The sequence below is a fragment of the Nocardia paucivorans NBRC 100373 genome (assembly GCF_000308675.1).
GTDB lineage: Bacteria > Actinomycetota > Actinomycetes > Mycobacteriales > Mycobacteriaceae > Nocardia > Nocardia paucivorans.
The window spans coordinates 1-45,373 of sequence record NZ_BAGE01000028.1 but is presented as its reverse complement, the minus strand read 5'-3'; the positions used below and the strand labels follow the sequence as shown (position 1 = coordinate 45,373).

The following is a 45,373-nucleotide window of genomic DNA, read 5'->3' as shown; positions in this document are numbered from 1 at the left end:
ATTCGACACCGAGCAGCCAGGAACCGACCGCGGCGCGTATTCCGGCCAGCAGCGTGCGGGCCAGGACGAGGTCACCGTCCACCCGTTCTCCCACCACGAACGACGGTGCCGCCGAGGCGTGCATGGCCGCACCGACCGCGTCCTTGACGAGCTCCTTTCCCTTGTCGGCCGTTTCGGGCCTTTCCTCCGGCTGTGGAATGGAGAAGGCCTCGCGCGATGGTGGCTGCGATTTGCCGCCCGGCGCCGCCGCGACGCCGGGCGAGGAGCCGGCCGGCGGCCCAGCGGTGGCAGCAGGTTGGACCCGTGGGACCTCCGATGGCGGCACCACCGCGGGGCGGGCCGGCGCGGAGGGATTGGGCGCCGATGGGGATACCGTCGGATTCGTCGGTGCGGACGGGGTGGCAGGGGCCGGAGCACCGGTGGTCGGGGCAGCGGCGACCGGTGGCGGCACGACCGCCGGAACGGCCGGGTCGGATGTGGGATCGGTGGGCGTGGAGAGCCCGCCGGCCAGGGCCGAATCGAGGCGGTCGGCAGCCGATGGTTTCGTGGTGTCCGTCGCGCCGGAGCGTTCACCGGTCTTGTCGCCGAACTCCGCCGTGTTCCGGTGCGCCGCTTCGGTCGAACCGGACTCCGACGACCGGTCTTCGGCAGCGCTGTCCGACTCCGCGGTATTCGATCCGGAACGCGCCGGTGCGGCGGCGTCGTCGCCCGCGGGCGATTGGTCCACCTGTCGACCGTCCGCCGCCGGTCCCGCGGTACTCGGCCCGGCGTTACCCGGTCCGGCGTTGCCCGGTCCGGCATTGCTCGGTCCGGCATTGCTCGGCCCGGCAGCGCTCGGCTCCGGGGCACTCGGCTCGGCGGGGGCCGGACCGGCGGGACCGGGGGCAACCGGATCGAACGGAGTGGATTGATCCGATTCGATCGGCGCGCCGATACCACGGTTCGGAAGCTCGGGAAACAAAGGCAGGTCGCCTAGGTCGACAACGGGTATGTCGGGCAGACCTATCGGTATGTCCCACAGGGGGAACTGCGGGATGCTCATACCCGGGGGCATCCCCGCGGGCATGAACGGACCCCAACCCGGAAGGAACGGCAACGGCCGATGCTGCGGGCCGGGACCGAAATGACGTCGGCCGCCCGGACCCGACGGCGTATGGACCGGAACATTCGGCAACGGTCCCGTGACCTTCCACGGGCCCGGCTGCCCCAGGGCGTGGGCGATATCGTCGAGTTGGGGCAGTCCTTGCGGCCCGAGCGAGCCCAATGCGGCCGAGATGATCTCGGCCACCTCCTCCCGCGCCTCGCTCAAGATCCGCTCCCGGGTGGCCGCATCGGCGGCGGCTTCGGCCTCGTCGTCGGTCTCCCCGTCGCCGTTGTTGTCGCCTTCGGTCTCGGAGTGGATCCTGGCCGTGGCATCGGCGACGACATCGAGTATCCGATTACGGGTGCGACGCACCAGATCGGCGAAGGTGTCGAAAGTATCGGCCGCGGCATTGAGGGCATCGGCGAAACGCTGCGGATAGTGTTGCAGCATCGCCATGGCGTCGCGCACCGGCCCCAGGGCGGCGGATTCGACCACCAGATCGTCGAAAGTCCGCAATGCCTGCGGGGCGTCCAGCACGTTCAGCGCCTCCGCGCCCTCGCGCGCGGCATCCGCGAGAGCGCTCCACGCCCCCGGCGCTGTTTCCGGCCAGTTGTCGCCGACTATCTTGTCCCAATACGGGCTCTGTTGCTCGGGTGGCGGCATTGATCGGCCGGCTCAGACCTCGGCGGTGCGTACGACGGCCTCACCGTCGATATCGGCGTTCCGGAGAACGTTTATGCCGACCGTGGCGGCCTGTTTCGTCACCCCTGCCTGCGAGGCGGCTTCCGACAGGCCGTTCTCGAAGGTGGTACGGATCCAGCTCAACTTCGCGCTGAGCGCGCGGCCCAGCGGCGAGTCGTCCCGAGCGTTCAACACGAAACTTTCGACCACCGTATCGCTTTGTCCGGTCACCGAGCTGATCGCGGTGCTGAACCTGCCCGCCGCCGCCAGCGCTTCGTGGTGGTCTTTGATGTGAACCATATCGGCTCCTGCTTTCGGTTGAGGTTACTCGGTCAAATCGCTCGACTGCCGAACTCCGCGTCCTCCATGGCCCGGTAGGACGCCTCGGTCGGCAGACCGAACGCGTCGATGGTGTAGGGGCGGTTCCCCTTCTCCTCCATCTCCTTGCGCAACCCGAGTCGAGACTTCATATGCGCCAGCTTGGCCACCTTCACGATCTCCGAACCCAGCCAGGCGTCACCGTTGTCACGGGCCTCGTCGGTGATGTGCAGGCCCACGATCTCGCCATCACGGTCACACGCCACCCCGACCGTGTGGTCGGGGTTGAAGACCTCGTAGATCTTCGGTGCGGGCTCGGTGGCGGGGGTCGCCTCGGCGTCGACATCCACGTCGAAGTCCGGATCGAAATCGTCGTAGTCATTGGTCATCGGATGATCTCCCTATGTGGTGTGCCGCTCCTCGGCAAGCTATCCGCCATCCGCGGCGAAGGTCTCGGCGAGTGTCGACCACGCCCCGTCCCCAATGGTCATGATGTGGTCCAACTGCCAGAACCGCGGCCCCAGATACATCTCCCCGATACCGCCGGGGGCGATATCGAGATGGTCGGGTCCGTCCGTGGTGGCGTTCATGGAAATAGTGGTGACCGGGGGCTTTCCATCGTCCACGCTGATGATCGACCCACCACCGCCCGGGATGAAGCTCTTCTTGCATCGCGGGCTCGAGCCGATGGCGATATCGGCGCTGTTGGTCGTGAGGGTGACCTCCGGATTGAGCAGCAACTGCATGGCCCAGGAGCGCGCGGCCAGTTCTGGACGATCGCCGTTGACGGCGATCACCAGCGAACCCGCCAGGTCGACGACCAGCAAGGCCTCGGTGGCCGTGATACCGACCACCACCAACCGACCGGGCCCGTCCGCGGGCGGCGGCAGGTCATCGGCCGCGAGGGTGGTGGAATCACTCCCGATACCCCCGTTGGTCGCGGGATACATGGTGATCGCGCCCGTCGCCACCTGCACCGTATACGCCACCGGGGGACTCAGCGATGTGCTCCCGAGCGCGGTCAACCGGCTGAGCCCTTCCTCGTGCAGCCAGCGAACCGCATCCGCGGCGGTCACCTCACTGTCGGCGACCGCGGCATCGCTCATGACGGGGCCCCCGTGACACCGGCCCGGAGGACCGGCCCGACCTCTTCGATGTCATCGTCCTCGTCGAAGTCGTCGACCACCCCGGCCACGGCAGGGCGGGCCGGTTCCTCCTCGGCGGCACCGGGTTCCTCGACCACGGCGGTATCCATGATCACCTGGTACTGACGGGCCGCGTCCGAGGTGCTCTCCCGGATCGCCGCCATGATCTCGGCCGACAGTTCCTCGCTGGTGAAACGGTCCGCGGTCCCCGGCGCCAGATACAGGTTGGTGAGCCGACCCATGGCGTCCACCTCGGGGATCACCAGACCGCTCGGCGAAGGCCGGCGGGCGCGGACCGCGTCGATGCGTTCGCGCATATCGGCGATGCGGTGGCGAAGTTCGCGGGCGGCGTCGAGCGCGGCCTGCACGTCGGGGTGGATATTGCTCATGCGGAACCTCCGGAACGAGTCGGAGCCTGATTATTGGTGGGGGCCGGGGTCGGCGATGTCACCGTCGGGGCGATCGTCGGCCGTTCGCCGATCACGGGCTCGGTGTGCGGGGTGTCGTCGACGTACATGAGGCGATCGGGATGCCAGGCCACCACCCGATTGCGTTCACCGCCTCCTCCCGCACCCTGGCCGGCGCCGGCCATACCCGGAGCCATCGGCATATAGGGCATCCCCGCCATGCCGGGGCCACGACTGCCGGCGCTGTTTCCGGGCGAAGCGGCCACCGGCTCCACCGCCGCCGCGCGCGGCGCGGCGCCGAGCCCGGTGTTTGCACCCACGCTCGTGGCCAACGGCATCGCCGACACCGAGTAGCCGTCGACCTGCGAAGGATTCGGCACACTGGTATTGCCGATATCGCCGATCGACGGTATCCCACCCGCCGGCGACGATCCGATCGAGGGTATGCCGTAGTTCTCCAGTCCGTAATCGTCGTAGTAGTCGTCGAAGTCGTCGTCCGACAACGTCTCGTTGAGCGGCAGGCCGTTCATGCCCATCCCCATCATGCTCATGAGGGTGGGCAGCATCTGCGCCAGCATGCTGGAATCGCCGGAACCCGACGAGCCCGCGGCCGCGGCGTTGCTCGCGGTCGCCGTACCGGCCTCCTCGGCCGCGGTGGCACCGGTTTCCGCCGTGTAACCGCTGATCGTCTCGGCCGACCGCGCGTTCTGTTCCTGGAACTTCGCCAGCGCGGCCTGTACCCCCACCTCATCCTTGGAGCGCATGGCCCGCGCGAGCTGTTTGCGGGCGGCGATGATCTCCTCAGGGGTGGGATGCTTCGATTTCGCCTTGGTGAAGGCATGACCGTAGGCGTCGGCGCTATCGGCGAGTTCGTTCAGCGCCTCGCTCAACTGATCGAGCCATCCGCGATACTTCGTGAACTTCTGAGCCGCATCGCTGCCCACCGGCGTCCAATGCTGCAAACGTGCACCGGCGCGGTCCATTTCACTGGTCACATCCGTGAAAGCACCGCCGGTGAACGAGCGGACGGAGTCGGCGAACCGATGCGCGGGTCCCGGCCCGGGTCCGCTGTGCAGCTGCTGCGCGAAGACCAGCGGATCGCCGGTGGTGCTGGTCATACTGCTCAACTGCGTGGGCACCCGCCGATAACCCATGCGCTCCACGACGGGAACCGGGTTGGCCATTTCCTGGCCGCCACCCGCCTTCGCGACCCGCTGGGCCGCATTCCCGTCGACGCGCGAGTAGTCGACCGCCGCGGCGCCCACGTGATGGGCCATCTGCTGCACCTTGTTCAGCACCCCCACCACACCGTTGAACAAGCCCTCCGCATGCGCGTTGAGCCGCGGCACCGTCTGAGCGGAGATCGGATCGGCACCCGCGGGCAGCACCCACTGACGCGGCAGGGCGGCGCCCGTCGTCCGAGCCATATTCGCCGCATTGGCGGCCACCGAGGCGAGCTCACTCAGATCGACATTCAGCTCCGGCACTGTCTCCTCCTCTCACCCATCACACCACTCATGCCGATGCGACCATGGGCGAAGCGTCCGCCGCCGGTGTCGCGGGCTGGTCGGAGACCCCGGTGGCCATCTGCTCACCCGGCTGCGGGACCGCCTCGATGCCCTTCGGCCGCCGGAAACCGGCGAATGCTCCGAAGTTTCCTCCACTATCGCTCATTTCCGGAGCGAAGGGCCTCAGCTCACCGTTGACCACGACTTCGAGCGTTCCGGTCTCCGGGGGACCGAACACCACCAGGATCGCGGTACGAGTGCCGTCATCACTGGCGGATTCGGGTTTCTTCCCCTTCTCGGTCGGGGCACTGACGACGAAATCGGGCCCGGCCTCCGCCTTGCTCTGCTCGGATGTCTCGGCGGGCACGGGATCCCAGACCACGACATCGCCGGTCATCAGTTCGAGTGTATCGATCGGTTCGATCTCCTTCGCGTCCGTCCACATGGCCGGGGTACCGGCGTATGCCTCCTGGGCATCGGTGCCCTTCTTGTTCGCGAACGCTTTGGTAAGACCCTCGTACACCTCGTTGCACACCCACTGCTGACGCCCGTCCCCGAAATCGAAGAGCCTGCCCTTCTTGTCGTCCGGGTTCTGCGGCGGAATCGCACCGGTGGGCGCGGAGGTGCCGGAGGACGAGGTGGAGGGCGAGGGGGTCGTATGCGCGGCCTGTTGGGCGGCTGCGTTCTGGTTGGACCACGGGGTGGTGTTGGTCGGAGCCGGAGTGGTCGGCGGAGCGGGAGGCGTGAGCGCTTGCTCGTAGCGGGACGGGTCGAGGTCCTCCTGTCGGGCCGCCATATTGCCCTCGGCCATCCTCCGCATCACATCCTGCATCATCATCGAGTTCACCAGAGGACCCATATCCGAGAGGGGATTCATCCCCGGCATCCCGGACATATTCGCTCCAGGAATATTTGATCCAGGCATATTTGCCCCGAGATCATTCGATCCGGGAATATTCGATCCAGGCGTATTTACTCCGGGAAGGTCGGGTGTATTCGTCTGATTCAGATCGGGCTTGGACGCATCCTCGAGGTCCTTGATCCTGTCCCGCCACTCGGAGTCTTTGGTGGGATCGATATCTTTGGGGTCGTATCCATTGACCTTGGACGGATCATCGATGACGTTGTTGCCGTTGTTGTTGGGGTTCAGCCTGGCCCATGTATTCGGGTCGTACTGGTTCAGATGGTTCTGCCCGACCTGGTTCGCCAGATCCTGTGCAGCTTTCTGGTCCTTGCTCAGCTGTTCTTCTTGTTTTGCCAGCTGCTGCGCGAGCTTTTCGTTGCTCGCGTTGTCCATCTCGATCTTCTCGGTCATCTCGTCGAGCGCACCGGCCATCGCCATCAGAAACGCACCATTCGATCCGTCGCTGGCGTTCTGCACCCAATGGTTCATTTTTTCGATGAAATCGGCGATGTATGTCCGGCCGGCTTCCGTGATCTTCTCCACCTCGGTGACCACCATCGCCACGTTTCTCTGGCCGGCGTCGAGCCGCTGCGTCTTTTGCTTGATGTCGTTGACCGTGACGTTGTACGCGCCGGCCAAATCGCTGGCGCCGATCTTGAGGTCTTTGTCCGATGCCCGCAGGGTGGGTACCGGCTCCAGGTTCAGCGTGCGATCGGCCTTGGGATCTTTCATGATCTTTTCGGGATCACCGTACAGATCGTAATTCTCGACCACGGTGGAGGCGACGGAATTGGTGTTGCCACCGTGCCATTCGGCGAGCGTCGGATGAATGGACTTCGGCTGGAGCAGGAACCCATCGCCGTCGTCGGTGATACCGGGCGTCTCGACGAACGGCTCTTTCCCCAACTTCGACCCCGCGGCGCCGGCCCCCACCCAGAGCAAATCCAGTGCGATCGTGTCCTGCGTACCCGGTTTCTTCTTTTCACCCCCACCCTCGTCACCACCGAAGAAGTTCCCGATACCTTCGGTGATGTCGTCGAAGAGGACCGCACCGGTCGATGTAAGGGCCGCCAGAAGTGCCGGGCCTCGACCCTGCCACAAATGCAGGTTTTCACCCTGCTGGAACAGTTCTTTCAGCTTCGTTTTTCTGTCATGCGCCGCCTTGACCTTGTCGACATTCGGCCCGGCGCCCCTGTAGGGCAGCTTCTCCGCTTTGAGATTCTTCCGAGCCTCTCGACGCGCCAAAGCCTTCTGGCGAAATTCCACTTTGGCCGAATCGAGCTCTCCTTTCTTGTCATCTATTTCCTTCTGCTGCGCTCTCCTATCTGTCCATCCTCTCTTTTTCGGAGCGGAAGTAAGTTTGTCTAAATCACTTTTCGTTTTCCGCATTTTCTCGAATGTGGATTTCAAATCATCGTGAGCCCCTTTGAATGCATTGGCGGCATCCAACTGCTTCTGCGATTTCTTCGCCCAATCCGCGGTGGGTTTCGTCAGCCCCTGGGCCGCGCGATGTGTGACGCCCCCGACCAAGCCGCCCACCACCGCGCCTTTCATCCAGTTTTCAGGGGAGTTGCCATTCACCATCCCCTCGGCGATCGCGCCCCCCAACGCACTGGCGAACGCACCTCTTAACGCCCCACCTCGACCGGCAACAAGTGTAGTCACAGCCACGTCGGTGACTGCGGCGGTGAGTATATCGGTTGCACCCATGGGCAGCCCCTACGCTGAGGTCACGGCGTTCATCGCGCCGGACTGATCAACAGATACGGACGCCGATGACGAATTCTCGGCCTCCGCTTCCTTTTCGATACCTTTCGGATGCCGGAAACCGGCGAAGGCGCCGAATCGGCCCTTCTCATCGTCCATATCCTCGGCGAACGGCTTCAGCTCACCATCGATCACGGCCTCGAGTGTTCCGCTATCCCAGGAACCGAACCTCACCAGAATCGCGGTGCGAACACCTTCCCCGTTCTTTCCGGGCGACTCGGCGGGCCCGGAAGCCCAGACCGCGACATCGCCGGTCATCAGCTCGAACGCGTCGGCCGGTCGGCCGATATCTCTCGAATCCGTCCACATGGCAGGGGTATTGGCGTAGGCCTCCCGGGCATCGGTGTCCCTCTTGTTGTCGAAGGCCTTGTCCAATGCCATGGCCACCATGACGGACACCTCCTGGGTGCGTCCGTCCGGAAAAGTGTACGTAAAGGGAGAACGCGGATCCATCGCGCTCTTCCCGGTGACCGGTGTGAGTTCCGACTGTGTGTTTCCCGTGGCGGAGACCGCCCGCACGGGAGCCGCGGATGTCGTCTGGTTCGCTTGGGGCGTCTGCGTCTGATTCGTGGTCGGAGCCGAGGATTGGGTCGGCGCCGTGTTCGCGGCCGGAATACGCTGCCCCTGACGCGGGTCGCCCTCTCGGGCGCTCCGGTTCGTACCCTGGTTCTCCGGACGCTGCTGCTGTTGTCCGTTCATCAGAGCCTGCATAACCGCCGGTAGCGTCATCTGTTGAAGAGCGGAATCGGTTGCGCCGCTTGTCGTCACCTGTTGGGCCGGAGTGTTCATCGACGTCGCGATCCGGTTTCCGGACGATCCGCCGAGAGCGGTATCGCCGGTGGTGGAAACCGAACTGTTCGCCCCCGTCGAATCCTTCGCGACCGTCGAATCCTCGGCGACCGTCGAGTCCTTGGCCTCTTGCGCCTTTTCGACTCCTTGCGGCGTCGTCTGCTGCGTCCGGTCGGTTTTGTTCCCATTCCACGACTGCGGCGTCGCGACCTGCTGGGTGTTCCCGGTTGTCGTGTTCGTCGGCTGATACGGGTATCCGGTCGGATAGACACCACCGTTGTTGGTGTTGTTACCGGTATCCGTGGATACGGGGTCCGACTTCTTGTCGCCGGTCGTCTTCTCGTTGCCGTCCGACTTGTTCTGGCCATTGGGCACTTTCTTGGCCAACTCCTCGAACTGCTCGGCGTAGTACTGGACAACGGAAGCCCCGGTGTCGGCCGCGGATTCCGCAAGAGCGAACACGTAGTTGTCCTCGGAGAGCTGCTCGGCATTGAGTTTCGTCTCGTCGAAGAAGAAAGTGCCTTCCTTTTCGAAGGTGGCCGTGAGCTCGGCTATCGCATCTATATTAAGGGGATGAACTTTGGCGAACTCGGTCAGAGATTTGATCGATCCCCCGACAATCTGCTGCCCCTCCGCCGATAATTCCGCACTCCTGTTGTCTATCTGAGCGATACGACTCTCGTCCTCTTTCATATCCTCCAGGGCCGTGCGTAGGTATTGCACCCGCTGCACATAGTTCTCGATATTCGCGGCCTCTTCCCCGGAGATATCGCTTACCTTCACATTCTTGGGCTTTTCCGCCTCCGATTTGCCCCCTTTTCCGAACAGCTCCCAGTGCCTGGCGTACATATCGGGCAGCCTCTTGTATTCCTGCTGCACCGCTGACGAGAGAGTCAACCCGTCGGGCAGTTTCGTCGGATCGGGCATGAAAACGACCGGCATACCGGTCGGGGCCGCATCCCCTTCGATGGGAATTACCGGGATCTGCCCCAACGTGGACTTATTGTTCCCTCCCGACTCGGACATGGCCTTGTGGTATCCCACACCGGTGCTCAAGCCGGTCAGCACCATACCGGTGTAGAGCTTCCATGGCGGTACATGAGCCGCCCCGAACTTCACAGGAATGTCGTGTGTAAATCGCCCGCTCTTGTTGAACGCCAACTTGGCGGCGGGAGCACCTGTCGTATTTCTGGCGAGCTCGATGGATTTTTTGGCGAAGATGGCACCTTTGACGCCGCTACCGACACCACCGAAAGCACCACCGATCGCACCATTCATGGCGGCAGAGGCGACTTCGCCCATGTCTTTTCCATCGGCCAGCGCCACGAGGCCGCCGACGATCCCCCCGACAAGCGCCCCGCCAGGCGGGCCGCCCAGCATGAACCCGACCACACCTGCGCCGGCCACACCTGCGACGGAGACGACCGTGTCCTTGAGAAGATCCCCGAGAAGACCCATGGGTCACCTACCGGGCGAAGTGTTGATACCGGCCACCACTATCCACCCGCCATTCGTACCGTCGGCGAACACCGCCGGTCGGCCACCCCGGCGATCGCGTACCGGCAGCCGACCATGCGTGTGACTTCCTTCCTGACGTGATCATTGTCAAGGATTCCCAGCACGGGGAAGCACCCAATCGGGCGCACGAGTCAAGATAGGGGTCTCGAGTTCGACCCGTCGTGTACGAATTGCCTTGGCCGCCCCCATCCCGAAAGGCGGATAACCGAAGCAGGAGGAAGTATCGGATGAGCCTCCGCTGCCCGAGGTTATCGATGCCGTGCTCCCTATCGCCCCCCTCACTCACCGCGGCTCGTGGTAGCGGTGGGGACACTCACCGAAACATGGCCGGCCCTTCTCGACGTCGAGGGCACCCGAGCTCGCGTAACCGCCACACGAATAGCGAAGGGCACCGCTCACACATCCCCAGGCCGCCCGGTGCGTGGCAACGGGTGTCGCGAACGGCCGGGAGGGTCGAGCTTGTATGGGTTACCGATAAATCGCCCGGCAACGCCCCAGGGGCGATACGAGTGCAGGAAGGTGGGTCTTATGTCGGCTACCGATACAGCTGAAGCCGATTCGTGGGATCCGCTGCGGTGGTATCCGGATACCATCGTCCAACGCTGGCGGTCCTGGCTCGGCGCCCGACCCTGGCGACGCAGGGCGCTGTGGACGGCTGTGGCGCTGTTCGCGCTCATCGTCTTTCCCGGTGTCGTCGGCGCCGCGGCAATGGCGCAGACGAGTAGTGGCGTCTCACAGATCGACGGACTCAGCTGGATGAACGTTCGCGATTCCGATGGCGTCCCATTGACCTCCTACATATTCGCCTCGGACAAAGGCGGCGTGTTCAACCCTGAGAACACGGTGTTGTGGTCGGTCATCAGCATCGAGTTCGTCGGATACATCGCCATTGTCACCACGGGCATCTGGTCTGTGACCTTCGTCTTCAGCTTCCAATGGCTCGATATGTTCGGCAAGGCGTTCACCGGTGTCGCCGATGCGCTGACCCGGCAGATCGCCACGCCCATCGTGTTGATCACCACGGCAACCATCGGGGCGGTCTTCGTGGGCGTGTTCATCGCACGCGGCTTCCATGCCAAGGCCGCGGTTCAGATCGTGACAATGCTGTCGGTCGCCGTACTCGGCCCGTTCTTCCTGGCCGAGCCGTTGGAGGATGTGCTGTCCTCCGACGGTTTGCTCACCAAGGGCCGCGATGTGGGGCTGTCGGTCGCCGCGGGCCTGAACGGGAACGGTCATCCGAACCCGCAGCAGCTGGTGACGGTCATCCAGCACCAGCTCGCCGATAATTTCGGCCGCAAGGCGGTGCAGGTGTGGAACTTCGGTCATGTGGTCGACTACAACGCGGCGTGCGAGAGCGCCTGGACCTCGAGTGTCCTGTCCGGCAAGGACGACGAGGTCAAGAAGGCGATGGAAAGCTGCGGCGACAGTGCCGCGTACGCCAAGACGCAGGATCCGACGGCCGGCCAGATCGGCACCGGGTTGATGCTCTTGGTCTGCGCCACCCTGTTGTTGGCATTCGCGGTCTACCTCGGCCTGCGGATCACGAAAGCCGCGCTGGATGCGATCTATCACGCCTTCATGGCGATTTTCGGTTTCGCCGCGGGGGGTTTCGTATACGGCCCCACCCAGACCTTCCTGGTCCGCAATCTGGTCGACAGTTTCGTGGCGGCGGCCCGGATGACGGCGAACACCATCTTCCTCGGCGTATACGTGCTGGTCATGGGAAATCTGTTCAGCCAGGCCCGCGATCAGGTGATGGCGGTGATCGTCATCGCCTGTGCGGTGGAGATCATCGCGATCTCGCAGATACGCCGGCTCAACAGCAGCCTGGACAAAGGTAACAACTGGGTGGCCAACCGCTTCGCGCTCGCCATTCAGGGCCAGCCGACCGGCCGGAGTGGCGCCGCGCTGGGGGCCGGCGGAGGCGGCGGAGGCGGCGGCGGAGGCGGCGGCGGTGCTGGCTTGATCACCCATCTGGCCGCGCTCAATACGCTCAACTCCTCGCCGCTTGTCGGCTGGCTCGCCATGCGCACGCTCAACCCGCTGAGCCCAATGGCGCGAGGCCGGAAGAAGAACGAACTGACGAATGCCGAGACTGCCGACTCGCGTTTGGAGACATACCTCTGGAGCTCATTGAGTCGAGAGAACTGGCGGCAGAAAGCCCTGGAGCGTGCGGAGAAGTGGGGAGGAATGACCGAGGCCCTGGGTATCGCCAATGCTCTCGACGGTCTCGGCGACAGCCGTGCTCCGGACCATATGATGAACTCCATCCTGCTCGCCACCGGCGGCAGCGAGACGATGGTGACCCAGGCATTGCGCGCCACCGCTGTGCAGAAGGGCACCACGTCGCCGAACCCCTACGGCTTTCTACCACTGCAAAAAGCGCTCGCCGCGGCCCGCGCCGTGGAAAACCACTCCGATCCTGGGACCCAGGAACCCGCCCGGCGCGCCTTCGCCGCTCAGGCGGTGGTCGCCTCGGACAACTTCCTCAGGCATACCAATGCCCCCATGCCCGGTGCGACCCTCGACCACAATTTCATCAACCGCGTCCGGCAGAACTGGGATTCCGATCTCGCACTGCGCCAAGCCATCACACCCGACGAGTGGAACAATGTCGACCGCAATACGCGGTGGGCGATCGGCCACGAGCTGGCAACCGCACACAACAAGGCCGCACACAATTACTACAAAAACCCCACTCCCACCAGCCGCCGCGAACTGATGAAGTGGACCACTCGAATCGCCAACCTCGACCACCTGGATCCGACGATGGGCCTGGATCCCTGGGATCCGTAGAATCCGGCCGGCGTGCGTGCCGACGCACCGGTTCCGGTGGCATCGGCACGCACGCCCGAACTACCGGGTCAGACCGCTCGGGCCGCCTGGAAGCTGGAGGGCAGGCTCGTGGTGGTCACCGTGCGTCCCGGCCGCGGGGCGTGGACACACTGGCCGTTTCCGATGTAGATCATCACGTGGCCGGGGGCGCCGGCGCCCTTGAAACTGCTCGACGGGAAGATGAGATCTCCCGGTTGGATATTCTGCGGATGTATCTTGGGCAACGCCTGGTACTGCGCAGCGGCCACACGAGGGACATTGCGGCCCGCGGACCGGGCCGCGTATTGCACGAGCCCCGAGCAGTCGAAACCGCCCGGTCCCTCGGCGCCCCAGATATACGGTTTGCCGATCTGCGCCAGTGCGGTGCGCAACAGCTGTTGCGCGGCCGTGGAGCCACCCGCCACCGTCTGCCCGCCGGGTGCCTGTTGTCCGGCGAGGTTGTACAGGTACTGGTTGGCCAACCGATTGATCGCGGCGGCGGTGTCGGTGGACTTGGCCTGCCCACCGGAGACGATCCGATGTGCCTTGCGTAGCGCGGTGGACAGGATCTGCCGGACCTTCTGATGGCCTTGCTTGGTGTAGGCATACGGCCCCAACTCGGCCAATTCGACATTGACCTCCCGGATCAGGGATACCACGGCCTTCTTGTCGATCTTGTTCGAACCGGCCAATCCGGTGGTGTAGGCGGCGAGCTGATTGTCGAGATTGTTGAACGCGCTCGCGGCATTGGCCTGGAACAGTCGTTGCGCTTTCACCGCCGTGGCGGTGCGGCCGGACCCTTTCGTCTCCCCGAGTTCTTCTCGCAGCTTTTTGGCCTGCGGGTTCTTGGGCTCGCCGTCCCCGTACACATCGGCCATCCGGTTCAATGCCTCGAGCGCCTGCTGCTCGTCCGGTGCCAGCCCCACTCCGGTCGCCGGCTGCGTCCCGGGTGTCGCCGCGGTGGATTGCGGCTCGGCCTGCTGCCCCCCGCCCCCACCGAGCAGACCGGCCAATGCCGTGCCCAGCAACGGCAACATACTCGTCCCCGCGCTCGACGCCGCCGGAACCAGGTCCGCCACCATATCCGGATCCACCAGCGGCTCCGGAGCTTTCGTCGGTAGTGGGCCGGAGGTGCGCACATCCGGCATACCGGTCTGTGACGGTTCACCGGATATGGCAGGCGCGCCGGCAATCGATGGGGCAGCCATCGGGTGTGCGGTCGATAGGGGCGTTACCGTACCCGGCGAAGTGGACACCGAACCTGGTGCCGGAGCGGTCCCCGACGGAGCCGAGGCAACCGGCGTGACGGAGGTGGCGGGTGTCGAGTGACCGACCGGCGCGACCGGAATCTGTCCAGGATTGGGGAGACCGTCCCCTCGCCGCCGTTCCCCCGGGCGCCGGACCGCACTCGTCGCATCCGTCTCATCGGCGGGGGTGTCGATCTCCGCTTCGATGGCCGATGGCCCGATCTCGGCACTTGTCATCTTCCACCACCCAATACGCGTTTGATCAGAACATCCCGACGCTCCGGAATCGACATGCGGACGAGCCCGTCTCCACCCGGCTCGCCGGTCACCATCTCCCGCGCCCCGATCGCAACACCGACACGCCCCGCCCCGTCCCGACCGTACTCCCAGAAGACGAGGTCCCCCGGCGATACGGCGGACGTTGCGACCCGCAGACCGCAGTACCCCTGCCGTTCGACTGTCACCGGCAAGAGCACCGCCTCCATCGAATCGGTCGGGTTACCGCATTCGCTCGGTGTCGTACTCGAATCGGTCGGGGCACGCAGAACGATGCACTGGTTGCTCAGGGGGGCCGTCGAGGCCGCATAGATCAGATCGCGTGCCATCATCACCGCATCGCCGGTGCCGTTTTCGAGGTATTGCATCCCGAGTTGTCGCGCGCACTCGACAGCCACCCCGGTATTCGGCTGCCGGAGAATGCCCGCCCCCTGGTACGGCGCGTATCTCATCGCGGAGATACAGGCCAGGTCGCGATCGGTGACGTTGGGATCGTCGGGGTCCAGTATCACCGCCGCGTACGGATTCGTACTCGGTAATACCGTCGAGGACGGAGCAGACATCGGCTCCGGATCGTCTGGGGTGGTGGTCGGCGTAACCGTGACCGATGGGTCGGGGCCGAGCGCTGCCTCACATTGGTTCCGGTAGTCGGTCGCACCGTGGGAGAACTCGTTTCCCAGCGCGGCGAACGGCCCGAACAGACAACACCCACACGCCAACAGCAATGCCACCAATACGATGGTGGCCCGTGTCTTGCCGGACTCGCCCGTGGACATGGCTCGATACGCCCGCCGCTACGACGGTTCGGGAGAGACGGACAACGCACCGGTATCGGTCCGGGCGACGAGGAGTTTCCTGTTCACCGGACCGCCTCCGGCTCCCGATGTTCCGACCGACCGCCGCCGGTCGGCGTGCTGGTGATGGCCGCGGCCCGGTCCAGCCGGGCCGGGCCCAGCACCTTACCGCGGCCGATCCGGTTCAACGCGTCCCGCATGAACATCTCCCCACGTCGCTCCTCCGGAACCTGACGCCCCGGTCCGATAGGAGGTGAGGTCTCCTCCCTCAGAATCGACAGCAGGAACGGGGCCTCCTCCAAATCCACACCGAGCCATTCGAGGCTGTTGCGGGCGAGAGTTTCGTCGCGCTGTCGGAAGACGAATCGGTTCGGGATCAGATTGTGGGCCGCCCCCTGGAAGTCGGTGGCCGGATCGTGCGAGGCCAAACCGATGGCGGCCAGGTGCTTTCGACCGTCCCGGCTGAAATCCGACGTGACGGCGGCGCCGACCTGGGTCTGGGTGAAGTGGTGCGCCTCGTCACCGACCAGGAGTCCGAAGCGCCCATTGTCGGACAGGAATGCCTCGCGGGCCGCGACGCCCACGAGTTCGTACAGCGCGGTGCCGAGTCGTTTCGTCAGCGGCAACCGGTTGTACAGATGCGGGGTGGTGAGCTCCTCGGCGCTCGGCAGGGCGAGTTTGTGGCTGCGGACCACGGTGGCGGCGGCATCGAGCCGCAGCGGCGGCAGATTCGGGTCGAACAGCACCGGCATACGTTCGGCGATGGAACCCAGACGCGATGCCAGATCGGCATATTCCTCGAGGGAGCCGGGCTCGTCACGCAGTCGACAGACGACCCGGTACAGGTCGAGCATGCTGCGAATATTGTGTTGGGCCACGCCCTTCGGCGACAGCAATCCGCTGATCGCGGCGCCGGCGCCGGAAGTCGGCGACAGATCCAGCAGCGGTAGGATCGAGTCGAGCGCGCGTTCACCGGCCACTCGGGGATCGAACAACCGCAACGGGTCCAGCGATACCGATGGATTGGCCAGGTCGATGATCACCGCGTCGTCGATCGCGGACGCGAAATGCTCCCATTCCCCTACTTGACTGCGGTCGATGGCGAGGAATTGGCCACCCATATCGTGGACCAGCACGGCGATCAGCTTCAGGAAGTACGACTTACCCGAACCGAGTTCGCCGGTGACCGCGAACGAGGCCGACAGGTCGTGGAACGCGGCCTCCATGATGCCGAAGTGGATCGGCTCGAAATTGCCGGACAGCAGGTTGATCCCGATGACCGGGCCGCTGTCGTCGCCGATCTGGCTGGTGGTGAACGGTACGAATCCGGCCCACATATCCGATGGCACGATATGCGCGAAATCGTCGAATGCCCGGCGATGCGGACTGCCCGGAACCAACATCGACCACAGGTCGACCTGGGCGCCCACAGGCGCGGTCATCTCCACCTGGAATCGCTTGTAGCGGCGACGCAGCGTGTTCACCGCGTCCATGGTCGCTTCCTGGGTGGGACCGCCGACCGCGATAACAGTGGTGAACGAAACTTCCGATTCACCGCCGTTTATCTCGAAATGCTGGTTGTACTCGCCCAGCATCTGGGCCTTGGACATAAGTGTGTTCTGCGCGAACGACACCTCTTGGTCGCGCTGGTCCATCTGCTCGCCCAGCCGGCGCAGGTTCACCTCATTGTTCTTCAGCACCACCTCGGCCGGTTTGGTGGAGATGCGCATCCCCCAGTCGACGGTGACCTCGCCGAGGCCTTCGATAACCGTCAGGAACTCGCTGCCACCGGGAAAGACCATCCCGGCGTAGGGGAACGAGCGCGGAGTGAGCATGGCCTGGTACGACGGGCGGTAACCGGAATCCGGCTGCACGATCTTGATGACCGGCACGAACGACGGCCGCAGCCGACGATTGCTGTCGGTGCGAGCGCCTTCGTCGAGCGCGGCCGATCGAAAGACCGCCGCCGTCGCGTCGTCGAGCGCACCCGCTCGGGTGGGCGCGACAGGATCGTTCACGGCACCGCGTGCCAGATAGTGCTCCCACAGCCACTGGAACAGGGCCGCGGGCACCGGCGTCGGGTCGAAATCGTCTCCGATGCGGGACAGGATCTCGTTCGCCTCGTCCTCATATTTGTCCAGTTCCGCCCGCGACAGCGCCGCCGCGTCGATAGCGGGGGTGCTGCCCCGCCACATGCGCGACAGCGCCGATATGCCGGGATTGGCGGTCCCCACCGGAAACGACAGCAAGAAGAGCCGGGTATGCGGCGCGATGGCCCGAATGCGTTCGAAGGAGGCCACCACCTCGTCGGCGTAGTCTTCGCATTCGTCCAGGTCCACGCCCTCTACCATCTTGCTCAGCACATCGATGGTGTTCTGGCGCGCCTGGATGCCGAGCAACAGAGAACCGTTGGGCAGGTTGTTGATCAGCGAGTGATGTGCCAGCTTCACATCGAATTTGTCACTCGCCTTGCGCAGGCCGTAGCCGAGCGGATTGATGAAATATGTCGCGGTGACCAGACCCGAATGGGTGAACTGCAGGTGGCCACGAATGGCCGCGGTGGGCTGTAGATCTCGGTTGAACCCCATCAGCGCCCCTCTCCGGTTGTCGGTCGCATCCCGTTACCGTTGGTTATGGCCCGCCAACCCGACGAGGCGATGGCTTTCAACGCGGGACCGTCCGTCGCGGGTTCGGCGCGACCGCGAGCGAATATGTCTTGGAACATACCGCGTGACTGCTCGGGCTTCTCCGGCTCGGATCTGGTGGCGGGATCGCGATCCGGCAGGATGAGTACAACTGTTTCCTCGATGAACGAGGTGAGCCGACCCGATTCCGGTGTGACCGGCATACCGGAGGCGGAAACCGGCCTCGGGTCGAAGATCAATCGGGCCAACCACCACACCCTGGAGGTCAACCGGATTCCCGTGTAGGGGATCAACCCCAGCAGGAAGGTGATCACCACGGTGAGGACCACCCCGATGAGGAAGGTGACGGCAGGATTGATCGGCAGGGTCAACGCACACGTCGCGGTGAGCAACAGACCGCCGGCCACACCGGCGACCTGTGGCAGAGTGTACGGTCCGAACGGCAGTTTCTGCCCGTTCTGGGCCTTGCCGATCACGGTGGGGACACGTTTGACCGGCGTGAAGACCTTGACGACCTGCGCCTGTGTCATCGATAGCTACCGACCGGGTGATCGGGAACGATGGTGTTGGCGTCGCTACGGGCGTAATTGACGAGAGTGGGCAGCATCCAGAACAGCACCGCCGCCAGGATGGCCGATCCGGCGACGCCGAGGATCTTTCCCGGCGACAGCTTGGATTTCGCGGCCTCGGAGATGAGTACACCCATGCTGATAATGGTGATGAGAATCAGTCCCGCCCAACGGACGAAGACCAGCACTCCATACAGGATATTGCTCAAATTGCTCATGGGGCTGCCTCTTCTGTTCTCAGTTCTGGGTGGCCGGTGGTATCTCGACCGCCGTGGTGGGTGTTGTCGTGGGCGAACCGGCGGTCTGTCCCGGTGCGCCGCTCTGTGCGTCGACCACCGCAAGGGGATTCGACAGCGCCGGTATGGGATCGATGGACCGCACCTGCCATTGCCCTTCCCCACGCGCCATGGTCAACGGGTACGCCAATGAAGGCACGACGCTGCCACCGGCCTTGGGCGTAACGGTCGCGAGCACGCGGGCACTGGAACCGCTCGTACCGCAAGCGGAATCGTCGGCGGTGATGGTCACGGTGGTCAGACTGTTGTACGGCGCGGGAACGAGAGGCGTGATACCGGAATCGACGGTGACATAGCGGGTCACATCACCGGAACCGGTGAGGTAGGCGGTGAGGAATCCGGTGGCGACCTGCGCCAAGGGGGTGTCCTCGGCGCACGGCGCGGAATAGGCCTGCGCGAGATCCGGCCCGATAGCGGGGGGTTCGACCGCCGCGGGCAGCGCCAGCGCGCGCAGTCGCCCCTCCGAGACCAGCACCGGCACTCGGTAGTAATGACGCTCCGAATGCGGCCCGGCGCGCCCGGACCGCACCGAAACGGTTATCGACCACACCTCGACCGAACCACTGTTCATGCTCCGGGTGGTGTACACGACGAGCGGATCGCTCACCTGCTGCGCGACCTTCGGCAGAGTTATGCGCTCGGCGCCGGCGACGAACCGGGACAGCCGATCCTTCTGTGCCGAGGTCGCCCCCAGATAGGTGACGACGAAATCCTGGGCGAACGATTCCGCCAAACGCGCGTGGCCCAGGGTGACGATGGTCGATTCATCGCCGGGCGGCACCGGATCGCTGGAGAATATACTGAACACCGCATGCCCGCCGCCGAGTACGGCCAAGGCGGCCAGCACTCCGACCACGATATTGTCCCGACGACGACGTGCGGCCATTCGGCGAAGCAACGCCTCGCCCGAATCTGCGCGTCCGCCGGCCCCGGTCCTCACCCTCGAAATGGTAGAGAGCGCTATGGTCCCCCCCGACCAGGTTATTCCCACACATGGGGAGCGATCAGTGCACGGGACTACCGCGTAACCGTCCGGACAGCCGGTACCGCAGTTGATCGTCGTAGCCGATCGGCGTCTCCGTTCGGGCCGGGGTGAGATCCACGGGGTCCGGCTCCACCACCGGGGTGTCCTCCGCCGCGCGGACCAGTTGGGCGATTGCGAGTTCGCGCGTGGAGAAACCGGGATAGGGGTACAGCAGTAGCGAGGTCGGGGTGTACCCGCCGTTGTAGTTCAGCGCCCGCACGGTCACCCCCGCGGTATCACCGGATCGGATGCGTTCGGCGAGCTCGATCAGTCGGATTCGATCGTCTGGATGGAAAACGTCGACGGGACGAAACAGGTAGTCCCACCGGATCCACGGCGCGGGATCGGTGAGCCAGTGCGAGATGCTGGTGTGCGCCAACTGCACCACGGCGATGTAATTGCCCGCGCGACGATGCGCTTCCCGCAGTCCCACGCTCTCCAATGTCGGCCAGATTTCGGGGGCGTTGTCGGAGGTGATGTCCTCGATCAACCACCACGCGCCCCGGGTGCGGTTGTCGTCACGGGCTCGCATGCTGATGCGCCATTGCGTGGCGCGCCCCGCCGCATGCGTGATCGACACCTCGAATTGAAGCTTCTCCCCCGGTTCTGGGCTGTAGAGAAGGTCGAGCACCTCGGCATGGCGGTCGAATGCCGTGATCCGATGAAAGAACTCGGCGATGGACGTCCGGGGCACATACTCCTCGGGCGCGATGCCCGAGAGTCGGGTGATACCACTCGGTTGTTGAATGGTTTGGCTGTCCAGATCCCAGATGGCGCCGACCGCGGCCGGCCGAGGCGGCGCCTGGGCCGTCTCCGGCCCGGCCCAGAACTGCACGGCGTGGACATCGCCGGCGGGCCCGAACACCGGGCGAATCATGAGCCGGTGCGGCCCGGATGCGGTGGGAATCTCGGAGTCGACATCTTCCGCCCGATCAATGGCGGTGCGGATGATCTCGATGAGATCGCGGGTGGTGAGCCCGTCGTAGAGGGCGGGCGTCTTCGCGAGCTGGCGCTGCAGCACCCGACGCCAGTCGGCGAAACCCCGCGCCTCATCTCCCACGGAGACAACCGAAAAACCTTCCGGCGCCAATGCTTCGACCGTCACCCAGGGGATCACCGCGCCACTTCTCTCGTCGCATGCGTCTGTCCAGCCATCCGTGGTCTTCGCCCCGTACACGCTAAAGACCGCAAGTGCAATGTACCGTTGGACAGCGGTACGCTCAACAATGAACCCAAGATGCTCGCCGGACCGTTCGAACAGCTAATCCGAGCAGGTCGAGTCCACATTCCGTCACGCGCAACGGCGGCCACGATGTAACCATCGGGAACACAATATCTTTCACGTCCATCCCACTGAACAGGGGATGCGCCCAAGGCGAACGAACCTCTCTCGCCACCCGAACCATCAGCCGTCGGCAAATATTCGGCTACCCGCCGGATGCGGCACCGACAGAAGTGAAATCAGCTCTCCAGAGCCGTCAGGGCCAGCACACCGGCGCCGGCCAACAGACCCACATCACCCAGGTCGGACGGAACGGCTCGCAACCCCGGAAGAAAACTGAGGCGCGCATGCATGGCTATCGCATTGTTGAGCGGCTTCCACAACGAGGTACCCGCCTGCGACAAGGGACCACCGATCACCACGCGATCGAGATCCAGCAGGGCCGCCACCGAAGTGATGGCGGTACCAAGCGCCTTCCCTGCCCGCTCCAACGCCGCCACCGGCACCGACTCACCCTGCTCCGCGGCCGACACCAACGCCGACAACGAGGCGCCGCCCCAGCCCTGACCATTGGCCCAACGCACCAGGGCAGCACCTCCCGCGACCGCTTCCAGACAGCCACGCCCCCCGCAGGAGCAGGGCTCGTCGAAGCCCGGCACCAGCACATGGCCGATCTGACCAGCGTTACCGGTACGACCGACCAGCACGAATCCGCCGACCATCACCCCACCCACGATGCGGTCCTCGACCAAGATCGACAGCGAGTCCAAAACCTCGCGGGTGCCACCGAAATGGCGTTCGGCCAGCGACAGACAGACACCGTCGAGCCCCAGACGCACCTCGGCCTGCGGAAACAGCCCACTCAGCGATTCCACCAAGGGGAATCCGGCCTGCCATTCCAGCACCTCGGGAGGCGCCACCACCCCCGAGGCCATGTCTATCGGACCACTCGAGGCGACCCCCACACTGGTCACCTCCCGGCCGGCCGCAATGTCGAGCAGTAGCTCGCGGCACCGCTCCCACGCTTGGCGCTCGGGAACCGGTATCGCCTGCACCCCCTCCGGACCGACGTTATCGGCGATCTCTATGGCGGCGAACCGGCTCGGACCGATCTCCAGCGCGAGAATCGTCATCTATACACCCACCAGTACTAGTCGCTCCAGAAACAACGCCCGCGAGTCAGAGCCCACCTGTTCCGGTCGGGCGCAACGGACGTCCGAGCACGATATGTCGTTGCGGCACGGTTGTCACCGGCTGGTTGGGAAGCGGCCGGCGACCATTGCGGATAATGCGAAGCGGCCGTTTGTGATCCACCGGAACGGTACGGTGCCGATCCAGGTTCTCGATGACGTTTCCGGAATTGTCGTAGGCGACACCCGCCCAGATCATGGCTCGGGGCCCGTCCCCGCGCGCGATGAGCGTCTGCACCAGTTGACGGCACTGCGCGATGAGCGGGCAGCTATTGCAGGTACGAACCGCCGACTGCCAGGCCTCCGGAGTGCCCGTGTCCAGGTCCCAACTGTCCGGCAGGTCCGCACACGGGGGGCGCTGTGTCGATTTGACGGGAAGGGCCGCGACTTCCGGTGCGTGTACCGAAACCTTCCTGTGGGCAATGGAACCCGTTGCGCGCGAACGAATCTGCATAGTGCGCATAGCCATCTCCGGAACTGCCGAGGGCACGACCGAATGATCGGTGCGATACCCGTTGGTCGGGAGGTTCGTCAGGGCTGCTCGACAGTCCCCGGAAAAGCAGCCGATGTTAGCTGCACCACGCACGGTAGCTCACAGCCGACGGCCGAGCAACTGCCCTTACCGTTACGTAACGGTCTGTTGACCTGCGAAACGGACGTTTTGACCACTGGTTAACGGTTCATTCCTTTACGACCCGTTTATCTATGGCACAGATTATGGTTTCCTATACGTATGCCTGGAGAATCCGAGTACACGATCGACGAGCTGGCGCGGGCCGCCGAAACCACCGTGCGCAGTGTCCGCGTGTACCACGAACGGGGGCTCTTACCGTCCCCCGAGGTGCGTGGACGGATCGGGTACTACGGAACCGACCATCTCAATCGACTGCAGACGATCAGCCGGCTGCTCGGTCGGGGCATGAAGCTGAACGGGATCAAGGAACTGCTCGCCGCCTGGGACCGCGGAGACGGGCTGGCCGAGGTCCTCGGGGTCACCGACACCTCCGCCAATGGTTCGGCGGATCGGTCGGCCGCCAACGGGACCGCGAAGAAATCCGACGAGAACTCCGCGCCGTCGGAAACGGGCCCCACTATCGGCAAACCCCGGCCCCAACCGGAACTGCCGGACTACATACAGCAGGCGCTGGCCTCCGACAGCGATCCGTTCGAGGTGTATCGGATCACCAATCCGCGCTGCTGCGATCTGGCGACCCGCCTGACGGACGCCGGCCTCCCCCCGCAGGAGACCTTCCAACTGGTCGAACGTCTCCGGGCCGACTGCGACCGTATCGCCGACAACTATGCGAGCGAGCTCTTCCATGTTCTGGCAGGGAAGAACTACGAACAGTCCGAGGGCACCCCCAAGGACCGCACCAAACTGGAAACCGAACTGGCCATCGCCCGGCTGATCGCCACCCGGGCCGCGTCGGAGCTGATCGACCAGGCGTTCGGCCGCTACGCCGAGCTACCGACGGCGGCACTGGCAACCCGGGAGAAACAGGCCTCCGGCCAGTCCGGCCAGTAGCGAAATCCCTCTATGCCCCCTCGGGCACCCGCCCCACCTCGAGACCTCGAAAAGGTGTCGGGGTGACAGGATTTGAACCTGCGACCTTCCGCTCCCAAAGCGGATGCGCTACCAAGCTGCGCTACACCCCGTGACTTCGCCCGGGGCCACCAGGCGAGCGTGCCGCGTACGAGCGGGTGACGGGAATCGAACCCGCACCATCAGCTTGGAAGGCTGAGGTTCTACCATTGAACTACACCCGCAGGCATACGACACCGATGGGATCGCCACGATGTCGTCTGCATGAGCGACTGTACCCAATCACACTTTCCCAACGCCAATCAACCCCCTGCCTGTCGTGATGACGTCACGATCGGCCCTTGTGAACCGCTGCCGCGATGCGAACGCCAATCGGGTGGCACACAAGTGGTTCGACCGTGCTCGGACGGAGCCGGCATCCCTCCGAAGAGCGAGAACTTGTTGCAGATCGGGGTTATTGGGGTTCGATCCGCTTGCTACCATCGTCGTGCTGGAGCGGGGTAGCTGGAAAGGGGGCGGTGAGCGTGCACCCGAACAAGGTGGACCATCCGCATTGCAGTGGTGAGGCCGGGGCCCTACTCGGCAACCGTTCGGGCGGCGGCCGACCATACGACACCATCTGTCCGAGGTGATGGGCATGGGCACCGGCACCACCCCACCCGTCCGCGAGACCGCCAGAACATGGGCGATCGCCGCATGTACCCAAGCCGGCACCACCGCCCACCCGAAGGACATCGAACCTGTTCTCGCCGAGATCATCGAGCGATTGCTGGAGCTCGCAGCCTTCGAGCCTTTCCCGATCCTTCCGGCGCGCCGGTTGGGTGCGCGACTGTGCGCCGATCCGTGTGCGCGGATCCGAATGCTGGCGCTGTCCACCCGCACCCTGCTCGGCTTTCCCGCCGGCCCTCGGGGCTCCCTGGTGGCCACCCGATGGCCGCTGGTGGCCAGTCAGGCCATCGACAGCTACGCCCAGGCCCTGCAGGAGCGGGCCCTGGCGGAGGCGCTGGCAAAACAGGAACAGGACCTGTCGGCTGCGGTATCGCAGCGGGTTCAGGAGATCACCGCGCTCCAGCACCGGTTACGACACGAGGCCACCCACGACGCGCTCACCGACCTGGCCAACCGCACCCTGCTGCGGGACCGGGTCCGGTTGATGGCCGGCAACCCGAACCGTGGGGTCGGGTTGCTGGTGGTGGATCTGGACCGGTTCAAACAGATCAACGACGGCTACGGCCACGCGGTCGGTGACGAGGTGCTGGTGGAACTGGCCGCCCGACTGCGGAAGGTGTGTCCGCCCGATGCCGTGGTCTGTCGGTACGGCGGGGACGAATTCGTCCTGGCGGTCAACTCGACCCACGATGTGGACGAACTGGCCCGCCGCGTCGTGACCGTCCTGAACGATCCGGTGTGGTCCACGGTGGGCCCGGTTCCGGTATCGGCGAGTGTGGGCACCGCCTGCGCACCACCGGGTACGCCGTGTGATCTGGAAAATCTGCTACGTCGCGCCGATCAGGCGATGTACGCGGCGAAAACGGCGGGCGGGCGGCGGTTCGTGCCGGCCGAGGACGAGGAGGTTCCGGCCGTCGCCGGCTGAAAGGAGAAGCCGGCGCGCGGCCCGGACGGGCCCGAATCGCCGTGAACGAACCGGTTCACTTCGGTTGGCAGACCGGGCACCAGAAGAGGTTTCGTCCCTCCAGCACCGAATGGGCCACCGGGGTCGCACAGATCCGGCAGGGCTCCCCCATCCGCCGATAGACGTAGGTGCGTGGGCGGTCCGGCGCGTACGAGGGTGCGCCGTGATCGTGTTCGGGCCGCACGACGTGCATCTTGCCGCGCCGCACCCCCACCCGCATGAGCTCCACCAGATCCGACCAGATCGCCGCCCACTCCTCGGCACTCATCGCGGCGCCCGGCCGCGCGGGAGAGATCCCGTGCCGGAACAGCACTTCCGCCCGATAGACATTGCCGACACCGGCCACGACGCGCTGGTCCATCAACAGCGAGCCGATCGACCGACGGGAGCGGTGGATCCGCCACCAGGCGCGGTCGGGGTCGGCGTCGCCGCGCAACGGGTCCGGGCCGAGCCGATCGATCAGCGCGGCGACCTCGGGCGGGGTGAGGATCTCGCAGGTATTGGGTCCGCGCAGATCGGCGCCGAAGCCGATGCCGTCGCGTCCGGTGCCGTACATCCGCATCCGCACCTGTCCGACCGGCTCACCCATTGGCAGCGTCGACTCCGTGAAGGTGCCGTACAACCCGAGATGGATGTGCACGGTCAGATCCGACTCGTATTCGTGCAGCAGATGTTTACCCCACGCCTGCGCCCGCACCAGCACCCGCCCGTCCACCCGGGCGGCGCCGGAGGCGAACTTGCCCTGCGGGCTGGACACCCGCACCACCCCACCGGCCAGCCGCCGCTGATGCAGCCGCGCCAGGCGGTGCAGGGTATGACCTTCCGGCACCGTCGACGACCGCTCGACTATTCGGCGGGCAGCGCCGGGGGTTGACCGGTCTTCTCGTATTCGGCGAGGATATCGATGCGCCGCTGGTGCCGCTCCTCCCCCGACCAGGGGGTGGAGATGAAGGCATCCACAATGGCCAGCGCTTCCTCGGTGGAGTGCATCCGGCCGCCGATACCGATCAGCTGGGCGTTGTTGTGTTCCCGGGCCAATTTGGCGGTTTCCACGCTCCAGGCCAGCGCGCAGCGGGCGCCGGGCACCTTGTTGGCGGCAATCTGTTCGCCGTTGCCGCTACCCCCGAAGACCAGCCCCAGGCTGCCCGGGTCGGCGACAGTGCGCCGCGCCGCCTCGATGCAGAAGGCCGGGTAGTCGTCGAGGGCGTCGTAGACGAGGGCGCCGCAGTCGACGACCTCGTGACCGGCCTGTTCCAGATGGGCCTTGACGGCGTTCTTCAGTTCGAAACCGGCATGATCGGCACCGAGATATACGCGCATGGGTGCGATTGTGTCAGGCGGCCGAACCTGCCCTCGAGCCGGGCGGGTGCCCTGCATTCCGAATCGTTGCCACACCGTGCGGCGCGACCGCCGAACCCGCCCACTCGTCGGGCCGGCGGTCACCGCCGGGGCAGAGGTCAGTCGAAGACCGGTCCCTCGTCGCGGGTGCGCTTGAGTTCGTAGAAATGCGGGTAGGCGGCGAGGGTGACCGCCGCGTCCCACAGCTTCCCGGCCTCCTCGCCGCGCGGTATCCGCGACAACACCGGACCGAAGAAAGCGACCCCGTTGATATGGATGGTGGGTGTGCCCACGTCCTGGCCGACCTTGTCCATACCGGCATGGTGGCTGGCGCGCAGTTCCTCGTCGTAGTCGGTGCTTTCGGCGGCCGCGGCCAGCGATGCGGGCAGGCCCACCTCTTCCAGGGCGTCGGCGACGACGGCGGCCAGGGTTTCCGCCCGACTATCGCGCTCGTATTCGTCCCGACGGTTGTGGATGCGGGTGCCCATGGCGGTGTAGAGCGGAGAGAGCACCTTGTCGCCGTGTTCCCGGGCGGCCGCGATCGCCACCCGCACCGGCCCCCAGGCGCTCTTCATCATTTCCTGGTACTCCGGCGGCAGATCCCGGCCCTCGTTGAGTACCGCCAGGCTCATGACGTGGAAGCGGGCCTCGATATCACGTACCTTCTCGACCTCGAGGATCCAGCGGGAGGTGATCCAGCACCATGGGCACAGGGGGTCGAACCAGAAATCGGCCACGTCTTTCGTGGTGTCTCGTGCAGTGTCTCGGCCCGACTCGGTCACGGGGTTGTCCTCTCCGTTCGGCATGAAGCGGCGGCTGTCACCGCCCTCTTTCCAGCAACCACGCCGACACGGTATTCGTTCCCGATTTCCGCGGATCGCCGGCCGATACAGCCACTAGGGTGGCGTTCAGGAGTTCGGCTCGCTGTTCGATTCGACCGCGATCAAGGAGCCCACTATGACCTCTACGCGCCATTTCGTCGTCGTAGGCGGTGGCCTGGCCGGGGCCAAGGTGGCCCACGCGCTACGCGAGAACGATTTCGACGGAACCATCACCCTGATCGGCGCGGAGGAACACCTCCCGTACGAACGGCCACCACTGTCCAAGGAATATCTGGCGGGGAAGAAGGATCCGGCGGACTTCACCGTCGAATCGGCCGCCTGGTACCGCGACCACCATATCGATCTGCGGCTCGGCACCGAGGTCACCGCGATCGACCGAGCCTCCCGGACCGTCGCACTGCCCGACGGATCGACCCTGGGCTACGACAAGCTGGCATTGGCCACCGGGGCCACCCCGCGCCGACTGCCGGTCCCGGGCACCGACGCCGAGGGGGTGTACACCCTGCGCACCCTGGAGGACTCCGACGCGCTCATCCGTCTGTTCGGCACCGCGCACCGGCTGGCCGTGATCGGGGCGGGCTGGATCGGGCTCGAGGTAACCGCGGCGGCCCGGGCGGCCGGTGTCGAGGTGACGATCGTGGAGGCGGCGCGGACACCGTTGCTCGGCGCACTCGGCCCGGAGATGGGGGCGGTGTTCGCGGACCTGCATCGCGCGCACGGGGTCGAGCTGCGCTTCGAGACGCAGGTGGAGCGGATCGTCACCGACGGTGGCCGGGCGGTCGGGGTGCGGTTGGGTGACGGCACCACCATCGACGCCGACGCCGTCCTGGTCGCGGTGGGCGCGAAACCGAATATCGAACTCGCGGCGGCAGCCGGGCTCGAGGTCGCCGACGGTGTCCTGGTCGACGCGGGTCTGACCACCAGCGATCCGGATATCGTGGCCGTCGGGGATATCGCCGAACAGCAGCATCCGCTGTTCGGCCGCCGGATCCGGGTGGAGCATTGGGCGAACGCGTTGAACCAACCCGCGGTGGCCGCGGCCACCATGCTGGGAAAGCACGCCGTCTACGACCGCCTACCGTACTTCTTCACCGACCAGTACGACCTCGGGATGGAGTACACCGGCCACACCGCCGCCGGTGACCACGCGCGGGTCGTGGTGCGCGGTGATCTCGCCGGTCGGGAGTTCGTGGCCTTCTGGTTGGACTCGGTCGATCGGGTACTGGCCGGGATGAATGTCAATGTCTGGGATGTGGGCGACCGGATCAAGGAGCTCATCCGTTCGGGCGACCCGGTCGATCCCGAGCGCCTCGCGGATACCTCCACCTCGCTGTAGTCACGACAGAGCACCCGACCCACCATCATGTGATCTACATCACGCATGACTCCTGTCAGGAATTCGGCGGGCGTCTCGTTCAGAGGGCAAGCGAACAGACAGGAGCGAGACCATGCAGCACCGCATCATCATCCTCGGGGCCGGATACGCCGGGGCCTTCGCCGCCGGTATCCTCGCCCGCCGCCTGCACCGCGCCGACGTCGAGATCACCGTCGTCAACGCCGAACCCGATTTCGTCGAACGAATGCGCCTACACCAGCTCGCCGCCGGGCGAGAACTGCGCCGCCACGATCTGGGGAAGATATTCGCGGGCACCGGTATCCGGTTGCGCGTCGCGCGGGTCACCGCCCTCGACGCCACCCGCCGAACCGTCACCGTGACCGACGGCTCGGGCACCGAACACCTCGAATACGACACTCTCCTCTACGCGTTGGGCAGCGCCGGCGACGACCACGGTGTTCCGGGAGCGGCCGAGCACGCCTTCCACGTCGCCGAACGCCCGTCGGCGCTACGGTTGCGCCGATGCCTGGACGAATTGGACGGCAATGGGACGGTGCTGGTCGTCGGCGGGAACCTGACCGCGATCGAGGCCGCCACCGAAATCGCCGAATCCCGTCCCGGACTCCGGGTCACCCTGGCGACCAGCGGCGAGTTGGGGGGATGGTTGGGCCCGCAGGCCCGTCGTCACCTGGCGCGCGCCTTCGACAGGTTCGGTATCACGGTCCATGAGCACGCCACCATAGAACGCGTCGAGGCGACGAGGGCCGTCACCACCGACGGCATCGCCTTCGCCACAGATGCCACCGTATGGGCCGCAGGCTTCGCCGTTCACCCGCTCGCCGCCGCCGGTGGGCTCGCCGTGACGGACAGCGGCCGGATCAGGGTCGACCGCATGATGCGGTCGGTATCGCACCCGGGGGTCTATGTGGCCGGTGACAGTGTTTTCGTCCTCGGCGACAACGGCAGACCGCTGCCCATGTCCTGCGCATCGGCGGGATTCACCGGTATGCAGGCGGCGGCCACGATCATCGGCGATCTGACCGGGCGCAAAATCGCGAAAACCTCCCTGGCCTATGTCGGCAACCACATAAGCCTCGGACGTAAGGATGCGATCTTCCAGCTGGTCGACGGCGACGCGCGGTCGAGACGCTGGGCGCTACGCGGTCGGCCGGCGGCACACATCAAATCGGCCATTCTCGCGGCCGGGCCGTGGAACATCGCCCACCCGACCTACGGCCTACCGAGCCGCAAATACCGTGTGGGCAGCACATCCGATGATTCGGCCGAGGCGATTGCCGCCTAGGGTGGCGACCATGGACACCGCGGCGGCGGAGCATTTCCAGGCCGGTCGGGACCGGCTGGCCTCACTCGCCTACCGCCTGCTCGGCTCGGCCGCCGACGCCGAGGACACCGTGCAGGACGCGTTCCTGCGCTGGCAGGCGGCCGATCGGGACCGTATCGAGGTGCCGGAGGCATGGCTGACCAAGATCGTCACCAATCTGGCGCTCGACCGCCTCCGTTCGGCCCGGGCGCGACGCGAGCGCGCGGTCGGCGCCTGGTTGCCCGAACCGCTGCTCGACGGCGACCCCATGCTGGGCCCGGCCGACACCGTCGAACAACGCGAATCGGTGACCCTGGCGGTACTGACGCTCATGGAACGTCTCTCTCCGGTCGAACGGGCCGTATACGTACTGCGCGAGGCGTTCTCCTACAGCCACGCCGAGCTGGCCGAGATCCTCGACATCACCGAGTCCGCGAGCCAACAGCATCTCCACCGGGCTCGGCGGCGGATCGCCGCCGAACACCGCCCGCAGGAAATCGACCACGCCGGGGCCCGCCGAATCGTCGAGGCGTTCGTCGCCGCCGCCTCCTCGGGCCGGACCGAACGACTGGTCGCGCTGCTGACCGACGACGCGACCGTGATCTCCGACGGCGCCGGACTGGGCGAGAAATTGCTGCGCTACACGTCCCCCGCACGGATCGCCATTGTGATGCGGGCGGCCTTCAAACCCTCCGCGGCGAAACGGAAATTGGCCGGCGGCTCTCCTTCGATCCACGCCGGCGTGGTCAACGGTTCCCCGGCCATGATCGCCGCATTCGACGACCGTGTGGTGGGAGTCGTGGTTCTGGAGGTCCGCGACGGCCGGATCGCGACCGTGCGCGGCATGGCCGGCCCGGCCCGACTCGGTCGCCTCTCCGCGCAATGGCGTCGGCGTGAGCACGACGCACCTCTCGTCGAGTTGTGGTGACCGAACTACCGATCCGAGCCGATTCCGGAGTTGCGCCGCGGCGCCGGCAGGCCGCGCCGATGTCCGAGGTACAACAGCAGCACGGTCGCCGCCGAGCAGACCAAGACCGAGACAATGCTCGCCTCCGGTCCGAAACCTCCCCCCGACAGCCAATCGGGCCCGGTCGTGACCGCGGCGAACAGGGATTCGCGTGCCTCACTCCCGGAGGCCACGGTACCGAAGAGCGCCACCGTGGCGACGTTCCAGCCGAAGTGCAGACCGATGGCCGCCCACAGCGAGCCGGTCGCGAGGTAGACGGCACCGAGCAACAGACCCGCCTCGACGGCGATGGCAATCGCCCCCCACAACGATGCATCGGGATTGATCAGATGCACGAGACCGAAGATCAGGGCGGATACGACGAGCGCGACCGTGGCACCCCAACGACCCTGGAGGAGCCGGAAGACGATACCGCGGAAGAACACTTCCTCCGCGACGGCGACGGTGCACATGGAACCGACCACCGCGAGGGCGCCGGAAGCCGATCCCCACCCGTTTATTCGATACACGCCGGAGAGGGCGAGGACGCCCATCACCACCGCGGCGAGACCCGATCCGCACACCGCACCGACCACGAGGTGCGGCCCGCCGCCGCGACGAGGGAGCTCGACGACGTGACGGCGCTCGACGCGGCGGCCGGCCCACAGATACAGCCAGGCCACCGCGCACGCCAGTGCGGGCCCCACAATGAGGGCGAGTACGGGGTTGCGGACTGCCGAAGCAATGGAATTCGATACCAGCATCACGGCGGCGAAACCCACGACCATAATCGCCACCCGACCTTTACCCGGGATGCTCGAGACCACCCGAGTCCGGAACTCATCCCATCGGGCCAACCTCACCACCTATTTCTGTTGGTCGCGTAACGCTTGCGGGCGGCGTCCTGTGCCTCGTCGACCTGCGGGGCGTAGTTGCCGACCTTCTCGATCAGCGGATCGACCTTGTCCATGTTCCGACCCGCGAGGGTGGGCACTTCGTTCGCCGGCCCGTTGAAAACCCATGGTGCGCACCTCACTTCGACCCGCTACGGCGATAACGATACTCAGCCGATTCGCGGCAAGCGGCAAACCATGACCACAACGGTCATCGCGTTTCGCCGAGCCGGGCAAGGTACCGAAAGCAGCCGCTGTCAACCCGATCCACATGGCGGACAGAGCCTTTGAGTTTCGTTGGCGCCCGGATCGCGTCCGAGGTCGTCCGGCCGGCGCTTCCCGGACCTGCCACAGGACGCTGCCGACACAATGCCTCGCCAGGTTCAAGCCCCATCAGTCGCCCGGTACGGGAACGATGGGTCCCGCCGGGTTCGTCCGGCCTGCCGGCGGCGGTGTCAGCGCTGTCGCCGCGGGACCGGAAGAATGCGCGCCACCACCACCCCCTCGCTGGGATGGAGCCAGCATTTGCAGGGGCAAGGGCAGCGCCTGCTGAGCGCCCGGCGGCTTCCCACCGGGCGGGGCGCTCGGCGCCGAGCCGCCACACGGTCTCCCCGGATCGATCCGTGCGGCATCGCATGGCAGTGGTGTGGTCTGCTCCGCGTGGGCGGTCGCGCATGCGATTCCGGTGACGAGCAGCAGTCCCAATACCGGGACCACGGCGGCCGACCTACGTCGCATCGTCATCACCACCAGATCGGATCACCGTAGACGGCGACCGAATTGTCCGCGGTGGATGTCGACATCGACGCGATCGCATACGAACGCAAACTGACCGGCCCCGCGCAGGCATCGACCTTGATCTGCACCTGCTCCGCCGTCACCGAACCATGCGGTCCCTCGAGGTCTTTGGTGCCGAACGGGATCGTGGTGATGGTTCCCGGTTTCGGGGTGAACGAAAGACTCGGGAGCGCCAATGCGCTCCCACCGATGCTGACACCCGGGGCCGGCAGCACCGTGATCCCCACATTCGGACCGATCGCCGCCGACAGCCCCATCGTGAGACCATTGGAAACATCCACCTGGCAACCGATTTGATACCCGTAGGTCACACTAGCCGCGTTCACCGGGTTTTTCCCCTTCCCGGTGATATCGGCCACCGCTTTCAGACTGACGAACCCTTCGTGCGTGAACGGTGTGGCAGCCAGATTCGGCACCCGGTCGAAGGTTTCCGCGGTCTTGGTGACCCGTAATACCCAGCCGTCATCGGTGGTCGTGGACCGGGATTTGTCCGCCATCGCATCGGCAGTGGCCGGGCCGGCGGTCGGAACGAGAAACGCTGCTGCCGCCAGCACACACCCCGCGACGGCACCGTAGTACTTCATCGGACTCCTAGAACTTCACAAGGAGTATCCAGGATGTCATGCAATCGGCCGTCGAACAGCCCCCTCTCGAAACCGATTCGATCGATCATGGGACCGCCGGTCCGAAGTGATTCGTGGCGAGCACGGCACCGACGAATGCCCCGCCGTCGTGGTCCGGCCCCGGAATCCACGCCCGCTCCGAATATCGGTGGTCCTGCCGAGGTGGCCGCGGTCTCCTGCTGCGAATCGTCGGGGATGTGAGATCGTTGCCGTGATCGAATATCGGAAGAGAGGCCGATATGACGCCCACTGTTCCCAGGGGTCCCCTCGGACCGGTCGTCGCGAAGCTCAGAAACGGGGTCCAGCGTTTGAGTAAAGTCCCGAAACGCACCTCCGCGACCTATAACAGCTTTGCCTCCGACCTTCGTCGCGGAGCGAACCGGCTGCAGGCGAGCAAGATCGATTCCGCGGACAAACTTCGATGGATGGTGGCGGGAGCCGCGGCAGCCACAGGAGCCATGACGTTGGGGCACTTGGCGCACGAGTACTTCGACTCGGACGAGACCGAGCCCCCGGCGGAGAGCAAGCCCCCGGCGCCCGAAAGCCTCCCGATCGAATCCGAACTCGACGAAACCGTGCTGCGCTATGCCGATATGTCCCCCTTCCTCCGCGAACAGTTGAAGAAGCTGAAGGCCGAGGGATGGCAGATCGGCTACGGCGACGCCGATGCCGCCGGCGCTGTGGACGACAAACCGGCCGCCCTCAACGGCCTGACCCGATACAGCACCAAACAGATCGTTATCGATAACGACCTGAAGGGGGATCCGTTACAGGCCACCGCCACCTTGGCACATGAAGTGGGGCATGCGTATTCCGGTGCGTTCCGCGCGATTATCGATCCCCCGACTCCCGGCGAGGAATACTCTGCCTGGCTCGAACGGAATATGCGTATGCGTTACCTCGCCGAAGCCGAGAGTGAACTCATCAATGCCCGGGTGCGGCAGGAGGTCATGGACCACGGCGGTCCCGATATCAAAGGTCTCGACAAGACGACCGAGTACCTGTACGAGCAGCAGCGTACGGGAAAACTTTCCCACGACAAAGCCCGCGCCGCGCTGGCAGATGTAATGAGTACCAGACCGCATGAATTTTACCTGAGCCGCCTCGAAAAAATCTGGGACGAGCACTATGCCCAGTCACACGGACCATCGGAGCAAAAGAACGAGAAGCCGCCACTCCCGGCACCACCGGGCCATTCGGACAGCAACCCGGTCGTCGTTCCTCCCGATGGAAAAAGCACGGGTATGGTGGGCGGCTACGTCGGCTCTGCCCCCCCTGATGGACCACCCGCCACCTACAAGCCACCCACCCCCGAAACACCGTAGGCCCTGACGAACCGGGCATCGGGCAGGTCACCGCTCGCGGTCGAGCCGTGGCCCTCTCACACGATGATCGATTGCGTGTTTCGCGGCCCGCCCGGCGGTCGAAACGAGAAACGCTATCGCCGTCAGCACGCCCCCACGACGGCACCGTAGTACTTCATCGGACTCCTGGAATCCCGCAAGGAGTATCCGGATGTCATGCAATCGACCGTCGAACAGCCCTCATGCAGCAGCCGACCCGGAGTGGCCCATGGAGAACTCGACATCGAAGGATGCCACCGTGTCCTCGTGGTCCGGCTTCCAAGGTCCGTGTATCGATGGTCGTACCACGATGGTCACAATCCTCTATTTCGAATCGTCACACCGGTGAGATTATCGGTTGTGATCGAAATCGGGCGGAAGGCCGGATATGACACCCATTGCCCCCAAAGGCCCCCTCGGCCCGGTCGTCAAGAAGCTCAAGGACGGGGTCGAGCGTTCGGGTCGCGTCCCGAAGCGCACTGCCGCGACCTATAACCGCTTTGCTCTCAACATTCGTAACGGCGCGAATCATCACCTATCGAGCGACCCTACGTTCGGGGACAAACTTCTGTGGGCATCACTGGGAGGGGCGACAGTGTTGGGAGTTTTTGCGCTGACGGACTTGAAGCACGAGTACTTCGACTCGGACGAGGCCGAGCCCCCGGTGGATACAAGCCCCCCGATCGAATCCGAACTCGACGAAACCGTGCTGCGCTATGCCGATATGTCCCCCTTCCTCCGCGAACAGTTGAAGAAGCTGAAGGCCGAGGGGTGGCAGATCGGCTACGGCGAAATCGACTCGCTCGGTTACACCTTCGGCGCTGCCAAGAAGATCGTCATCGACAACGATGTCAAGGGTGATCCATTGTGGGCCACCGCCATCCTGGCGCACGAGGTGGGCCACGCATACCCCGATGCGTTCCATGCGATTATCGATCCGCCGACCCCCGGTGAGAGGTACCCCGACTGGCTTGAACGGAATATGCGTATGCGTCTCCTCGGCGAAGCCGAAAGCGGGCTGGTCACCGCCCGGGTACGCCAGGAAATCCTGGACCGCGGCGGTCCCGATATCGGCCATATCAGCGATTCGACCATCAAGGCCTACGAGCTGGAGCGCGCCGGAGGACTGACTCGCGACGAAAGCCGCCAGTTCTTGGCGGACACATTGAACGAACGCGGGTACGAGCACTACCGGTCCGAACTCGAAAAACATTGGGACGAGAACTACGCCCAATCCCACGGACCGTCGGAGGAGGAGAAGGAGGCACCGCCGCCCTCGCCGAACCCGGACCGTGGGGAGAAGGAGAAGGCGGTACCGCCGGAGAAGGGGGCAGTACCGCCACCGGAAAACCCGGGCCGTTCGGACGGCATCCCGGCCCCGGGCGCCATTCCCCCCATGGGAGAGAACATCCCCCCCGATGGAGAGAACTCGGGCCTATCGAGCTCCGACGACACCGGCTCCGCTCCGATGCCCCCGGATTATCCACCCATCGCCGGAACACCGTAGGCGCTATCGAACCGAGCATCGACAGGTCATCGCTCATGGTGATGGATCTCGCGACCGCGCACCTGGCGATGCGCACCCATATCGACTGCTGGAGCGCGATCTGTCCACCGCGCCGCCAGGCCGAACAGCACCTTGTGGAGGCCGGACGACTCGTACCCCGCGTCGAGTGGCCGAATATGGGATGAACCGCCCGAACGGATCACCAGGTGCGGCCGGTGATCCGTTCGTAGGCCTCGATGTACTTGCGGCGGGTGGCCTCGACGATATCGGCGGGGATTTCCGGCCCGGGCGGCTCCTTGTCCCAACCGGTGGAGGTGGCCCAGTCGCGGACGAACTGTTTGTCGAACGAGCGCTGCGGGCGGCCCGGCTCCCATTCGTCGGCCGGCCAGAACCGCGACGAGTCGGAGGTGAGCACCTCGTCGCCGAGGGTGAGCGCATCCCCGTCCCAGCCGAACTCCACCTTGGTGTCGGCCACGATCACCCCGCGTTGCGCAGCGTGCGCGGCACCGCGGGTGTAGATGTCGAGGGTGAGATCACGCAGTTTCTCGGCGACCTCCCGCCCCTCCTGGTTCACCACGTCGTCGAAGGTCATGGGCTCGTCGTGGCCGGTGTCGGAGACCTTGGTGGTGGGCGTGAAGATCGGTTCGGGCAGTTTGTCGCCCTCCCGCAGCCCCGGCGGCAGCTTCACCCCGCACACCGACCCGGTGCGCTGGTATTCCTTCAGTCCCGACCCCACCAGGTAGCCGCGCGCGATGCACTCCACCAGCACCATCTTCAGCGGTTTCACCCGCAGGGCGCGACCGGCGAACTCCGCGGGGACGTCGGTGGCCGACAGCACGTGGTTGGGGATATCGGCGAAGTAGTCGAACCACCAGGCCGACAATTGGGTGAGCAGCGCGCCCTTGTCCGGGACAGGGGTGGGCAGGGACACGTCGTAGACCGACACCCGGTCGGAGGCGACAATCAGAAGAGTGTCGCCGTCGGCATACAGGTCGCGCACCTTTCCGGCATGCACATGCTTCACGTCGCGGCTCCGATCATCGATAGGGTTTCCCGTAGGCATATTGCCCGCGCGGGCCACCCTACCGGCGTGGCAGTGTGTCCCTTGTTACCCGTGTCGTTTCCCCGATTCCAAGGAGTCCGATGTCCGCACCGAATCTCACCCGCGACCAGGCGATCGAGCGCGCCGAGATCGTCTCGGTCGACAACTACCGCATCGAACTCGACCTGACCGACGGAGCGGGCGCACCGGGCGAGCAGACGTTTTTCTCCCGCAGCACGGTCACCTTCACCGCGAAGCCGGGGGCGAGCACATTCGTCGATATCGTCGCCCGCTCGGTGCGGTCGGCGGTGCTCAACGGCACCCCGATCGACGTCTCCGACTACGACGAATCCACCGGCATCACCCTGACCGGACTGGCCGAAACCAATGAACTGGTGGTGGAGGCCGACTGCGAGTACTCGCACACCGGGGAGGGTCTACACCGGTTCGTCGACCCCACCGACGATGCGGTGTATCTGTATTCGCAGTTCGAGACGGCCGATGCCAAACGCATGTTCGCCTGCTTCGACCAGCCGGACCTCAAGGCCACCTTCGATATGGAGGTCACCGCCCCCGCCGATTGGAAGGTCATCTCCAACGGCGCCCCGATCCCCGGCGGGGATTCCGGCCGGCACCGGTTCGCGACCACCCCGCGGATGAGCACCTATCTGGTGGCGCTCATCGCCGGCCCGTACGCCGAATGGACCGATACCTACACCGACGAGCACGGCAGCATCCCGCTCGGCCTCTACTGCCGGGCCTCACTGGCCGAGTACATGGACGCCGAGCGGCTGTTCACCGAGACCAAACAGGGTTTCGGGTTCTATCACCGCAACTTCGGCATGCCGTACGTGTTCGGCAAATACGACCAGCTGTTCGTCCCCGAGTTCAATGCCGGCGCCATGGAGAACGCGGGCGCGGTAACCTTCCTGGAGGACTATGTCTTCCGGTCCAAGGTCACCCGGGCCTCCTATGAGCGACGCGCCGAAACCGTGCTGCACGAGATGGCGCATATGTGGTTCGGCGATCTGGTCACCATGAAGTGGTGGGACGACCTGTGGTTGAACGAGTCGTTCGCCACCTTCGCCTCGGTGCTGTGTCAGGCAGAGGCCACCGAGTACACCAATGCGTGGACCACCTTCGCCAATGTGGAGAAGTCGTGGGCGTACCGACAGGACCAGCTGCCGTCCACCCACCCGATCGCCGCTGATATCCCCGATCTGGCGGCGGTGGAGGTCAACTTCGACGGCATCACCTACGCCAAGGGCGCGAGTGTGCTCAAACAGCTGGTGGCCTATGTGGGATTGGAGCCGTTCCTGGCCGGTCTGCGCGAGTACTTCGCCGAGCACGCGTACGGTAACGCCACCTTCGACGATCTGCTGTCCGCCCTGGAGAAGTCCTCGGGTCGGGACCTGTCCACCTGGGGCGCGCAGTGGCTCAAGACCACCGGTCTGAACATTCTGCGCCCGGATTTCACCATCGACGCCGAGGGCCGGTTCACCTCCTTCGCGGTGATCCAGGAAGGCGCCGACCCCGGCGCCGGGGAGCGCCGGGTACACCGGCTGGCCATCGGCGTCTACGACGACCGTGACGGCGCCCTGGTCCGCACCCATCGGGTGGAACTGGACCTGGACGCCACCGAACGCACCGAGGTGCCGGACCTGGTCGGTATCCCGCGCGGAAAGTTCGTGCTGATCAACGATGACGACCTCACCTACTGCTCGGTGCGGCTGGACCCCGATTCGCTCGACGTGCTCATCAACCGCATCGCCGATATCGCCGAACCGCTGCCACGCACCCTGGCCTGGTCGGCGGCCTGGGAGATGACCCGGCAGGCCGAGCTGCGGGCCCGGGATTTCGTGGCGCTGGTGCAGCGCGGGATCGGCGCCGAAACGGAGATCGGCGTGGTGCAGCGGCTGCTCATGCAGGCCAATACCGCGCTGCGCAGCTATGCCGACCCCACCTGGGCCGACGCCACCGGTTGGACGGACTTCGCGAACCGACTGTTGGAACTGGCCCGGGAGGCCGAACCCGGCTCCGACCATCAGTTGGCCTTCGTCAATGCCCTCACCGGCGCCAAGCTCTCCGCCTGGCACACGGAGGTGCTGCGCGAACTCCTGGACGGCGACCCGGCCCGGGTCGGCCTGCCGGGTCTGGTGGTGGACACCGATCTGCGCTGGCGACTGGTCACCGCACTGGCGGCGTCCGGGGAGATCGACGCCGACGGCCCGGACACCCCGACCATCGACGCCGAACTGAGCAAGGATCCGACGGCGGCGGGCCGGCGTCAGGCTGCTGCGGCGGCCACCGCCCGCCCGATCGCCGCGGTGAAGGAGATGGCGTGGTCCACGGTGATGGGCGACGATTCGGTGCCCAACATCACCGCTCGCTCGATTGTCGGCGGTTTCGCGCCGGCCGGGCAGCAGGACCTGCTGATGCCGTATGTGGACCGATACTTCGCCGAGATCCCCGATGTGTGGGAGCGCCGCTCCAGCGAAGTGGCGCAGACAGTGGTCGTCGGGCTCTACCCGGCATGGGCGATCAGCGAGGAGGCCGTCGCCAAGGCCGACGAATTCCTCGCCCAGGATCACCCGCCGGCGCTGCGCCGTCTGGTCAGCGAGGGTAAGGCCGGTATCGAGCGGTCGCTGCGCGCCCGCGCCTTCGACGCCTCCTGACCCATAGGGGGCCGTTCGCGCATTCGCAGCGGTCCCCTACCCGGTGATTTCCCCGCCTCCATGTAGGTGACCTCGTATCTGCGAGTTCACCCGGGAACGAAGATCCGGGGCCACGGAACCGCAAAGGGTTGCGGCCCGTCTCGCGTGGGCACGTCCGAGGCGCATGCGCTCGAAGGCGCGAGTTCCGGACGCGCACACGCGAGACCCATCAGGGCCGCAACCCCGTGCCGGCGGAGCCGGCGTAATTCGACACAGCCTGTACAAGTCCTACACGGCGGCGGCCATGACCCGCAGAGCGGAGATCAGGCCGTCGATGAGGTCGCCCTGGCGGATCGAGCTCAGCGCCGCGGTCACACCCAGCTGGCAGACCCGGTCGTTGGCGCGGTCGGCGACATCCTTACCGGAGCGAACCTCCACGGCCCGGTCGTTGGGGGAGACAGCGATGAGCACCGAGCGCGCCGCCTCCGGGGTGGTCGGGAACAGCGCGTCCACCGCGGCGGCCGGATCCTCACCGAGGTCGCCGATGTAGATGTTGAACCGAATCTTGGTGGCGCGGGTCACCTCGGTGAGAACATTGTCCACGGCCAACCGTTCGTTATTGCTGAACGGGGCTTCCTTGAACACATCACCGGCCTCGTGCACGCCCGAGACACGTCCGCTGCTGGTGAGCGCGTAGCCGCGAGGCAACTCCGACTCGATCACCGCCGGCCATTTAGAACCTGCCACTTGCCCGGCCTCCGATCAGCTCTTTCCGGTTCGATTCAAGGGCTTCGAACGCCGCATGCTCACCATGCGACGATTCGCTCACGTCGTAGTGGCCGAGCCCGGTCACCTCGTCGGTGGCACTCCACAGCACGGGCTCCGAGGTCCACGGCTTACTCAGGTCGTAGTGGACCGGCTTCTCGCCGGGCAACGGCTTACCGAGAAACGACAAGCCGGCGATTATGAGGTAGATCCCCAGCGGGATACCGGCGAAAACCGCCACTGTCTCGAGAATGCTCACGAATCAACGGTAGACGATGGTGTGTAGTAGTTGATCACGAGGTGGTCACCATGCGGTGTTGACCAGGGAATTCGCCGCCATTTCGAGATAGTCGAGCAGTTGGCGGCGGTGGGCGTCGTCGAGGATCTCCGGTTCGATCTCGGCGACGGCGATGCGCATACAGCGCAACCAGGCGTCCCGCTGCACCGGCCCCACCTCGAACGGCATGTGCCGCATCCGCAGCCGCGGGTGGCCGCGCTCGTCGGAATAGGTGCGCGGACCACCCCAATACTGTTCGAGGAACATCCGCAGCCGCCGCTCGGCCGGACCCAGATCCTCCTCCGGATACATCGGGCGCAGGATCTCGTCGGCGGCCACCTCACGGTAGAACGCGGAGACGATCCGTCGGAACGTCTCCGCGCCCCCGACGGCCTCGTAGAACGATGTCGCTGTCTGCTCGCCCGAACTCATACACCTCTCGATTCACCGATTCACCCCCGCGTGCGCCCCCGCACTCCATTGTGCCCGTCCGCACCCGTCGCGCTTCAGCCACAGTTAACCGATCTTTGTGCAAAATAGTCGTGCGCGACGGCCTGTTCCATGGTCAACTGGTTTGCAGTATCCGGATTGCGATACCACATGATCTTGAAAAGCAGGAATTGGGGTCGACATGAAGCACCGGAACGGCGCCCGACCACAGGAGGCGAGAGCTCATCGACAACTGAAGCCCGCCGACGTCCACGCTCGTGGGTCGGGGGCTCCTCCGTTGCAGCTGTTGTCCGATCACCATTCCGGTTCCCGGCATGCCGGGGACTCCGCTCGTTCCGTCGATTCCGACTCCACTCCCACGTCCTCCACTCCCACGTCCACCCGGTCCGCCGCACCGGTCACCGGCACCAACTGGCTCAAACGCCGGGTGCTGTTGCTGAACGCCACCTACGAACCACTCACCGCATTGACCGCGCGCCGCGCCATTGTCCTGCTCGTCTGCGATAAGGCCGACGCCATCCATCACGACCCCACCGGACCGGTCCTGCACTCGGCCGGCGGCGCCGTCGCCATCCCCTCCGTGATCCGATTGCGCACCTATGTGCGTGTCCCCTACCGGGCCCGCGTCCCCATGACCCGCGCCGCGCTCATGCAGCGCGACCGCTACCGGTGCGGCTACTGCGGCGGCAAGGCCGAAACCATCGATCACGTCATACCGCGCAGCCGTGGCGGTGAACACAGCTGGGAGAACTGTGTCGCCAGCTGCGCCCCCTGTAACCACCGCAAGGCCGACAAACTGCTCAGTGAACTGGGCTGGACCCTGCGCACCCAGCTGGTGTCGCCGAAGGGCCCGCACTGGCGGTTGCTGTCGACGGTCAACGAACTCGACCCGGTGTGGTTGCAGTATCTGGGGGAGGGCGCGGCCTGAGCTGCTCCCGGCGACACCGGCACAGTCGGGTATGAACTGGAGGCGACCGAGATCGTCACGGGCGAACCGGTAGGGCTATCGAGGGGTCAGTGGTAGGGAGCCGGTGCGACGGCGGGCAATCGAACCGTAGCGGGCGTCCAGGCGCAGCCAGGTATTGGTGGCGCGCACGCGAACGATCTCCGAGGCGGGGATACGCCGGGGGTCTGCCTTCTCGCCCGAGTGCGGGATGAAGTCCATGGCGGTGAGGGCGAACACCACCCGCATGGGCACTTGGACCTGTGTCCGTTCCTCCGAGACGGTCAGGACGGTTTGATCCAGCAGGGAGGCGGGGGGACCGTGGCCGGACCCGTGTGCCCTGGCCAGACCGACCCCGCGTTCGGCGAGCTCCACCAGGGTTCGCGCCGGAACGTCGTCGACATGTCCGAAACCGGTGTCCGGGGGTAATGCGCCCCGCCAGGCGGAGTCCAGCGAGTATCCGAGGTCGATGGGGTCCGTCGTGCCCAACCCGCTCAACACGGTGTCGGCGCCGACCGTGACATCGTCGACGCCCAGTTCGGCGACCACGGTGCGGGTTGCCAAGGCCTCGAAACCGGTGGCTACCCAGGCCGCCACATATCGGTCCCCGCGCCGGCGCAGCCGCACCACCGCCGCCGGGTCCAGGCGCACGGCCCGGGTGAGGAAGGTGGCGAGATTCTCGCGTTCGGCCGGGTCCTCGACATACAGCACCCGCTGATCGAGGTTCACGGCCGGACCATCACCCCGGCGGCGTTCAGAATTTCCACTGCGCCAGATATTCGCGTTCCGCATCGGTGAGCCGGCGCAGGCGCTGGGTCTGGATATCGAAGGCGGCGAGCTGGGTGGAAGCCAGCACGGCCGGCGGCGAATCCGGTGCCGCACCCGCCGCGCGCACCTCGTAGGCGACGGTGAAATCCACCGCCCGCAATTGCTCGATCCACATGGCGACATCGAGCGGGGTGTCCTCGTGCCGCAGCTGGCCGCGGTAACGGACGTGCAGGTCGGCGAGAACACAGCCGTTGCGCAGCGCGGCTGTGGGACGTCCCTCCTCGAACAGCCACGGAATCCGAGCCTCCTCCAGCAAGGTCACCATTCGCGCGTGGTTGACGTGCTGGAAGGCGTCCATATCGGACCACCTGATGGCCACCGGGGTGTGGAAACGCCGAGGGGCAAGAACCGCCCCGGCGTCGCCGCGAACGCGGTCCGTCGCGTTACCGTTGCGCGAAACGGCATTCGTCACCGTGGTACCTCCGATTGGGCGCCCACCCCGCTCACCATGCTGCGCACCTGCCGCGCTGCAACCGACAACGTGGCGAGATCGTGGGCCCCGGACTCGAACAACTCCGACAGCGCGGCTCTGGCCCGCCCGAGTCGTGACTGATTCTTGGATTCCCAGTATGCAATTTTCTCGTCGGCTGTCTCCTCCGGATCACCGCCGGTGAGCACATCGAGGGTGAGCGAACGTAGCGAGCTGTACATATCGTCGCGCAGCGCGAGCCGCGCCAACGCATGCCAGCGGTCACCACGTTCCAGATGGCTCACGGCCTCGAGCAGCCAATCTATCCGCAGGTGTTCGTTCAGCGCATAGTACAGCGACCCCACCTCGTCGCCGGAGCGATCGGTGATGTCCGCGATATCGATCACATCGAGCAGGGGGAACATGTTCAGCAGCCCGAACACCTCGGTCGCCAGGTCGAGCGGGGCGCCTTGCGCGACCACTTCGGCGGCCCGCTCGGTGAGGGAGGCGATATGGTGCCCGCGCAACCAACCGGGCACCTTCGGCGCCAGCTCCCGCACGCCCCGGCTGTACCGATTGACCTCGGCGCCGACGGCGATCGGCTGCGGGCGATTGGTGAGCAGCCAGCGCGAGGCCCGGTCGAGGGTGCGTTTGGTTTCCAATTCCAGTCGGTCCCGTACGGCGGTCGAGGCGTCGGCGCTGCGAATACGGGCCCAGATATCGTGCAGGCCGAATATCTCGGTGGCGGCGGTGAAGGCCCGCACCGTATCGGTGGCCGTGGCGCCGACCTCCTCGCTCAGCCGGAAGCTGTAGGTGATCCCGCCGTAGTCTACCAGTTCGTTGGCGATCATGGTGGTGACGATTTCCCGGCGCAACCGGTGTTTCTTGATTGCGGCGCCGAATCGGCTGCGCAGCGGCGGCGGGAAATACTCGGGCAGGCGCGCCGAGAAATAGGCGCTGTCGGGCAGATCGGTGGCGAGCAGTTCGGACTTCAGGGTGAGTTTCACGTGCGCCAGCAGATTCGCCAACTCCGGTGAAGTGAGCGCAGTGCCCTCCTCCATACGGCGTTTGATCTCCGCGTCCGTGGGCAATGCTTCCAATTCCCGGTCCAGGCCACGGGATTCCAATTCCGCGATCAACCGGCGGTGCACATTGAGCATTCGCGGTGCCTCGGCGCGGGAAATGCCCATGAGGAAGTTCTGGGACACATTGTCCTGCAGCACCATATCCGCCACGGTGTCGGTCATCGAGGCCAGCAGCGGATTGCGTTCGGATTCCGGCAACAGCCCGGATTTCACCACGCCGTCCAGCAAAACCTTGATATTGACCTCGTGGTCGGAGCAGTCCACACCCGCCGAATTGTCCAGGGCGTCGGTGTTCATCTTGCCACCGTGGCGGCAGAACTCGATCCGCCCCAATGCCGTGACCCCGAGGTTGCCGCCCTCACCGATCACCTTGACCCGCAACCGGTTCGCATCCACCCGCACCGCGTCGTTGGACTTGTCCCCCACATCGGCATTGGTCTCGGTACTGGCCTTGATATAGGTACCGATACCGCCGTTCCACAACAGATCCACCGGCGCGAGCAGGATTGCGCGAATGAGTTCCGGTGGGGCCAGCGAGGTCACATCATCGGCCAGACCGAGCGCGGCCCTGGCCTCCGGGCTTATCGGCACCGCCTTCA

At 65.5% G+C, this 45,373-nt stretch carries 42 protein-coding genes, 2 tRNA genes and 1 pseudogene; 12 read left to right on the top strand and 33 right to left on the bottom strand.

The window, feature by feature from the left end:
* The 8 genes and pseudogenes from ON32_RS06090 to ON32_RS06055 form a co-directional block, all read right to left on the bottom strand.
* Positions 1–1,747: pseudogene (locus tag ON32_RS06090) on the bottom strand (hypothetical protein); the annotation flags it as partial.
* A 12-nt stretch (positions 1,748–1,759) separates the two neighbouring features.
* Positions 1,760–2,065, bottom strand: a complete 306-nt coding sequence (locus ON32_RS06085) for a hypothetical protein (RefSeq protein ID WP_040789433.1) — start codon at positions 2,063–2,065, stop codon at positions 1,760–1,762.
* 32 nt (positions 2,066–2,097) lie between these two features.
* The gene (locus tag ON32_RS06080) at positions 2,098–2,472 is read right to left on the bottom strand and encodes a hypothetical protein (RefSeq protein ID WP_051132919.1); all 375 of its coding nucleotides are present in this window, start codon (positions 2,470–2,472) and stop codon (positions 2,098–2,100) included.
* 39 nt (positions 2,473–2,511) lie between these two features.
* Entirely contained in the window at positions 2,512–3,189 is a 678-nt protein-coding gene (locus ON32_RS06075) for a hypothetical protein (protein ID WP_040789432.1), read from the bottom strand.
* The gene (locus ON32_RS06070) at positions 3,186–3,617 is read right to left on the bottom strand and encodes a YbaB/EbfC family nucleoid-associated protein (RefSeq protein WP_245550835.1); all 432 of its coding nucleotides are present in this window, start codon (positions 3,615–3,617) and stop codon (positions 3,186–3,188) included. Before ON32_RS06070 ends, ON32_RS06075 begins: the two co-directional genes overlap by 4 nt.
* Positions 3,614–5,122 carry a PPE domain-containing protein gene (locus ON32_RS06065; protein WP_040789430.1) on the bottom strand — a complete coding sequence of 503 codons (1,509 nt, stop codon included), beginning with the start codon at positions 5,120–5,122 and terminating at the stop codon, positions 3,614–3,616. Before ON32_RS06065 ends, ON32_RS06070 begins: the two co-directional genes overlap by 4 nt.
* A gap of 28 nt (positions 5,123–5,150) precedes the next feature.
* Positions 5,151–7,757 carry a hypothetical protein gene (locus tag ON32_RS06060; RefSeq protein WP_157224097.1) on the bottom strand — a complete coding sequence of 869 codons (2,607 nt, stop codon included), beginning with the start codon at positions 7,755–7,757 and terminating at the stop codon, positions 5,151–5,153.
* Positions 7,758–7,766: 9 nt separating this feature from the next.
* Positions 7,767–9,530: a hypothetical protein gene (locus ON32_RS06055; RefSeq protein WP_169331591.1), complete on the bottom strand. Its 1,764-nt coding sequence runs from the start codon at positions 9,528–9,530 to the stop codon at positions 7,767–7,769.
* Positions 9,531–9,701: 171 nt separating this feature from the next.
* Between ON32_RS06055 and ON32_RS28730 the strand changes: the two genes are divergently transcribed.
* Together ON32_RS28730 and ON32_RS06050 are read left to right on the top strand one after the other, a co-directional pair.
* Positions 9,702–10,202: a hypothetical protein gene (locus ON32_RS28730; protein WP_157224095.1), complete on the top strand. Its 501-nt coding sequence runs from the start codon at positions 9,702–9,704 to the stop codon at positions 10,200–10,202.
* Between the two features lie 447 nt (positions 10,203–10,649).
* Entirely contained in the window at positions 10,650–12,917 is a 2,268-nt protein-coding gene (locus ON32_RS06050; RefSeq protein ID WP_040789423.1) for a hypothetical protein, read from the top strand.
* Between the two features lie 68 nt (positions 12,918–12,985).
* On the opposite strand, the gene ON32_RS26890 is transcribed toward ON32_RS06050, so the two are convergent.
* The 9 genes from ON32_RS26890 to ON32_RS26885 all read right to left on the bottom strand — a co-directional run bounded on the left by ON32_RS26890 (position 12,986) and on the right by ON32_RS26885 (position 22,661).
* Positions 12,986–14,143 carry a C40 family peptidase gene (locus ON32_RS26890; RefSeq protein WP_051132918.1) on the bottom strand — a complete coding sequence of 386 codons (1,158 nt, stop codon included), beginning with the start codon at positions 14,141–14,143 and terminating at the stop codon, positions 12,986–12,988.
* Positions 14,144–14,415: 272 nt separating this feature from the next.
* Positions 14,416–15,234, bottom strand: coding sequence for a hypothetical protein (locus ON32_RS06040; RefSeq protein WP_040789421.1), 819 nt, complete (start codon positions 15,232–15,234; stop codon positions 14,416–14,418).
* An 83-nt stretch (positions 15,235–15,317) separates the two neighbouring features.
* Complete coding sequence (locus ON32_RS06035; RefSeq protein ID WP_040789418.1) at positions 15,318–17,840, bottom strand: ATP-binding protein; 2,523 nt, start codon at positions 17,838–17,840, stop codon at positions 15,318–15,320.
* Positions 17,840–18,427: a hypothetical protein gene (locus tag ON32_RS06030; RefSeq protein ID WP_174361600.1), complete on the bottom strand. Its 588-nt coding sequence runs from the start codon at positions 18,425–18,427 to the stop codon at positions 17,840–17,842. Before ON32_RS06030 ends, ON32_RS06035 begins: the two co-directional genes overlap by 1 nt.
* The gene (locus ON32_RS06025; RefSeq protein ID WP_040789416.1) at positions 18,424–18,684 is read right to left on the bottom strand and encodes a hypothetical protein; all 261 of its coding nucleotides are present in this window, start codon (positions 18,682–18,684) and stop codon (positions 18,424–18,426) included. Before ON32_RS06025 ends, ON32_RS06030 begins: the two co-directional genes overlap by 4 nt.
* A gap of 19 nt (positions 18,685–18,703) precedes the next feature.
* On the bottom strand, positions 18,704–19,702 hold the full coding sequence (locus ON32_RS06020; RefSeq protein WP_245550833.1) for a conjugal transfer protein: 999 nt from the start codon (positions 19,700–19,702) through the stop codon (positions 18,704–18,706).
* A gap of 64 nt (positions 19,703–19,766) precedes the next feature.
* Complete coding sequence (locus ON32_RS06015) at positions 19,767–20,891, bottom strand: GAF domain-containing protein (RefSeq protein ID WP_040789448.1); 1,125 nt, start codon at positions 20,889–20,891, stop codon at positions 19,767–19,769.
* Positions 20,892–21,247: 356 nt separating this feature from the next.
* On the bottom strand, positions 21,248–22,141 hold the full coding sequence (locus ON32_RS06010) for an ROK family protein (RefSeq protein WP_040789412.1): 894 nt from the start codon (positions 22,139–22,141) through the stop codon (positions 21,248–21,250).
* 46 nt (positions 22,142–22,187) lie between these two features.
* Entirely contained in the window at positions 22,188–22,661 is a 474-nt protein-coding gene (locus ON32_RS26885) for a hypothetical protein (RefSeq protein WP_051132916.1), read from the bottom strand.
* Between the two features lie 270 nt (positions 22,662–22,931).
* Here ON32_RS26885 and ON32_RS06000 point away from each other — a divergent pair, with 270 nt between their 5' ends.
* Positions 22,932–23,723, top strand: a complete 792-nt coding sequence (locus ON32_RS06000) for a MerR family transcriptional regulator (RefSeq protein ID WP_051132915.1) — start codon at positions 22,932–22,934, stop codon at positions 23,721–23,723.
* 57 nt (positions 23,724–23,780) lie between these two features.
* On the opposite strand, the gene ON32_RS05995 is transcribed toward ON32_RS06000, so the two are convergent.
* Together ON32_RS05995 and ON32_RS05990 are read right to left on the bottom strand one after the other, a co-directional pair.
* Positions 23,781–23,854, bottom strand: a tRNA-Pro gene (locus ON32_RS05995).
* A gap of 40 nt (positions 23,855–23,894) precedes the next feature.
* Positions 23,895–23,965: transfer RNA gene (locus ON32_RS05990), tRNA-Gly, on the bottom strand.
* Positions 23,966–24,378: 413 nt separating this feature from the next.
* Between ON32_RS05990 and ON32_RS05985 the strand changes: the two genes are divergently transcribed.
* Positions 24,379–25,335: a GGDEF domain-containing protein gene (locus ON32_RS05985; protein ID WP_040789410.1), complete on the top strand. Its 957-nt coding sequence runs from the start codon at positions 24,379–24,381 to the stop codon at positions 25,333–25,335.
* A gap of 55 nt (positions 25,336–25,390) precedes the next feature.
* Here ON32_RS05985 and ON32_RS05980 read toward each other — a convergent pair whose 3' ends face one another.
* From ON32_RS05980 to ON32_RS05970, 3 genes are all read right to left on the bottom strand, one after another.
* The gene (locus ON32_RS05980) at positions 25,391–26,203 is read right to left on the bottom strand and encodes an Fpg/Nei family DNA glycosylase (protein WP_040789408.1); all 813 of its coding nucleotides are present in this window, start codon (positions 26,201–26,203) and stop codon (positions 25,391–25,393) included.
* A gap of 17 nt (positions 26,204–26,220) precedes the next feature.
* Complete coding sequence (locus ON32_RS05975) at positions 26,221–26,694, bottom strand: ribose-5-phosphate isomerase (RefSeq protein ID WP_040789406.1); 474 nt, start codon at positions 26,692–26,694, stop codon at positions 26,221–26,223.
* Positions 26,695–26,831: 137 nt separating this feature from the next.
* Positions 26,832–27,494 carry a mycothiol-dependent nitroreductase Rv2466c family protein gene (locus ON32_RS05970; protein ID WP_040789405.1) on the bottom strand — a complete coding sequence of 221 codons (663 nt, stop codon included), beginning with the start codon at positions 27,492–27,494 and terminating at the stop codon, positions 26,832–26,834.
* A gap of 175 nt (positions 27,495–27,669) precedes the next feature.
* Here ON32_RS05970 and ON32_RS05965 point away from each other — a divergent pair, with 175 nt between their 5' ends.
* The 3 genes from ON32_RS05965 (at position 27,670) to ON32_RS05955 (ending at position 31,139) form a co-directional block, all read left to right on the top strand.
* Entirely contained in the window at positions 27,670–28,890 is a 1,221-nt protein-coding gene (locus ON32_RS05965; protein WP_040789404.1) for an NAD(P)/FAD-dependent oxidoreductase, read from the top strand.
* Positions 28,891–29,002: 112 nt separating this feature from the next.
* Positions 29,003–30,193, top strand: coding sequence for an NAD(P)/FAD-dependent oxidoreductase (locus ON32_RS05960; RefSeq protein WP_040789403.1), 1,191 nt, complete (start codon positions 29,003–29,005; stop codon positions 30,191–30,193).
* A gap of 10 nt (positions 30,194–30,203) precedes the next feature.
* Positions 30,204–31,139: a sigma-70 family RNA polymerase sigma factor gene (locus ON32_RS05955; RefSeq protein ID WP_040789443.1), complete on the top strand. Its 936-nt coding sequence runs from the start codon at positions 30,204–30,206 to the stop codon at positions 31,137–31,139.
* 5 nt (positions 31,140–31,144) lie between these two features.
* Here the strand turns inward: ON32_RS05955 and ON32_RS05950 are convergent, their stop codons facing one another.
* From ON32_RS05950 to ON32_RS05945, 4 genes are all read right to left on the bottom strand, one after another.
* A complete protein-coding gene (locus ON32_RS05950) occupies positions 31,145–31,945 on the bottom strand; it encodes a CPBP family intramembrane glutamic endopeptidase (protein ID WP_040789441.1) in 801 nt (266 codons plus the stop codon).
* A 71-nt stretch (positions 31,946–32,016) separates the two neighbouring features.
* Positions 32,017–32,193, bottom strand: a complete 177-nt coding sequence (locus ON32_RS28725) for an antitoxin (protein ID WP_157224093.1) — start codon at positions 32,191–32,193, stop codon at positions 32,017–32,019.
* 250 nt (positions 32,194–32,443) lie between these two features.
* A complete protein-coding gene (locus tag ON32_RS28720; protein ID WP_157224092.1) occupies positions 32,444–32,788 on the bottom strand; it encodes a hypothetical protein in 345 nt (114 codons plus the stop codon).
* Positions 32,789–32,793: 5 nt separating this feature from the next.
* Positions 32,794–33,432, bottom strand: coding sequence for an MspA family porin (locus ON32_RS05945; RefSeq protein ID WP_051132913.1), 639 nt, complete (start codon positions 33,430–33,432; stop codon positions 32,794–32,796).
* A gap of 278 nt (positions 33,433–33,710) precedes the next feature.
* Here ON32_RS05945 and ON32_RS05940 point away from each other — a divergent pair, with 278 nt between their 5' ends.
* The 3 genes from ON32_RS05940 to ON32_RS29535 all read left to right on the top strand — a co-directional run bounded on the left by ON32_RS05940 (position 33,711) and on the right by ON32_RS29535 (position 36,506).
* Positions 33,711–34,796, top strand: coding sequence for a hypothetical protein (locus tag ON32_RS05940; protein ID WP_157224091.1), 1,086 nt, complete (start codon positions 33,711–33,713; stop codon positions 34,794–34,796).
* Between the two features lie 682 nt (positions 34,797–35,478).
* Positions 35,479–36,321 (top strand): hypothetical protein, encoded by an 843-nt coding sequence (locus ON32_RS05935; protein WP_157224090.1) that lies wholly within the window; start codon positions 35,479–35,481, stop codon positions 36,319–36,321.
* A gap of 35 nt (positions 36,322–36,356) precedes the next feature.
* Positions 36,357–36,506, top strand: coding sequence for a hypothetical protein (locus ON32_RS29535; RefSeq protein WP_157224089.1), 150 nt, complete (start codon positions 36,357–36,359; stop codon positions 36,504–36,506).
* A 14-nt stretch (positions 36,507–36,520) separates the two neighbouring features.
* Here the strand turns inward: ON32_RS29535 and ON32_RS05930 are convergent, their stop codons facing one another.
* Complete coding sequence (locus tag ON32_RS05930; protein WP_040789397.1) at positions 36,521–37,345, bottom strand: phosphoribosylaminoimidazolesuccinocarboxamide synthase; 825 nt, start codon at positions 37,343–37,345, stop codon at positions 36,521–36,523.
* Positions 37,346–37,464: 119 nt separating this feature from the next.
* Between ON32_RS05930 and pepN the strand changes: the two genes are divergently transcribed.
* Entirely contained in the window at positions 37,465–40,038 is a 2,574-nt protein-coding gene (gene pepN / locus ON32_RS05925) for an aminopeptidase N (RefSeq protein WP_040789396.1), read from the top strand.
* Positions 40,039–40,305: 267 nt separating this feature from the next.
* Here the strand turns inward: pepN and ON32_RS05920 are convergent, their stop codons facing one another.
* Genes ON32_RS05920 through ON32_RS05910 form a run of 3 tightly spaced genes read right to left on the bottom strand, consistent with a single transcriptional unit; the run spans position 40,306 to position 41,491 of the window.
* The gene (locus ON32_RS05920) at positions 40,306–40,764 is read right to left on the bottom strand and encodes a DUF5130 domain-containing protein (RefSeq protein ID WP_051132912.1); all 459 of its coding nucleotides are present in this window, start codon (positions 40,762–40,764) and stop codon (positions 40,306–40,308) included.
* Positions 40,751–41,041: an aa3-type cytochrome oxidase subunit CtaJ gene (gene ctaJ, locus ON32_RS05915; protein ID WP_040789392.1), complete on the bottom strand. Its 291-nt coding sequence runs from the start codon at positions 41,039–41,041 to the stop codon at positions 40,751–40,753. Before ctaJ ends, ON32_RS05920 begins: the two co-directional genes overlap by 14 nt.
* 45 nt (positions 41,042–41,086) lie before the next feature.
* Positions 41,087–41,491 carry a globin gene (locus tag ON32_RS05910; RefSeq protein ID WP_040789390.1) on the bottom strand — a complete coding sequence of 135 codons (405 nt, stop codon included), beginning with the start codon at positions 41,489–41,491 and terminating at the stop codon, positions 41,087–41,089.
* Positions 41,492–41,690: 199 nt separating this feature from the next.
* Between ON32_RS05910 and ON32_RS05905 the strand changes: the two genes are divergently transcribed.
* Entirely contained in the window at positions 41,691–42,437 is a 747-nt protein-coding gene (locus tag ON32_RS05905) for an HNH endonuclease (RefSeq protein ID WP_245550831.1), read from the top strand.
* Positions 42,438–42,512: 75 nt separating this feature from the next.
* On the opposite strand, the gene ON32_RS05900 is transcribed toward ON32_RS05905, so the two are convergent.
* From ON32_RS05900 to ON32_RS05890, 3 genes are all read right to left on the bottom strand, one after another.
* Positions 42,513–43,181: a DUF8185 domain-containing protein gene (locus ON32_RS05900; RefSeq protein ID WP_040789388.1), complete on the bottom strand. Its 669-nt coding sequence runs from the start codon at positions 43,179–43,181 to the stop codon at positions 42,513–42,515.
* A gap of 25 nt (positions 43,182–43,206) precedes the next feature.
* The gene (locus tag ON32_RS05895) at positions 43,207–43,599 is read right to left on the bottom strand and encodes an acyl-CoA thioesterase (RefSeq protein ID WP_373284278.1); all 393 of its coding nucleotides are present in this window, start codon (positions 43,597–43,599) and stop codon (positions 43,207–43,209) included.
* 89 nt (positions 43,600–43,688) lie between these two features.
* Positions 43,689–45,373 (bottom strand): NAD-glutamate dehydrogenase domain-containing protein (locus ON32_RS05890; protein ID WP_040789384.1); only part of this gene is annotated, 1,685 nt, incomplete at its 5' end.

What these genes read in the sequence shown, in the direction of transcription:
- ON32_RS05975 (WP_040789406.1), bottom strand. Translation starts at nt 26,694, where the DNA reads ATGCGCGTATATCTCGGTGCCGATCATGCCGGTTTCGAACTGAAGAAC.
- ON32_RS26885 (WP_051132916.1), bottom strand. Translation starts at nt 22,661, where the DNA reads ATGCGCACTATGCAGATTCGTTCGCGCGCAACGGGTTCCATTGCCCAC.
- ON32_RS05945 (WP_051132913.1), bottom strand. Translation starts at nt 33,432, where the DNA reads ATGAAGTACTACGGTGCCGTCGCGGGGTGTGTGCTGGCGGCAGCAGCG.
- ON32_RS29535 (WP_157224089.1), top strand. Translation starts at nt 36,357, where the DNA reads ATGGTGATGGATCTCGCGACCGCGCACCTGGCGATGCGCACCCATATC.
- ON32_RS06055 (WP_169331591.1), bottom strand. Translation starts at nt 9,530, where the DNA reads ATGCCCGATCCGACGAAACTGCCCGACGGGTTGACTCTCTCGTCAGCG.
- ON32_RS05950 (WP_040789441.1), bottom strand. Translation starts at nt 31,945, where the DNA reads ATGGTCGTGGGTTTCGCCGCCGTGATGCTGGTATCGAATTCCATTGCT.
- ON32_RS05910 (WP_040789390.1), bottom strand. Translation starts at nt 41,491, where the DNA reads ATGAGTTCGGGCGAGCAGACAGCGACATCGTTCTACGAGGCCGTCGGG.
- ON32_RS06025 (WP_040789416.1), bottom strand. Translation starts at nt 18,684, where the DNA reads ATGAGCAATTTGAGCAATATCCTGTATGGAGTGCTGGTCTTCGTCCGT.
- ON32_RS28720 (WP_157224092.1), bottom strand. Translation starts at nt 32,788, where the DNA reads ATGCGACGTAGGTCGGCCGCCGTGGTCCCGGTATTGGGACTGCTGCTC.
- ON32_RS06030 (WP_174361600.1), bottom strand. Translation starts at nt 18,427, where the DNA reads ATGACACAGGCGCAGGTCGTCAAGGTCTTCACGCCGGTCAAACGTGTC.
- ON32_RS06075 (WP_040789432.1), bottom strand. Translation starts at nt 3,189, where the DNA reads ATGAGCGATGCCGCGGTCGCCGACAGTGAGGTGACCGCCGCGGATGCG.
- ON32_RS06070 (WP_245550835.1), bottom strand. Translation starts at nt 3,617, where the DNA reads ATGAGCAATATCCACCCCGACGTGCAGGCCGCGCTCGACGCCGCCCGC.
- ON32_RS06080 (WP_051132919.1), bottom strand. Translation starts at nt 2,472, where the DNA reads ATGACCAATGACTACGACGATTTCGATCCGGACTTCGACGTGGATGTC.
- ON32_RS06000 (WP_051132915.1), top strand. Translation starts at nt 22,932, where the DNA reads ATGCCTGGAGAATCCGAGTACACGATCGACGAGCTGGCGCGGGCCGCC.
- ON32_RS26890 (WP_051132918.1), bottom strand. Translation starts at nt 14,143, where the DNA reads ATGGCTGCCCCATCGATTGCCGGCGCGCCTGCCATATCCGGTGAACCG.
- ON32_RS05985 (WP_040789410.1), top strand. Translation starts at nt 24,379, where the DNA reads ATGGGCACCGGCACCACCCCACCCGTCCGCGAGACCGCCAGAACATGG.
- ON32_RS05960 (WP_040789403.1), top strand. Translation starts at nt 29,003, where the DNA reads ATGCAGCACCGCATCATCATCCTCGGGGCCGGATACGCCGGGGCCTTC.
- ON32_RS05905 (WP_245550831.1), top strand. Translation starts at nt 41,691, where the DNA reads ATGAAGCACCGGAACGGCGCCCGACCACAGGAGGCGAGAGCTCATCGA.
- ON32_RS06010 (WP_040789412.1), bottom strand. Translation starts at nt 22,141, where the DNA reads ATGACGATTCTCGCGCTGGAGATCGGTCCGAGCCGGTTCGCCGCCATA.
- ON32_RS06040 (WP_040789421.1), bottom strand. Translation starts at nt 15,234, where the DNA reads ATGTCCACGGGCGAGTCCGGCAAGACACGGGCCACCATCGTATTGGTG.
- ON32_RS28730 (WP_157224095.1), top strand. Translation starts at nt 9,702, where the DNA reads ATGAGCCGCCCCGAACTTCACAGGAATGTCGTGTGTAAATCGCCCGCT.
- ON32_RS05940 (WP_157224091.1), top strand. Translation starts at nt 33,711, where the DNA reads ATGACGCCCACTGTTCCCAGGGGTCCCCTCGGACCGGTCGTCGCGAAG.
- ON32_RS06085 (WP_040789433.1), bottom strand. Translation starts at nt 2,065, where the DNA reads ATGGTTCACATCAAAGACCACCACGAAGCGCTGGCGGCGGCGGGCAGG.
- ON32_RS05955 (WP_040789443.1), top strand. Translation starts at nt 30,204, where the DNA reads ATGGACACCGCGGCGGCGGAGCATTTCCAGGCCGGTCGGGACCGGCTG.
- ON32_RS05965 (WP_040789404.1), top strand. Translation starts at nt 27,670, where the DNA reads ATGACCTCTACGCGCCATTTCGTCGTCGTAGGCGGTGGCCTGGCCGGG.
- ON32_RS06035 (WP_040789418.1), bottom strand. Translation starts at nt 17,840, where the DNA reads ATGGGGTTCAACCGAGATCTACAGCCCACCGCGGCCATTCGTGGCCAC.
- ON32_RS06050 (WP_040789423.1), top strand. Translation starts at nt 10,650, where the DNA reads ATGTCGGCTACCGATACAGCTGAAGCCGATTCGTGGGATCCGCTGCGG.
- ON32_RS06060 (WP_157224097.1), bottom strand. Translation starts at nt 7,757, where the DNA reads ATGGGTGCAACCGATATACTCACCGCCGCAGTCACCGACGTGGCTGTG.
- pepN (WP_040789396.1), top strand. Translation starts at nt 37,465, where the DNA reads ATGTCCGCACCGAATCTCACCCGCGACCAGGCGATCGAGCGCGCCGAG.